The organism is Thermoactinomyces vulgaris (genome assembly GCF_005886755.1).
GTDB lineage: Bacteria > Bacillota > Bacilli > Thermoactinomycetales > Thermoactinomycetaceae > Thermoactinomyces > Thermoactinomyces vulgaris.
Window position 1 is genome coordinate 1,601,917 of the sequence record NZ_CP039710.1, and the last position, 57,671, is coordinate 1,659,587.

At 47.7% G+C, this 57,671-nt stretch carries 62 protein-coding genes and 1 tRNA gene (2 of these 63 only partly in view); 6 read left to right on the forward strand and 57 right to left on the reverse strand.

All coding sequences use genetic code 11. The features are described 5' to 3' along the window. On the reverse strand, positions 1 to 628 hold the 5' portion of the coding sequence (locus FA954_RS08160; RefSeq protein ID WP_037995429.1) for a DsbA family oxidoreductase. The gene continues 5 nt to the left of window position 1, outside the view; only the first 628 of its 633 coding nucleotides appear in the window; the start codon lies at positions 626 to 628; the stop codon falls past the left edge of the window. 155 nt (positions 629 to 783) lie between these two features. On the opposite strand from FA954_RS08160, the gene FA954_RS08165 reads away from it, so the two are divergent. Then, complete coding sequence (locus FA954_RS08165) at positions 784 to 1,506, forward strand: pseudouridine synthase (RefSeq protein WP_037995498.1); 723 nt, start codon at positions 784 to 786, stop codon at positions 1,504 to 1,506. Between the two features lie 167 nt (positions 1,507 to 1,673). Continuing rightward, entirely contained in the window at positions 1,674 to 3,038 is a 1,365-nt protein-coding gene (locus FA954_RS08170) for an amino acid permease (RefSeq protein WP_037995431.1), read from the forward strand. Between the two features lie 451 nt (positions 3,039 to 3,489). On the opposite strand, the gene FA954_RS08175 is transcribed toward FA954_RS08170, so the two are convergent. After that, a complete protein-coding gene (locus FA954_RS08175) occupies positions 3,490 to 3,912 on the reverse strand; it encodes a helix-turn-helix transcriptional regulator (protein WP_037995434.1) in 423 nt (140 codons plus the stop codon). A 274-nt stretch (positions 3,913 to 4,186) separates the two neighbouring features. Here FA954_RS08175 and FA954_RS08180 point away from each other — a divergent pair, with 274 nt between their 5' ends. Both FA954_RS08180 and FA954_RS08185 read left to right on the forward strand, forming a co-directional pair. Next, entirely contained in the window at positions 4,187 to 5,197 is a 1,011-nt protein-coding gene (locus FA954_RS08180; protein WP_138615003.1) for a gluzincin family metallopeptidase, read from the forward strand. A 170-nt stretch (positions 5,198 to 5,367) separates the two neighbouring features. After that, positions 5,368 to 6,612 carry a YeeE/YedE family protein gene (locus FA954_RS08185; protein WP_037995436.1) on the forward strand — a complete coding sequence of 415 codons (1,245 nt, stop codon included), beginning with the start codon at positions 5,368 to 5,370 and terminating at the stop codon, positions 6,610 to 6,612. Between the two features lie 71 nt (positions 6,613 to 6,683). Here FA954_RS08185 and FA954_RS08190 read toward each other — a convergent pair whose 3' ends face one another. Further along, on the reverse strand, positions 6,684 to 6,959 hold the full coding sequence (locus FA954_RS08190) for an Mpo1-like protein (RefSeq protein ID WP_037995438.1): 276 nt from the start codon (positions 6,957 to 6,959) through the stop codon (positions 6,684 to 6,686). Between the two features lie 124 nt (positions 6,960 to 7,083). On the opposite strand from FA954_RS08190, the gene FA954_RS08195 reads away from it, so the two are divergent. Then, positions 7,084 to 7,437 carry a hypothetical protein gene (locus tag FA954_RS08195; RefSeq protein ID WP_037995440.1) on the forward strand — a complete coding sequence of 118 codons (354 nt, stop codon included), beginning with the start codon at positions 7,084 to 7,086 and terminating at the stop codon, positions 7,435 to 7,437. Here the strand turns inward: FA954_RS08195 and ku are convergent. The 20 genes from ku to FA954_RS08290 form a co-directional block, all read right to left on the reverse strand. Continuing rightward, positions 7,434 to 8,237, reverse strand: coding sequence for a non-homologous end joining protein Ku (ku, locus tag FA954_RS08200; RefSeq protein WP_037995442.1), 804 nt, complete (start codon positions 8,235 to 8,237; stop codon positions 7,434 to 7,436). The genes FA954_RS08195 and ku overlap by 4 nt on opposite strands. A 3-nt stretch (positions 8,238 to 8,240) precedes the next feature. After that, positions 8,241 to 9,623 (reverse strand): tetratricopeptide repeat protein, encoded by a 1,383-nt coding sequence (locus FA954_RS08205; RefSeq protein WP_037995443.1) that lies wholly within the window; start codon positions 9,621 to 9,623, stop codon positions 8,241 to 8,243. 143 nt (positions 9,624 to 9,766) lie between these two features. Continuing rightward, complete coding sequence (gene panD, locus FA954_RS08210; protein WP_037995445.1) at positions 9,767 to 10,150, reverse strand: aspartate 1-decarboxylase; 384 nt, start codon at positions 10,148 to 10,150, stop codon at positions 9,767 to 9,769. A 3-nt stretch (positions 10,151 to 10,153) separates the two neighbouring features. Continuing rightward, entirely contained in the window at positions 10,154 to 11,005 is an 852-nt protein-coding gene (gene panC, locus FA954_RS08215) for a pantoate--beta-alanine ligase (RefSeq protein WP_062842982.1), read from the reverse strand. Next, positions 11,002 to 11,865 (reverse strand): 3-methyl-2-oxobutanoate hydroxymethyltransferase, encoded by an 864-nt coding sequence (gene panB / locus FA954_RS08220; protein ID WP_037995446.1) that lies wholly within the window; start codon positions 11,863 to 11,865, stop codon positions 11,002 to 11,004. The genes panC and panB overlap by 4 nt, the downstream gene beginning before the upstream one ends. Before the next feature lie 292 nt (positions 11,866 to 12,157). After that, positions 12,158 to 13,342 carry a NupC/NupG family nucleoside CNT transporter gene (locus tag FA954_RS08225; protein WP_037995447.1) on the reverse strand — a complete coding sequence of 395 codons (1,185 nt, stop codon included), beginning with the start codon at positions 13,340 to 13,342 and terminating at the stop codon, positions 12,158 to 12,160. A 161-nt stretch (positions 13,343 to 13,503) separates the two neighbouring features. Continuing rightward, positions 13,504 to 13,671, reverse strand: coding sequence for a hypothetical protein (locus FA954_RS13680; RefSeq protein ID WP_156097734.1), 168 nt, complete (start codon positions 13,669 to 13,671; stop codon positions 13,504 to 13,506). Positions 13,672 to 13,690: 19 nt separating this feature from the next. Beyond that, positions 13,691 to 14,203 carry a hypothetical protein gene (locus FA954_RS08230; RefSeq protein ID WP_121874052.1) on the reverse strand — a complete coding sequence of 171 codons (513 nt, stop codon included), beginning with the start codon at positions 14,201 to 14,203 and terminating at the stop codon, positions 13,691 to 13,693. Further along, positions 14,178 to 14,852, reverse strand: a complete 675-nt coding sequence (locus FA954_RS08235) for a hypothetical protein (RefSeq protein ID WP_037995450.1) — start codon at positions 14,850 to 14,852, stop codon at positions 14,178 to 14,180. Before FA954_RS08235 ends, FA954_RS08230 begins: the two co-directional genes overlap by 26 nt. Further along, positions 14,849 to 15,382 carry a hypothetical protein gene (locus FA954_RS08240; protein WP_037995452.1) on the reverse strand — a complete coding sequence of 178 codons (534 nt, stop codon included), beginning with the start codon at positions 15,380 to 15,382 and terminating at the stop codon, positions 14,849 to 14,851. Before FA954_RS08240 ends, FA954_RS08235 begins: the two co-directional genes overlap by 4 nt. Before the next feature lie 2 nt (positions 15,383 to 15,384). Next, on the reverse strand, positions 15,385 to 15,888 hold the full coding sequence (locus FA954_RS08245; protein WP_037995453.1) for a coiled-coil domain-containing protein: 504 nt from the start codon (positions 15,886 to 15,888) through the stop codon (positions 15,385 to 15,387). A gap of 12 nt (positions 15,889 to 15,900) precedes the next feature. Next, positions 15,901 to 16,443 carry a hypothetical protein gene (locus tag FA954_RS08250; protein WP_037995455.1) on the reverse strand — a complete coding sequence of 181 codons (543 nt, stop codon included), beginning with the start codon at positions 16,441 to 16,443 and terminating at the stop codon, positions 15,901 to 15,903. Positions 16,444 to 16,448: 5 nt separating this feature from the next. Beyond that, on the reverse strand, positions 16,449 to 17,087 hold the full coding sequence (locus FA954_RS08255; protein ID WP_037995457.1) for a TetR/AcrR family transcriptional regulator: 639 nt from the start codon (positions 17,085 to 17,087) through the stop codon (positions 16,449 to 16,451). Between the two features lie 154 nt (positions 17,088 to 17,241). Continuing rightward, positions 17,242 to 18,219 carry a biotin--[acetyl-CoA-carboxylase] ligase gene (locus tag FA954_RS08260; RefSeq protein WP_037995459.1) on the reverse strand — a complete coding sequence of 326 codons (978 nt, stop codon included), beginning with the start codon at positions 18,217 to 18,219 and terminating at the stop codon, positions 17,242 to 17,244. Further along, positions 18,197 to 19,432 (reverse strand): CCA tRNA nucleotidyltransferase, encoded by a 1,236-nt coding sequence (locus FA954_RS08265; RefSeq protein WP_037995462.1) that lies wholly within the window; start codon positions 19,430 to 19,432, stop codon positions 18,197 to 18,199. The genes FA954_RS08260 and FA954_RS08265 overlap by 23 nt, the downstream gene beginning before the upstream one ends. Positions 19,433 to 19,446: 14 nt before the next feature. After that, positions 19,447 to 20,571, reverse strand: a complete 1,125-nt coding sequence (gene bshA, locus FA954_RS08270; RefSeq protein ID WP_049720012.1) for an N-acetyl-alpha-D-glucosaminyl L-malate synthase BshA — start codon at positions 20,569 to 20,571, stop codon at positions 19,447 to 19,449. Between the two features lie 18 nt (positions 20,572 to 20,589). Continuing rightward, positions 20,590 to 21,291, reverse strand: coding sequence for a bacillithiol biosynthesis deacetylase BshB1 (gene bshB1 / locus FA954_RS08275; RefSeq protein ID WP_037995464.1), 702 nt, complete (start codon positions 21,289 to 21,291; stop codon positions 20,590 to 20,592). Positions 21,292 to 21,352: 61 nt separating this feature from the next. Then, the gene (locus tag FA954_RS08280) at positions 21,353 to 22,348 is read right to left on the reverse strand and encodes a 1-aminocyclopropane-1-carboxylate deaminase/D-cysteine desulfhydrase (RefSeq protein ID WP_049720011.1); all 996 of its coding nucleotides are present in this window, start codon (positions 22,346 to 22,348) and stop codon (positions 21,353 to 21,355) included. Positions 22,349 to 22,366: 18 nt separating this feature from the next. Next, positions 22,367 to 23,167, reverse strand: a complete 801-nt coding sequence (gene dapB / locus FA954_RS08285; protein ID WP_049720010.1) for a 4-hydroxy-tetrahydrodipicolinate reductase — start codon at positions 23,165 to 23,167, stop codon at positions 22,367 to 22,369. Positions 23,168 to 23,199: 32 nt separating this feature from the next. Further along, positions 23,200 to 23,532 (reverse strand): nucleotide pyrophosphohydrolase, encoded by a 333-nt coding sequence (locus tag FA954_RS08290; protein WP_037995465.1) that lies wholly within the window; start codon positions 23,530 to 23,532, stop codon positions 23,200 to 23,202. Positions 23,533 to 23,682: 150 nt separating this feature from the next. Between FA954_RS08290 and FA954_RS08295 the strand changes: the two genes are divergently transcribed. Further along, positions 23,683 to 24,573: a YitT family protein gene (locus FA954_RS08295; RefSeq protein ID WP_037995467.1), complete on the forward strand. Its 891-nt coding sequence runs from the start codon at positions 23,683 to 23,685 to the stop codon at positions 24,571 to 24,573. Between the two features lie 576 nt (positions 24,574 to 25,149). Here FA954_RS08295 and FA954_RS08300 read toward each other — a convergent pair. The 34 genes from FA954_RS08300 to spoIVA form a co-directional block, all read right to left on the reverse strand. Beyond that, positions 25,150 to 25,641: a restriction endonuclease subunit S gene (locus FA954_RS08300; protein WP_244932702.1), complete on the reverse strand. Its 492-nt coding sequence runs from the start codon at positions 25,639 to 25,641 to the stop codon at positions 25,150 to 25,152. Further along, positions 25,638 to 27,056: a class I SAM-dependent DNA methyltransferase gene (locus FA954_RS08305; RefSeq protein WP_037995470.1), complete on the reverse strand. Its 1,419-nt coding sequence runs from the start codon at positions 27,054 to 27,056 to the stop codon at positions 25,638 to 25,640. The genes FA954_RS08300 and FA954_RS08305 overlap by 4 nt, the downstream gene beginning before the upstream one ends. A 3-nt stretch (positions 27,057 to 27,059) precedes the next feature. Beyond that, the gene (gene hsdR / locus FA954_RS08310; protein ID WP_138615208.1) at positions 27,060 to 30,308 is read right to left on the reverse strand and encodes a type I restriction-modification system endonuclease; all 3,249 of its coding nucleotides are present in this window, start codon (positions 30,306 to 30,308) and stop codon (positions 27,060 to 27,062) included. A 976-nt stretch (positions 30,309 to 31,284) separates the two neighbouring features. Beyond that, entirely contained in the window at positions 31,285 to 32,073 is a 789-nt protein-coding gene (locus FA954_RS08315; protein WP_138615005.1) for a sporulation protein YpjB, read from the reverse strand. A gap of 85 nt (positions 32,074 to 32,158) precedes the next feature. Continuing rightward, positions 32,159 to 32,815, reverse strand: a complete 657-nt coding sequence (locus FA954_RS08320; protein WP_175413183.1) for a DUF1405 domain-containing protein — start codon at positions 32,813 to 32,815, stop codon at positions 32,159 to 32,161. Between the two features lie 57 nt (positions 32,816 to 32,872). Beyond that, positions 32,873 to 33,661 (reverse strand): menaquinol-cytochrome c reductase cytochrome b/c subunit, encoded by a 789-nt coding sequence (locus FA954_RS08325; RefSeq protein WP_037995228.1) that lies wholly within the window; start codon positions 33,659 to 33,661, stop codon positions 32,873 to 32,875. Between the two features lie 26 nt (positions 33,662 to 33,687). Further along, entirely contained in the window at positions 33,688 to 34,359 is a 672-nt protein-coding gene (qcrB, locus tag FA954_RS08330; RefSeq protein WP_037995230.1) for a menaquinol-cytochrome c reductase cytochrome b subunit, read from the reverse strand. Positions 34,360 to 34,386: 27 nt separating this feature from the next. Continuing rightward, positions 34,387 to 34,884 (reverse strand): Rieske (2Fe-2S) protein, encoded by a 498-nt coding sequence (locus tag FA954_RS08335; RefSeq protein WP_037995233.1) that lies wholly within the window; start codon positions 34,882 to 34,884, stop codon positions 34,387 to 34,389. A 166-nt stretch (positions 34,885 to 35,050) separates the two neighbouring features. After that, entirely contained in the window at positions 35,051 to 35,506 is a 456-nt protein-coding gene (locus tag FA954_RS08340; protein WP_138615006.1) for a DUF2487 family protein, read from the reverse strand. 59 nt (positions 35,507 to 35,565) lie between these two features. Continuing rightward, a complete protein-coding gene (locus FA954_RS08345) occupies positions 35,566 to 36,114 on the reverse strand; it encodes a YpiB family protein (protein ID WP_037995237.1) in 549 nt (182 codons plus the stop codon). Positions 36,115 to 36,229: 115 nt separating this feature from the next. After that, positions 36,230 to 37,360: a hypothetical protein gene (locus FA954_RS08350; RefSeq protein ID WP_138615007.1), complete on the reverse strand. Its 1,131-nt coding sequence runs from the start codon at positions 37,358 to 37,360 to the stop codon at positions 36,230 to 36,232. An 81-nt stretch (positions 37,361 to 37,441) separates the two neighbouring features. Then, positions 37,442 to 37,939: a hypothetical protein gene (locus FA954_RS08355; RefSeq protein WP_037995239.1), complete on the reverse strand. Its 498-nt coding sequence runs from the start codon at positions 37,937 to 37,939 to the stop codon at positions 37,442 to 37,444. Between the two features lie 168 nt (positions 37,940 to 38,107). Continuing rightward, positions 38,108 to 39,400: a 3-phosphoshikimate 1-carboxyvinyltransferase gene (gene aroA, locus FA954_RS08360; RefSeq protein WP_049720002.1), complete on the reverse strand. Its 1,293-nt coding sequence runs from the start codon at positions 39,398 to 39,400 to the stop codon at positions 38,108 to 38,110. Then, the gene (locus FA954_RS08365) at positions 39,397 to 40,527 is read right to left on the reverse strand and encodes a prephenate dehydrogenase (RefSeq protein WP_069201541.1); all 1,131 of its coding nucleotides are present in this window, start codon (positions 40,525 to 40,527) and stop codon (positions 39,397 to 39,399) included. Before FA954_RS08365 ends, aroA begins: the two co-directional genes overlap by 4 nt. 9 nt (positions 40,528 to 40,536) lie before the next feature. After that, entirely contained in the window at positions 40,537 to 41,628 is a 1,092-nt protein-coding gene (hisC, locus tag FA954_RS08370) for a histidinol-phosphate transaminase (RefSeq protein WP_037995245.1), read from the reverse strand. Between the two features lie 31 nt (positions 41,629 to 41,659). Then, entirely contained in the window at positions 41,660 to 42,457 is a 798-nt protein-coding gene (gene trpA / locus FA954_RS08375; protein ID WP_037995248.1) for a tryptophan synthase subunit alpha, read from the reverse strand. After that, entirely contained in the window at positions 42,457 to 43,656 is a 1,200-nt protein-coding gene (gene trpB, locus FA954_RS08380) for a tryptophan synthase subunit beta (RefSeq protein ID WP_037995250.1), read from the reverse strand. Before trpB ends, trpA begins: the two co-directional genes overlap by 1 nt. Next, positions 43,640 to 44,308, reverse strand: a complete 669-nt coding sequence (locus FA954_RS08385) for a phosphoribosylanthranilate isomerase (protein ID WP_037995253.1) — start codon at positions 44,306 to 44,308, stop codon at positions 43,640 to 43,642. The genes trpB and FA954_RS08385 overlap by 17 nt, the downstream gene beginning before the upstream one ends. Beyond that, positions 44,305 to 45,084 (reverse strand): indole-3-glycerol phosphate synthase TrpC, encoded by a 780-nt coding sequence (gene trpC / locus FA954_RS08390; protein WP_037995254.1) that lies wholly within the window; start codon positions 45,082 to 45,084, stop codon positions 44,305 to 44,307. The genes FA954_RS08385 and trpC overlap by 4 nt, the downstream gene beginning before the upstream one ends. Continuing rightward, positions 45,074 to 46,096: an anthranilate phosphoribosyltransferase gene (gene trpD, locus FA954_RS08395; RefSeq protein ID WP_037995256.1), complete on the reverse strand. Its 1,023-nt coding sequence runs from the start codon at positions 46,094 to 46,096 to the stop codon at positions 45,074 to 45,076. Before trpD ends, trpC begins: the two co-directional genes overlap by 11 nt. Further along, on the reverse strand, positions 46,093 to 47,607 hold the full coding sequence (trpE, locus tag FA954_RS08400; RefSeq protein ID WP_037995259.1) for an anthranilate synthase component I: 1,515 nt from the start codon (positions 47,605 to 47,607) through the stop codon (positions 46,093 to 46,095). Before trpE ends, trpD begins: the two co-directional genes overlap by 4 nt. A 230-nt stretch (positions 47,608 to 47,837) precedes the next feature. After that, positions 47,838 to 48,947 carry a 3-dehydroquinate synthase gene (gene aroB / locus FA954_RS08405; protein ID WP_175413184.1) on the reverse strand — a complete coding sequence of 370 codons (1,110 nt, stop codon included), beginning with the start codon at positions 48,945 to 48,947 and terminating at the stop codon, positions 47,838 to 47,840. After that, positions 48,947 to 50,107 (reverse strand): chorismate synthase, encoded by a 1,161-nt coding sequence (gene aroC / locus FA954_RS08410; RefSeq protein ID WP_037995263.1) that lies wholly within the window; start codon positions 50,105 to 50,107, stop codon positions 48,947 to 48,949. The genes aroB and aroC overlap by 1 nt, the downstream gene beginning before the upstream one ends. Before the next feature lie 197 nt (positions 50,108 to 50,304). Next, the gene (gene ndk, locus FA954_RS08415; RefSeq protein WP_138615008.1) at positions 50,305 to 50,748 is read right to left on the reverse strand and encodes a nucleoside-diphosphate kinase; all 444 of its coding nucleotides are present in this window, start codon (positions 50,746 to 50,748) and stop codon (positions 50,305 to 50,307) included. Positions 50,749 to 50,839: 91 nt separating this feature from the next. Next, on the reverse strand, positions 50,840 to 51,811 hold the full coding sequence (locus tag FA954_RS08420) for a polyprenyl synthetase family protein (RefSeq protein WP_037995321.1): 972 nt from the start codon (positions 51,809 to 51,811) through the stop codon (positions 50,840 to 50,842). A gap of 96 nt (positions 51,812 to 51,907) precedes the next feature. Next, a complete protein-coding gene (locus tag FA954_RS08425) occupies positions 51,908 to 52,777 on the reverse strand; it encodes a UbiA-like polyprenyltransferase (RefSeq protein WP_037995267.1) in 870 nt (289 codons plus the stop codon). A gap of 22 nt (positions 52,778 to 52,799) precedes the next feature. Continuing rightward, entirely contained in the window at positions 52,800 to 53,525 is a 726-nt protein-coding gene (locus FA954_RS08430) for a demethylmenaquinone methyltransferase (protein ID WP_037995270.1), read from the reverse strand. After that, positions 53,522 to 54,259 carry a heptaprenyl diphosphate synthase component 1 gene (locus FA954_RS08435; RefSeq protein ID WP_049719994.1) on the reverse strand — a complete coding sequence of 246 codons (738 nt, stop codon included), beginning with the start codon at positions 54,257 to 54,259 and terminating at the stop codon, positions 53,522 to 53,524. Before FA954_RS08435 ends, FA954_RS08430 begins: the two co-directional genes overlap by 4 nt. Positions 54,260 to 54,285: 26 nt before the next feature. Continuing rightward, positions 54,286 to 54,846 (reverse strand): hypothetical protein, encoded by a 561-nt coding sequence (locus tag FA954_RS08440; protein WP_037995273.1) that lies wholly within the window; start codon positions 54,844 to 54,846, stop codon positions 54,286 to 54,288. A 77-nt stretch (positions 54,847 to 54,923) separates the two neighbouring features. Continuing rightward, entirely contained in the window at positions 54,924 to 55,145 is a 222-nt protein-coding gene (mtrB, locus tag FA954_RS08445) for a trp RNA-binding attenuation protein MtrB (RefSeq protein WP_037995275.1), read from the reverse strand. A 98-nt stretch (positions 55,146 to 55,243) separates the two neighbouring features. Beyond that, a tRNA-Pro gene (locus tag FA954_RS08450) sits at positions 55,244 to 55,320 on the reverse strand. Between the two features lie 78 nt (positions 55,321 to 55,398). Further along, a complete protein-coding gene (gene folE, locus FA954_RS08455; protein ID WP_037995277.1) occupies positions 55,399 to 55,962 on the reverse strand; it encodes a GTP cyclohydrolase I FolE in 564 nt (187 codons plus the stop codon). Between the two features lie 144 nt (positions 55,963 to 56,106). Continuing rightward, the gene (locus tag FA954_RS08460) at positions 56,107 to 56,382 is read right to left on the reverse strand and encodes an HU family DNA-binding protein (RefSeq protein ID WP_037995279.1); all 276 of its coding nucleotides are present in this window, start codon (positions 56,380 to 56,382) and stop codon (positions 56,107 to 56,109) included. Between the two features lie 170 nt (positions 56,383 to 56,552). Then, positions 56,553 to 57,671: the 3' portion of a stage IV sporulation protein A gene (spoIVA, locus tag FA954_RS08465; protein ID WP_037995281.1), read on the reverse strand. The gene runs 360 nt beyond the window's last position; 1,119 of the gene's 1,479 nt are visible here — the last part of the coding sequence; its start codon lies off the right edge, out of view; the stop codon is at positions 56,553 to 56,555.

Here is a 57,671-nt window from a genome sequence, read left to right on the forward strand (position 1 = left end):
ATGCTTTCACTTCCTGGAATGCCCGCAAAAAATTATCTTTGGGATGCGCCCCGGCCATGGCCAACCGGCCCTGGATAATAAAAAAAGGAATGCTTTGAATCCCTGAATTCCCGGCCTGTTCCAAATCTTTTTCGACTTCGTGCCGGATGTTCTCGTCCAGAAGCGCCTTCCTCGCCTCATTCGGATCATATCCCACGGATTCAGCGATCCCGGTCAACACATCCATATCACCAATATTATGCCCTTCTTCAAAAAAAGCCTGATACAATTTTTCAGCCATCTGCGTTTTCTTACCGGGATCGGTCCACTTCAGGAGCATATGAGGCGCCATGGTGTTGGGAAGCCACTCAATCCGGTCAAATTTGAATTTCAAACCGACGGGGGCCCCGGCTCTTGAAATCTGTTCCAATGCCTGATAAGCCCTCGACATGTTTCCCATTTTGCGCACCATCATATCCATAAACAAAACGCCACGGGGCGGGATCTCCGGATATAACATATACGAACGGTATTTAATTTCAAACGGTTCGCCGGATTGTTCCGTCCATTCCTGTATGGCATCTTTGAGATTTTTATGGCCGATCCGGCACCAAGGACAGGTCAAATCATGATAAACCTCAATATCCATTTTGTCTCTCCTTTGAAATCACACAACTGCAAACTCCAGTATATCACAAGAAAAAAATATTAGATACGATACCAAAGTAAGCATCAGACTGCATGGAAGCCCGCCCTTGTGCTATTATGTTTTTTGTGAATCAAGAGAAAGAGAGCGTGAATCAGATGAAAAAGAAAAGCCAACGCTTGGATAAAGTCCTGTCCCATGTGGGGATCGGAACCCGCAAAGAAATCAAAAAACTGGTAAAAGCCGGCCGGGTCAGAGTCAATGATGAACCCGCAACCAACCCAGGCATGCATGTGTTCCCCTTTGAAGATCAAATTGAAGTCGATCACCAACCGATTTTGTACCGGGAACATATCTATTTAATGATGAATAAACCGCAAGGAGTCCTGTCTGCAACCGAAGATGCCTTTCAGGAAGTGGTGACGGATCTGTTGGAACCGGAACACCGCGTTTTCTCGCCGTTTCCGGTCGGACGGTTGGATAAAGACACCGAAGGTTTACTGTTGATGACAAGCGACGGAAAACTGGCACACCAGCTTTTGTCTCCCAAAAAACACATTCCGAAAGTGTACGTTGCTGACATCGAAGGAGAAGTGACAGAAAACGATATCCACGCATTTCAAACGGGAATTACATTGGAAGACGGTTACACAACCATGCCGGGGGATCTTCACATCCTGCATGCCGGCCCCCAATCCACCGTCGAAATCACCATCTATGAAGGAAAATTTCACCAGATCAAAAGAATGTTCCGGGCCCTTGGGAAAAAGGTGCTGAATTTGAAACGAATCCGCATGGGTTCATTGGAACTGGATCCGGACTTGGCTCCCGGAGAATACCGTGAATTAACAACGGGAGAATTGAACAAATTAATCAAATAATAATTGGTCAAAAACAACTTAAGCTTGGTGATCCAATGGATCACCCACCCCTCGTCAGAAACCCGAGGTCATCGATTCAGTTGAAAACGCTAACAAATTCATTTACAATGTTCTATATCAAACATTCATTATACTAATACAATCATTTATTTCAAGGAGGCAACTTAATGGATAGCAAAAAAAACAATTCAGTCAATGAATTAGAAAGGGGGCTTGGTGACCGGCATATTCAATTGATCGCGATCGGCGGGGCCATCGGTGTCGGGCTTTTCCTTGGTTCAGCCCAGGCGATTCAAACAGCCGGACCTGCAATCATCCTCTCTTATGCACTTGGCGGGCTCATGATCTTTTTGGTAATGAGAGCTTTGGGGGAATTGGCCCTTTTTAAACCTGTTGCCGGATCCTTCAGCACCTACGCGACGGAATTTGTGGGACCCTGGGCCGGATTTGTCACCGGTTGGAATTACTGGTTTATGTGGGTGGTAACAGGAATGGCCGAAATTACCGCGGTGGGTGTTTATTTCCGTTACTGGTTTCCGGAAGTGCCGCAATGGATTCCTGCACTCGGGGCTCTTTTGGCTGTTTATATTGTCAACTTGATTACGGTGAAACTGTTTGGGGAAATCGAATTTTGGTTTGCTTTGATCAAGGTGGCCACCATTGTTGCCCTGATCATCATCGGTTTCATTATGATCACGACCGGTTGGGGCAATGGAGGGGAAGCCGTCGGCTTTTCAAACCTGTGGGCCAATGACGGGTTTATGCCCTTTGGCATCGCAGGTGTCCTGTTGGCCCTGCAAATGGTGATGTTCTCTTTCTTGGGAGTGGAACTGGTCGGAGTGACCGCCGGGGAAGCAAAAAATCCGGAGAAAACCCTTCCAAAAGCCATCAACAGTGTGATCTGGCGGATTTTGATATTCTATATCGGAGCCTTGGCCATCATCTTATCCCTGTATCCTTGGAACCAAATGAGTGGTGAAAACAGTCCTTTTGTGCTGATTTTCACAAAAGTCGGGATTCCCGCTGCCGCCGGCATCATTAACTTTGTTGTCCTCACGGCCGCTCTGTCTTCTTGTAACAGCGGAATCTTCAGCACCGGACGCATGCTTTACACACTGGCAAAAGACAGACATGCCCCACGCGCCTTGGGACAATTGAATTCAAGAAAGGTTCCGGCACGTGGTATCACGTTGTCTGCAGCGATCCTGCTGATTGGGGTACTGTTAAACTATGTCATTCCGGAGAAAGCCTTTTTATATATCACCAGCGTGGCCACTTTCGGTGCGCTTTGGACCTGGGGTATGATTCTTTATGCTCACTTAAAATTCCGTAAAAAAGCAGACCATGCAAAAGTCCATTTCAAAATGCCGGGTTATCCCGTCACCAACTGGATCGCCATTCTCTTCCTGGTCCTTGTGGCTTTCTTACTGTCCTTAAACCCTGAAACCCGGATTGCTTTGATTGTGGGGCCTGTTTGGCTCTTGATCTTGCTCATCAGCTATCAATTTGTGAAAAAAAGTACAGAAAAATAATTATGAATGAGGCTGCCTGTTCAGGCAGTTTTTTTGTCCCTAATTAACAGATTTTTCTAAATTATACATCTATTTTTGGTATAATAATAAAGAACAAACGATAAAGGAGTCCCTTTTATGTTGATCGCCTCCCTCCTTTACACCCTTCTTTTTTTGTCTGCAATGTTTTTTTCCCTCATGTCCATTCGGGCAGTGCTTGTAAACCTTCCGGTGATCCCCTGGATTTTGGGCCTTCTGGCGACAGGCAGTCTTTACATGTTCTTGGAATCCATCGAGGAGCTTTTTTTTTCGTTTTGACAGGACTGCGACGATCGGGAATCCTTTCTCCGTGCTTTCCATCAAAACGCCGGTGGATTCCCGATTATTCTGTAAATTTTGTTATTCGCCCGCAAACAGAATCCATCGTTCCCCGCTTTCCGGCACACGTTTTATCCTTCAGGCGGATCACAATTCACTGGCTGACTCTTTTTTCCGGAAGGGAGTCATATTTCCCCAGACCCAACATCCGGATATGCTCTTGAATCATTTCATCGTTGTAACCTTTGGCGCGCAATTCCTTGATTTTATTTTCCCGGCGCCGCAAAATATCTCTCATTTCTTTTTTGTCATATTCCCGGACGAGCTGTAATTGCTCCTCCTCCGTCGGCGGGATAAATTCATATAATTCATCCGGACGAACCCCGAGCAACCGGGCCATATGAAAAATCGTTTCCGGCCTAGGCATCGCCCCGCCCCGGGCCCACAAAGAAACCTGTTGCTTGCGAACCCCCAACGCCCGGGCCAAAGCGGTCTGACTCGGTTTTTTTCCGCAGATCTTCCAACCTTCTTCCCTTCTTCTCATCAACACACTGTCAATGCGGGGAATCAGTTTCATTCATCATCCTCCTCTTCTTGTCAAATCCACTCTTTCCGATCCTTCAACCTTTGAATTTGACCAATATATTCATATTTTTAAGTTTAATATTTCTTGAGAAAATAATCAAAAAACAAACCGTGATTCTCTTGGGAAAATCCTGCACCAAACAGCCCACCAATACAGAAGACGACTGTTTCATTTAAGATTTCGACAAATTGCTGTAAAAAAGGGATATATCATTTTAATATAGAATATATTTCTTTGTATTGTTTTATGAAGGAGGACGCTTTCCATGAACCGGAGATCGATGAATGCCTTGGCACTGACCATCAGCATGGCTTTTTCACCTGCCTGGGCTTATGCCTATCCACAAGTTGCAAAGGCCAGCCAACCGGCCGGCACCTCGGTCCAACAGCTCCAACATTTCAATGAAAAAACGGAGACCGCACAAGTTCTGGGACCTTCATCCCCCCATTACCGGGCCAACCTTTTCTATGACAGCCAAAATCACCGCATTCAAGGCAAGCTGTCCGTCACTTTTACCAACCATCTGCAGCAGGAAATGCAAGAGGTGTACTTTCATCTCCGGGGAAATGCCAAAACTTATCAGCAAAAAGGCGGAAAAACAACCATCAACCAAGTCCAAGTCAATGGAAGAAAAGCCGGATTTCAAGTCAAAAACCACACCGCCCTCCATCTCACTGGTTTTCAACTTCCATCCAAACAAAGCGCAACGGTTTCCATGGACTTTGAGGTCAACATTCCTCATGACCAAGGCCGTTTTGGGTGGCATCACACCACAACTTCACTGGAAAATTGGTTGCCGGTGCTGGCTGTTTACGATCATGAGAAATGGAATGTGGACCCGTATTCTTCATATGGAGAAAGTTTTTATAATCTTCCCGGAAACTATGATATTACTCTGACGACCGACAAACATCAAGTGATTGCCGCCACCGGGATCGAAATTGGATCGGCAAAGGTGCAAGGGAACTTGGCGACACACCGTTATCAAGCCAAACATGTCCGTGATTTTTCCATCCATATGGATCCCGGCTTTCAAGTGATTTCGGATCAAGTCCGGCACGTCAGGGTCACTGTATACTATACCAAAAAGCATGAAAAATACGCGGAAACCATGTTAGAAACCGCTGTGAACAATGTGGAATCATACATCAAAAAGCATGGAAACTATCCATGGCCGGAGTTAGATGTTGTCTGTACCGATGGCAGATTTGGAGAATGGGATTCCCCGCAACTGTTGATGGTTTCACAGGTTCACAATAATTCCCGCAAAATATAATCCGTGATCGCCCGTTGAAACGGGCATTCTTGCCCCGTAAAAATTTGGGGCCTTTAAACCGATTATTCCGGTTTCCAATTATGATTTTTCATGGTAATATATTGTACTCATAGGAATGATTTTTTTATCCCAAAAACCAACTATATTAATCGGAAAGGAAGTGATTGGGGATGGCCATGATCTCGACTTCATTGAAATCAACAACCCGTCCGGTCAATCCCTCTCCCTTGCCTTCGGTCCAAACCGGACTGGCATGGGCATCCGGATTGTTGTTTCTTCTTTTGGGATCGGTCATTTTATGGCAACAAGGCTCCCACCAAAGCCTTTTCTATGGAATCGGCTTTTTGTTGGGAATGACCTTGTATCATGCACGATTTGGATTTACTTCGGCATTCCGGCAACTCCTCACCGTCGGGCAAGGGCAAGGAATCCAGGCCCATATGGTGATGCTGTCGGTTGCCAGCATCCTTTTTGCCATCATCTTTGCAACAGGAGTCACTTGGACCGGTGCCGCTCCGCAACCCAACTTGTCTCCCGTCGGCACAGCCATGATTGTCGGCGCCTTTTTGTTCGGAATCGGGATGCAGTTGGGAGGGGCTTGCGCGTCCGGAACCTTATTCCATGTTGCCGGAGGACGATCCTCCTTGTTGCTGACCCTGACCGGATTTATCATCGGATCGGTTTTGGCCGCATGGAATTGGGATTTCTGGCAAGGGCTTCCCAGCTTCGGGGCGTTTTCTTTAGCCACCTCCACCGGTTGGGGATACGGACCGGCGTTGGTGGTCCAGCTGGCGGTTTGTGCGCTGATCTATCTTGCGGTCTCCTGGATTTCGAAAAAGAGAAACGCTCCCTTTCGGAAACCGGTTCCCACCACCCGGGGATGGAAACGGATCATCCGGGGTTCCTGGCCGCTATGGACGGCGGCGGTTCTGTTGGCTGTCTTAAACAGCCTGACTCTTTTCTTCAGCGGAAAACCATGGGGAATCACTTCCGCCTTTGTGCTCTGGGGATCGAAAATTTTGCAAGCAACCGGAATCGATGTGGCTTCATGGAGTTATTGGTCCGGGGCAAACGAACAAGCTTTGAAAGAATCCGTCCTGGCGCACACCACCTCCATCATGGATTTTGGCATCATCTTCGGCGCTTTGTTTTCAGCCGCCATCAGCGGAACCTTTAAACTGCAAAAAATCACCCCCAAAGTGGCGGCCGCTTCTCTGATCGGCGGAATCATCATGGGATATGGCGCCCGTCTGGCATTTGGTTGCAACATTGGCGCTTATTTCAGCGGGATTGCCTCCTTCAGCCTGCACGGCTGGGTTTGGGCTGTCTTTGCATTATTGGGAAGTTATGTCGGCGTCAAATTGCGCCCGCTTTTTACATTAAAAAACCCGAAACCCACCGATCAATTTTGTTGATAAAAAAACGGCTCCCGCAAAAAGTGGGGAGCCGTTTTTTCTTCCGGCCGCCCGTTTTTCCGGCGCGGCGATTATTTGGTTTTGCGCAACAGCTTGCGCAAAAAATAATACGGACCGATGATTAAATAAAGCGGATTGGAGAAAAAAGTCGGTTTTTTTCCCTCAAACGCATGACCAATGAACTGAAACATCCATCCCGCCACAAACAACCCCAGTGCCCATTTCCAATGAAAGAAAAACAGGGGCAGCGAAATAATGATCATTGGAATGCCGATCATATGGGTTCCCCGATTGACCGGATGTTGATGATCTCGGCGGTATTTTTCCAACATTTCAGAAACTTTCATCAGTACCTGCCTTCCTTTTTTTCCTGATTACTCTTATTATAACAAAACATCCTGCAATCAATCAGTGATTCTATCGTTTGAGAAAAAGTCATATACATCTTAAAAACAAGAAAGAGGGATTTATATGAAGTGGATCCGTTCCTCACTTTTTCAACCCCTTCTTGCCATGATCGGCATCGCCGCCATGATGACCGGCGGTTTGTGGCTGGGAAAAACTCTCGTCCCGATTGATAAAGCCGTCTCTTCCTCTGCCGAACCCGAAACCGGAAACTTGACCCGGGTTGAATATGTGATGGAAAAAGTGGGATCCAAAAAGGTTGAGGCCGAGCCTGCCCTTTCGGCTCCCACCGGTGCAAACGGTTACTGGATTGTGGAACATTACCGCCAATATGAGTATCATTATGATGCCAACCATCGTTTTCTCTACAAAAACCCCACACAACATGAAACTTATCTGCGCTATTGGCATGCCCGTTAGGAAGAAGCTTTCTTCTTGCGGCCCTTTTTTTTTCCTTTCGTGGCATCGATACTGGCTTGCAGCGCTTCCATCAAATCAACCACTTTTTCCGGCCGGCGATGCGGGGATTCGACGATTTCTTCATCGTTTATTTTCTTGTCGATGGCGGATTGGACAGCTGCCCGGAATTCGTCTTTGTATTTTTCGGGATCAAACTTGGTGGTCAATTGTTCAATCAATTGGGTCGCCATTTTTAATTCTTTTTCCGTCACTTTCGCATTGTCGGGCACATACGGGACTTCCTCGATGTTCCGGACTTCATCCGGATAGAAAATGGTCTCCATCACGAGGCAGGACCGGTAAATCCGAATTACGGCCAAGGATTGTTTGGAACGGATCGTCACCTTGGCCACCCCGATTTTCCCGGTTTCTTCCAAGGCTTGCCGAAGCAAGGCATAAGCCTTGTTGTTTTCATCCTGTGCCCCCAAGTAATAGGTTTTGTTAAAATAAATTGGATCAATTTCTTTTAACTCGACAAAATCCAAAATCTCAATGGCCTTGTCCGGATCCGGCGCAATGGCATCCAACTCCTCTTTTTCGAGCACCACAAACTTTCCATCGGCATATTCATAGCCTTTCACCACTTCATCCCAAGGAACCTCCCGCTGGCAATGCGGACAAGTCCGTACGGTTTTGATCGGTGTCCGGCATTCTTTGTGAAGGTAACGGAAACGAATGTCTTTGCTCTCGGTGGCTGCATACATTTTCACCGGAATATTGACAAGACCGAAACTGATCGATCCTTTCCACATGGTATGCATGATTCACACCTCATTTTTTAAGGATAATTGACTCCAGCAATCACGGGTGGCATCCGGATGACCTTCAATCAAATGGCAAATCCCTTCAAAAAACAACGGATCCTTCCAAGATGAAACCAACTTTTGAGCCTGGCGGAAATGTTGAATCGCTTCCTGGAGATCTCTTTTTTCCATCAAAGCCCGTCCTTTGTGATAATGCCCCATCGCCCGAATCGATGAATTCTCTTGTTTTAACAACTTCTCGGCTAAATCGGCGGCCTCATTCACATTTCCGGTATGAATGGAAAGCCTGGAACGCACCGCCGTCCACACGGGTTCTTCCGCCACCTCATCCGGCAAGGCATTCAACGCTTTTTCCGCCCGGTGATGATCATGGACATCCATACACATCCAAACATAAGCCAACAACAATCCCGAGTGTTTCGGAAACAAGGTCAACCCTTTTTTGATCCAACTGAAAGCCTCATCTGATTTTCCGGTTAAAAAAAGATTCCATGCCATTCCATGATAGGCTCCCGGATGCTTCGGATGTTTCGCGGCCAAACGCCGATACCATTCCAAAGCTTTGTGCGGCAACCCCATTTCTTCATAATCATGAGCAATCGATTCCAACACATGCGGATGTTTGGTTTTTTCATAAGTTGCCAACCGCCAGAAAGAAACACTTCCCCATTCCTTGATCTCACGGTAGCAATGCGAAAGATAATACATGGACTCCCAATCATCCGGATTGGTCGACAAAGCCTGATAAAAACAAGGAATGGCCTCATGGTATTCCTTCAAACGATAGTGGCAAACCCCCATGTTGAACCAAGCGTCGCTGTGGTCCGACATGAGCTCCACCGCTTTTTTAAACTGACGGATTGCCGCGCGGTCATCCCCTTCCTTCACCGCAATACACCCCAGCATGTGGCGGGCAAAACCGGCAAACGCCTCATGCCTTGCCGTGTTGGATACCAATTGGAATTGACGGCTCGCTTCGGTAAACTTTCCTTCATGGAAAAGCGTCAGCCCGTAATAAATCCGGCCCAATAAAAAATCCGGTTCATCATCGATGACCTTTTTAAAAATATTTCCCGCCTCTTGAAACATCGTGAGTCCGTAATATCCCTGTCCCTGGCGAAACTGCCGCACTGCTGATTCGTTTAACCAAAACTCTTCTTCAAACTCCTCGACTGATGACGATAAACCGGGATATTTCTTCGTCAGTTCCGCCAATTGCTCTTCCACTTTTGCCCAAGCTTCCAACATTTCATCGCAAGACCGCTTGATTTCCATGAAACGCCGGCGCCATACCGGCCGCTTGGATGCCGGGCTTTGGGAATAATTTTTTTCAATCTCTTTGATCGCGGACTCCGCCCATTTCAGCCATTGTTGATGAACCATTTTTTCTCCTCCATCCACAACATCGTTTATGTTGTTAGCCTAACTCCGTGCTTCCTTTTCCATACCTTTTTTCACAAAAAAACTCCCGCCTCTTGGGTGCGGGAGTTTCAATTGAAGTTTTTAAAAACGGGATACGGCCCGGTTTACAAAATGACACCGTGAACCTCTTCCCCGATCAATTCCACAATCCGGTTGTTTTCATCCATGATGGCGATTTTCGGCTGATGTTTCCGTGCCTCTTCTTCTTTCAACATCACATAAGACATGATGATCACTTGATCTCCGGGTTGCACTTTGCGGGCAGCCGCTCCGTTTAAACAAATCACTCCGCTGCCTCTTTCTCCAGGAATCACATACGTCTCCAAACGGGCTCCGTTATTGTTGTTGACTACTTGGACTCTTTCATTGGGCAAAATGTCCACTTTCTCCAAAATTTCTTCATCAATCGTGATGCTGCCCACATAATTCAAATTGGCTTCCGTCACCGTGGCGCGGTGAATTTTCCCTTTCATCATGAACCGGAACATGTTTCACTCCCCCTTTCCTTCATACAAAAAGTTATCGATCAAACGCGTTTTTCCAAAGTGAACAGCCACCGCCACCAAGACCGTCGTGCGGTCCAACCGTTCCACCGGTTCCAATTTCGGATAACTCACCGCTTCCACATATTCGATGCGTGCCAGCGGCCGGGTTTCAATTTGTTCCGTAATAAACCGGATGGCATCGCGGGCTTCCACCAGTTTGCCTTTTTCTATCCGCTCTTTGGCTTGCTGTAAGGATTGGGAAATCACCAGCGCTTGTTCTCTTTCCTCCGGAGACAGATAAACGTTTCGCGAACTCATGGCCAGGCCGTCTTCTTCACGGACGATCGGACAAGGGACAATCGTAACCGGAAAATGGAGATCCCGGACCATTTGTTCGATCACGGCCACTTGCTGGGCATCTTTTAAACCGAAATAAGCACGGTCCGGCTGAATGATATGAAACAGCTTGCTGACCACTGTGGCCACGCCTGCAAAATGACCGGGCCGGCTCTTTCCGCATAACCGTTCCGTAATTTGTTTCACATCCACTTGTGTCAGCGGAGCCTCCGGGTACATTTCCTTGACATCCGGATGAAAGATGAAGTCCACTCCGGCTTTTTCAGCCAGTCCGGCATCCCGGTCAAGATCCCGCGGATACCGGTCATAGTCTTCATTGGGGCCAAACTGCAAAGGGTTGACAAAAATGGACAGGACCACCACATCGTTTTCCTTCCTTGCCCGTTCCACCAGACTGAGATGGCCTTGATGCAAAAAGCCCATGGTCGGCACAAAGCCGATCGTTCCGGTTTGCTTTTTTAATTCCTTTCGCATTTCAGCGACCGTTTGGATGATTTTCATTGGTCTGTTTCTCCTTCACTGGATCCGTATAATTCATGAATCAGTTCATCTTTTAAGTGAGTGACATGGTTCTCCGCCGGGAAGCTTCTCTCTTTCACCTCTTGCACATAGTCTGCAATCCCTTTGCGGATGACTTTCCCGGCATCTTGATAAACCTTGACAAAGGATGGCCGGAAGTCGCCGGCCATGGCCAACAAATCATGATACACCAAAACCTGGCCGTCGCAATGGCGTCCTGCACCGATCCCGATCACGGGAATCCCCACCTTTTTGGTCACCAGTTCCGCCAATTCTTCCGGAACACATTCCAACACGATTGCAAATGCTCCGGCTTCTTCCAACCGTTGCGCCGCATCAAGCAAACGTCTCGCCGCAGGCAAATCTTTTCCCTGGATCAAATACCCGCCCAATTGATTCACGGATTGGGGAGTCAAACCGAGATGCCCCATCACGGGAATCCCTGCCATGGTTAAATTATTGACCTTGTCAACAATTTCGATGCCGCCTTCCATTTTCACCCCGTAAGCCAGTCCTTCCTGCATCAGGCGGGCTGCGCTTTTCAACACTTCCCCTTCCGGCAAATGGGCGGTTGCAAACGGCAAATCAGCAATGACCATTGCTTTTTTGGCTCCCCGGGTCACCGCTTTGGTATGATGCAACATATCATCCAGCGTCACGGGGATGGTCGAATCATAGCCCAAAACGACCATTCCCAAGGAATCGCCCACCAGCAAAATATCGGCTCCCGCTTCCTCCGCCAGACGCGCAGAAGGATAATCATAGGCTGTAATCATGGCAATCGGCTCTTGCTTTTGCTTCATGCCGAGCAACGTTCGTTTGGTCACTTTTTTTCCCGTCATCAAAACTCCCTCCCAAATTTGGGCCCTTGGGCGAGAGAAAAAACGCCTTTTATTCGTCATCCACCCGAGACGAAAAAAGGCGCAGGTATCCGTTACCTTTCTGTCCCCGTCCCAATGGCTCGAAGCAGATTCATAAACTCAAATATTGACCTTTTGAAAAAAACAGGAAAACGATAGTGCAACTCTTCCACAGATGTTGCCTATCTCTTTTAACGTATCGGATCTTCCTCCTGAATGCAATATTTTCATGAAAAAACCCAGCGAAAAAATCCGCTGGGCAAGGTTTTTCGTTTTAAATAAACAATCCGGTCATTGCCGCCGTCAGGAAGCTGGCCAGGGAGGCGCCGAATAATAATTTCAATCCGAAACCGGCCACCACCGGCATTTGTTTTTCAGAGATCGCTTTAAAGGTTCCGGCAATGATGCCAATGGAACTGAAGTTGGCAAAACTCACCAAATAAGTGGACACCACGGCAACCGTCTTTTCGCTTAATTTGGGAGTCAATTCTTGGAATTGCAACATGGCAACGAATTCGTTCAAAATGATTTTGGTTCCCATCACACCGCCGGCCGTCACCGCTTCAGACACCGGAACACCGGAAATCACGGCAAACGGCATCAGGATATACCCCAAAATGTTTGGCAAGGTCAATCCGGTCAAGTTGGTGGTTACAAAGTTGATTCCTTCCATCAGTGCGATAAATGCGATCAACATCCCGGAGATGATGGCCACCAGCTTTATGCCGTCGGATGCCCCTTCCCCGATCACTTCAAACAACCCGCGGCGCCGGTCGTTGGAAATTTGGATCACATCTTTTTCACTGTCCACCTGCACCGGCATCAATATGCAGGCAATAATCAGCGCACTGAACATATTGAGCGGCAATGCCACCAGTACATAGGTCGGAGGCAAAATGGTCATATACGCTCCGATAATCGTCGAACTGACCGATCCCATCGCAGAGGCACAAAGCATATACAGCCGCTCGCGTTTCAATCCGTCCAGATGAGTGCGGATCGCCAGCAACGCTTCACTTTGTCCAAAAAAGATGGAGCTGACAGCATTAAAACTTTCCAATTTCGGAAGCCCGGTGATTTTGGAAACCACAGCCCCCACAACCCGGATCACCCAGGGCAAAATCCCGATCCAAGTCAGAACGGCCATAAATGCCGAGAAGAAAACAATGGGCAACAACACATCAATGACAAAGACTGTATCCACACCTTCCGGCTTTAATCCGCCCACCACAAAGTCGATCCCGGCATGGGCAAAATCGACCAGCTTTAAAATCCCGGCAGAAACGCCGTTAATGATGATGGCCCCGATCTGAGTGCTCAACATCCCCCAGGTCACAATCACCTGAAGAACCAACATAATACCGATGGCTTTGTAGTTGATTGCTTTTTTGTTTTCTGAAAACAACCATGCCACGCCCATCACGATAAAGATACCTATGATGCCTATATAGTCCATCATCGCGTTCTTCATTCCTTTCGGTTTTATGAAGCCAAAAATAACATTATCATTAAAGCAAATTTAACTAAACAAGTAAACCCTTTCAATAATATTTGAAATGAATGTTTCTTATATAACCATAAAAAAACCCGGATTTTAATAGGAATCCGGGTCCTTTGTGGTTAAAACAACAAACTGATTCCAGTTATTGCAAGATAAATCAGGTTGATGAAAATCAGCCTCCACAACCACTGAATCATCGGACGCTGCCGGATGACAGCATAGATTGCCATCGCTGCACAACCCACGGTTCCCAAAATATCCACCAAATATAGCATACTGAAAAACATGCCGGAAACTCCTTCGTGATCAAGGCAATAAACCAAGCCATGCCAGTTTTTTATTTAATTGATTTAATTCTTGAATCGATTGACGAGTAAGTTTGGATAAGTCCAATAAACTTCGATTCTCACGGTTTGACTGTTCGGAAATGGTTTGGCTCAACTGCTTGATTTCTTTGTTTTGAGAGGAAATTTCCCCTAATCCTTCATATACATTTTTGGTATATTCGTTCAATTCATCCAAGCCGGTGATAATCTTTTGTTCACTGGCATTCACCCGCCCGATTTTCTCATTCATATGATTCAGGCGCTTTTTCGTATCCGACAATTGTTGATTCATCTCTTGCATCACGGCGGCCGTTTGTGAAAGCGGGGCCAAATGCCGGTTTGTCTGTTCTGTCAACGCTCTGGAGCGGGAAATATTTTGGTAAACTTCTTCCATCACCAGGTTCGTATTTTTTTGGTTTACAATTTGTTGATAGGTACCGGCTCCAAATAAGATCAACAATACCACATTAGCGATCAGCCATGGTATCCTCATGTGACTCCCCCCCTGTCGTCTGACCGGATCCGGAACCACTCAGGCCGATCTTTCTTTTGAGATCATCCAGCCATTCAACAATCCGCCGGATGAAACGCAAATTGTCATACGATTTGTTTAATTCCACCATCAAATCATCCATCAGCGGGTGAAGTTGCTGACTGTTTTTCCCGATGTCTCCGGTGACGGCTGCAACATTGCCCAAATCCCCGATCACTCGCTCCATCTGTCCGGATATTTCGTTTGTTCTTGCGGAAACTTGCCCCGTCAAGGCGGAGGTTTCCTTTTGCCGGATCAAGATTTCCTCCATCTTGTCGCGGGCGGATATATTTCCCTGCAATTGCGATTCAAGCTCCGAACGGATGCCTTGGTTGATCCGGATTTGTTGATCCGCCAATGTCAATTGCCGATCCAACACCCCCAAAGACTGCCCCGCTTGTTTGACCTGATCCTCCAAAGCTTCGGTCTCATCAATCATGCGGTCTGTCAATCCCACCAGATCTTTGGTGATTTGAAAAATGTTATACTTGGATAACGAAGTAAGCAATACATGGTCGCTGAACCCGCTTAAAAACGGCATGCTCAAAAGAACCAACAAAAGTCCGATCAATCCTGTCTTCACATGGTGCCGGTTCCATGATTTTTTCATTGTTCTTTCCCCCTGAGCGGAGGGATGAAATCCGTCTTGTCATTCATTTCTTCCAAATTTTTGTTGATTTCTTTTTGTGTCGATACCATATTGGCAAGTGACTGGCGGATTTTCTGATTGCTTTCTGCCATGGACTGCAAATACCCGGCACTGTTGGCAAGAGATGTCTTGATCCCGTTTAAGCCGGCCGTGGTGGCATTGGTCTCTTTTCCGATCCATTCAACATGATCCGCAATCGACGCCACCACTTGATCTAATTGGATCAACTCCCCCTCCAATTCCCCTGTGTTGTTTTGAATTTTCGTGATTTTATGTTGCAACTGATTTGTTTTTTGCTTGATGACAGCAATCGTTTCCAATTGTTTATTCATTTGCTCAGACTTTGCCGCCGATTGATCCAGCGTTTCTTTCAGTTTTTTGGAATCGCTGGCAATGCGGTCCTGAAGCCCCAATTGCAGCCAAGTGTTTCCGGCAAGCACAATCAGCAAAACACAAGTTAATGCGGATAAACCCAATGATGATTTACTCATGCTCATTTCACTCCCGGAATTTTCCCGTTTAAGGATTCCGTCGACTCATTCAACCGCTTCATATGCTCCTGATCTTTTTGCGTCGTTTTGGATAATTGGCCCAATAATTGATCCAACTTTTTCAAATGCGGTTCCATCTCTGCCAGCGTTTGATTCACTTTTTCGATCTCTTTGCCGGTGTTGATGGAAGATTGGTAAGTTTGGCGGTTCAAATCCAAACTTCCACTGATGTAATGGACCACTTCAGACAAAGAATCTAACGTTTTTCCCGTTTGTTGGATGGTTCCGTTCAAATCACCGTCCAATTGATCCAGCGTTTGAGTCATCCGGGTTAATTCCTCATTCTTTTGAATGATGTTTCCCTGCACCTGATTCAATTGTTGAACCGCTTTCAAATTTTTGTCCAAGCTGCTCTGGATCTTTTTCATCTGTTGGGTCATGGTGACACCGTTGATCAACAAAGCCGTCAGGCACAAGATCCCGAGCACTTGAATAATCCTCAGCATTTTCTCCCTCCTTTAAGGCAGAGAGTTTTTCACTTGTTCGGCCATCTCGGCAGCTTGTCCCAACTTTTTCTCCAATAACTCATTTTGCTGCAAGACTTCATTCAGATTGGCCTCGGTTTGTTCCGTGATTTTCTTCAATTGGCCCGCTTGCGTTGCCTGTTTTCCCCCGCTTTTGGAAATGGTGTCCATCTGCTTGGCCAACCGCTGGCTGAGACTGTGCAAGTTTTGGCTCAACGGGACTTGCTGGCCGGTAACCACCCGGATTTGATTCAGCTGTTCCACCTGGGCGCCGGCCAACTCTCCCACCCGGGCCAACTTTTGATTCACTTCTTTTGTTTTTCCCGATTGCTCTTCCAGCTTTCGGATCCCCTGAATGATCCCTTGATTTACATTGCCGAGTTGCTCTGTTCTTTCATGGATTTTGGCAAGGGTTCCACTTAAATCAAAGTCTTCAAACGATATCTCGGACCACGGGACTTTGATGGCGGCGGCCCAACCTCCCCCGGCAAGGATCACAGCTGCAATCAAGCCGGAAACCACCCGCTTTTTCTGCAACCCTTTTACACCCCCTTTCCCGATTCTTCCCGCAAAATCTTGCTCAGCATTTTTTCCAAAATGGTTGCGATGTGATCCACGTCCGGCTGTTTATCTGACAACAGAGATTGGATCACCACTTGATGAATCGCCCCCACCATGGCATTGGAGATAATCCATTTCTCATTTTCTGTTTTAAGCATCATTAATTCCCTTTGGAAAATACCAGCAAAAAATCGCATCATCTCTTCACGTTTTTCCTGCAACTCCGGGACAAATCCGATGGTATCGATCAAAAGCAGCTTGGCCAGCTCCTGATATGTCAGACACATCCCGATATATTCCCTGATCGCCTGATAAGTCCGTTTTGCCGTTGTCGGGGGATAATCACGCAATTTCTTTTCCACGCGCCGGACCACTGCGCCTGAAACCAGATCGAAAAGATGGCTCAACACCGCTTTTTTATTGGGATAATGCTTGTAAAAGGTGGATTTGGATGCATGAGCCAATGCGACAATGTCACTCACCGTCGTGGCAACATAACCCCGTTTCGAAAGCGCTTTCGCAGCTGCCGACAAAATCCGCGCCTGCTGCTCTTTGAGACACACTTCCGTTTGAAAAAAACGGTCAATCGGCGATAATTCCTGCCCTTTGATTTCCGCCAAACGCTCCCCCCTCCAAACAGTACGTTGTCGTACTATTTAGATATATTATAATATAAAGTATATTATTAATAAATATAATAGGCAAACATTATAAAGATTTTATGCCAAAAAATAAAAAACGGACAGACGAGTTTTTTCTCGTCTTGTCCGTTTTTTATTGCCATTCGATCTCCGCGGAATAAACCGGAACAACACCGGAAGAAGTCCGGATCAGCAATGCCCCTTGTTCATTCAAGTGTTCTGCCAAACCGGTGATGGTGCTTTGCGTGGAACGGGCCGTGATCACTTGCCCCAGCATCCCCGCTTTTTCTTCCCATTTTTTTCGAATGGGGGAAAAACCTTGTTGCAAATAAAGGAAATACGTTTGTTCCAGTTCTTTTAACAATGCCGCCACCAAAGAAGCGCGGTGGATTTTGCGACCCGTCTCCATGGCTAGCGACGTTCCGACATTCGCCAGTTCTTCCGGAAAATCTTTGGCTTCTGTGTTGACATTCATTCCAATCCCCATAATGACATAGTGGATCCGGTCGTGTTCCCCCCGGATTTCTGTCAAAATCCCGCACACTTTTTTTCCTTGCACCAAAATATCATTGGGCCATTTTATTTTTGTCGGCAAATTCGTTTCTTTCGAAATGGCCTCCTGAACCCCCACCGACGCCAGCAGGGTTAATTGGGACGCCTCCGCCAACGAAATGGGAGGGCGCAAAATCAGGCTCATCCAGATCCCCGACCTTGGTGGAGAATGCCAGGCTTTTCCCATCCTTCCACGCCCGTTCACCTGTTCCTCCGCGATTACGACGGCCCCTTCGGGAGCCCCGTCTTTTGCCCATTGATGAGCAATGTTTTGCGTGGAAGGCGTGGATTCGACATATCGGATTTCACACCCCAACCGCTCCGTCTGCAAATGGGGATAAATCTCTTCGGGAGCAACCCGGTCGGGGCGGTACCTTAACCGGTAGCCTTGTCGGGGTTTGGCCTCAATTTCATAGCCTTGTTTCCTCAGCTCTTCAATCTGTTTCCAAACGGCTGCGCGACTGCATCCGATCCGGCGGCTCAGTTCTTCACCTGACAAGGATTCGTCCGGATTCTCGACGAATAAGCGAACAATTTCATTTCTGATGGAGCGCTCCAATTTTACACCCTTCCTTCAGCAAAATTTCTTTCTCATTGGGAAGTTTTCCAAGTGCCACTTGTTCCAAAAGAACCTGCAGGACTTTACCAATCCACGGGCCTTTTTCCCATCCGCAGTGCCGGACGAAATCCCGGCCGCTTACCTTCAACTCCCGGGCTTGATGAATCTTCAGGCCGTTCCACCACTGTACAAGCTGTGAATCAGAAGGAATCCGCCGTGTGTCGGGGCCGGTCAGTTTGGCCAGATTTGCCGCGTTGGCCACAATCTCCGGCCCTTCTGCCAGCAAGAGACGGCACCAGTCTTCCCGGCTCATGGAATCAACCGGATCTTTCCACTGGGAAGCCAGCGAAAAACAAGCCGATATTTCTTTATTCTCCTTTTTGGAAAGCTTTAACTGGCGGAGCCGTTCCGCCAACTGATCCCGGCGGGTGCCGCATAAATGGAGCAGATACGCCCATCTCACCGTCCGGCTTTTCATCTGATCAATCCGTGGCGTTGCCTTCACCGCCTCATCCGGGAGATCCCACCGGCGAAAAGGAGGGAGGAAATGGATCAGGCGTGTTAGAAACAGAAGACGGAATCCTTGAGACACGGTATCGGCATCAAACATTTTGTTGAGTTCCGAAGTCACCCTTTCGACCGACAAATAGCTTCCCTTGTCCCGGTGCCGGCAGATGCCTTCTTCTGTCGCCGGATCCAAAACAAACCGGAATTGGTTGGCAAAGCGAATCGCCCTCAGCATCCGGAGTGCATCTTCCTGAAAACGTTCCGACGGATCGCCCACCGTGCGTATGATTCCTTCATCCAGATCTTTCCGCCCGCCAAAGTAGTCGATGATGCGGCCGTTTCGGTCCTTGGCCATGGCATTCATCGTAAAGTCCCGGCGTTTCAAATCCTCCTTCAACGATTGCACAAACTCCACTTTTTCCGGTTGCCGGTGATTAGAATATTTTCCATCGGTTCGGAACGTTGTCACCTCAACCGGGACTTTCTGTTCCACCACCATCACCGTTCCATGCCGGATTCCGGTCGGGATCACTTTTTCAAAGATCTCCATCACTTGTTCAGGCCGGGCATCAGTCGTTACATCATAATCTTGGGGAATCTTTCCCAAGCATTCGTCCCTGACGCATCCGCCAACCAAATAAGCTTGATAACCCGCTTGTTCCAGTTTCTCCATCACATGAAGCGCCGCCATTTTTCGATGGTCCATGGAAGATCACCAACTCACCCGTTAATCACCCGACGATAAATTTCTTCATATTGTTCAACGATCTTCATCCCGCTGAACACCGTTCTTGCTCTTTGCAGGCCCGCTTTTGCAAACGAATCATGCATCTCGGGATCCTGCAACAATTGAACGGCATAACCAGCCATTTCATCCACCGCGCCTACCGGGGACAAAAAACCGGTTTTCCCGTGTTCAACAACCTCCGGGATTCCTCCCGCATCAGATGCAACGGCCGGAACCCCGCAAGCCATGGCCTCCAGAATCACCAGACCAAAACTTTCCTTGGCAGAGGGAAGAAGCACCAAATCGGCCAGGGATATCAGCCGGGACACTTCATCCTGTTTTCCCAAAAAGATGACCCTGTCTTCCATCCCCCATTGTTTCACCTGATCAATCACCCGTGGAAGTTCGGGTCCTTCGCCCACCATCAACAACCGGGCCGGCACGGATTCACTCACCTTGCGGAAGATCTCAATCACATCCATCGGCCTTTTGACGGGACGAAAATTGGAGATGTGAAGCAACAGCTTTTCATCCGGATCCACATACTTTTTCCGAAGGTCGGAAACATCCCGCGGATAATACACCCTTGTATCAACAAAGTTGTAAATGCAGTCAATCCTCTTTTCGTAATCCTGACAAAAAAGGGATTTCGTTTGTTTGGCAAGATCCTCCGATACCGCCGTCACCGCATCACTCTGCCGGATTCCGAAACAAATAATGTCCCTCAGCGATGGATCTTCCCCCAACACGGTGATGTCGGTTCCGTGCAGGGTGGTGACGACCTTCAAATTTTCCCCCACCATTTGTTTGGCCAACACGGCGGCTATGGCATGCGGGACGGCATAATGAACATGGAGCAAGTCCAAATCATATGTTTTCGCCACTTGTGCCATCCGGCTGGCGAGCGACAAATCATAGGGCGGATACTTAAAAACCGCATACCGGTTGGCCTCAACCCCGTGATACCGGATATTTTGGTGAAAGTTTCCCAACCGGAAAGGCATGTCATATGTAATAAAGTGAATATCATGCCCTTTTTCGGCCAATAGTTTGCCCAGTTCGGTGGCTACCACGCCAGATCCCCCGTGTGACGGATAACAAGTAATCCCGATTCGCATCCAAATCCTCCTTCATCTTTAAAGAAAATCTTTTTTTACCGGATGAGGACTCACCAATCCTTCCCCATAGCGTGCACCGATTTGTTGCCCCCATAACTGATCCCGGCCTTGAATCATAGCCAAATATGCGGGCTGGTTCAGCGGGGTTTGAACCTGTCCTTCCCCGGGGGAAAACTGGCTGCGGTAGGCAAGCAAGGCTTGCTTTTTTAACTCGTAAACATCCGAAACGTCCACAACCACATCCGCTTCACCCATGTGATTAATAAAATAATAATAAACTTGCTCCACACGATGGGCTCCCTCGCCGCCAGGCGTTTCTTTCTTCCGGATGGCTGCGTCAAACACCGCTTCTGTGACCATTTTGCTGCACTGAACGTGATCCGGATGCCGGTCTTTCCAATAGGGGGCGAGCACCACACGGGGACGGAGCTTGCGGATCACCTGCGTCATTTTTGACAATTGTTCCTTGCTGCCGGTCAGCCCCCGGTCCGGGAAGCCCAGATAAATGCTTTTTTCCACTCCCAGGATCGCCTCGGCTTTCTTCGCTTCTTGTTTGCGAAGCTCCACCGTCCCGTTGGAAGAAAGCTCGGCATCCGTCAAATGACAAAAAGCAACAGAATAGCCGTTTTTTGTATGTTTTGCCACCAAGGCGCCCGCCCCGATTTCAATATCATCAGGATGAGCGCCAAATGCTAAAATATCAACGGTTGTAGTATTCACTTCACACCCTCTTTTCCTGTCTCATTTTTTATAAGTTCCCTGCTTGGTTTGGTGCTTGAAATCACGCTTCATCCTGTGAAAGGGAAGAAGCGTGGGTAAAGACAGCCGGAGTTCCGCCGGTGTGCCAAAATAACACGTGTTTATCCTTTAACAGCCCCTTCCGGGACCGGTCAATCAATCCCGACAGGGCTTTTCCCGTATAAACCGGATCGGCCATGATGCCTTCCAAACGCGCAAGCAGACGAATGGCTTCATTGCCATCTTTGGACGGGACCCCGTATTTTTTCCCGATGTATTGATCAAACAATTTCAAAGCATCCATGGAAACCGACTGGTCATGACCCACCCATGACAACAATTGGGAAGTGAAATTCCGAATCTCTTGATATAAAGTCTCTTTCGATTCCCAAACGCTGATTCCCATCAATTTCGTTTTTTGCGGATATAAATGAATCCCGGCCAGCAATCCGGCAATCGTCCCGCCGGAACCGGCTGCCACATAAATTTCATCAAAAGGAGGAAGCTGTTTCTTTTCCCGCTGTTCCTCCAGCTCTCTCCAAGCGCGAAGGTAGCCGTAATCTCCGACCGGAGTTGATCCGCCGACCGGAATGGTGTAAGGTTTTTTCCCTTCTTTTTCGGCTTCGGCCGCTTTCTCTTTCATCGCCTGATACAAATTTTTTGATCCATAAACCCCTGTTGTGAACATGGTCGCTCCCATAATATGATTCAGCAGCAAGTTTCCTTGCCGCATCCCCATATGGCGACCGGCAAAACATAACCAGGTCTCCATGCCGGCCTTATTGGCAACCGCAGCCGTCAGCCGGGCATGATTGGATTGGGGGCTGCCTCCGGTGATCACCAGATCACACCCCTTGGCCAAAGCATCCCCGATCAAATATTCCAATTTCCTGAGTTTATTTCCCCCAAACATCAGTCCCGTCAAATCATCCCGTTTGATCCATAAACTTTTCAACCCCAAGTGCTCTGCGAGACGAGGCAACGGTTCAAGCGGAGTAAAACCATCCAGGATTACAAAATGATTCATCGGATGAGGCACGGTTCCATTCTCCTTTGATCACAACTCCAAGATATTTTCCAAACCGTAGACCAGCTTGTCCAACGTCATCACTTTTTCAATCGCCAATTTCACGCCCGGCATGAACGATTCCCGGTCGAAAGAGTCATGCCTTACCGTCAGCAATTGCCCATCGCCGCCAAACATCACTTCCTGGTGAGCGACCAATCCGGGCAACCGGACACTGTGAATCCGGAAACCGCCGACATAAGCGCCCCGGGCCCCTTCGAGCAACTCTTTTTCTTCCGGATGTCCTTGTTTTAATTCAACCCGGCTTCTCTGAATCATCTCGGCTGTTTTGACCGCCGTTCCCGAGGGGGCGTCCAGTTTCCGGTCATGATGGGATTCCACAATTTCCACATGGGGTAAATATTTCGCCGCTTTTTGCGCAAAAACCATCATCAATACAGCACCAATGGCAAAATTGGGAGCAATGATCGCACCCACCCCGGTTTGTTCACTCATTTCCCGGAGGGATTTTATATCCGATTCAGACAACCCGCTGGTTCCCACCACCGGACGAACGCCCGCCTCCATGGCGAGTTCCATATTTTCTTTCACCACTTCCGGTGTCGTAAAGTCCACCAATACATCCGCCCGGGTTTTACTGATGGCTTCGAGTGTGGAGGAAACAAAGGAGACCCCCAACGGCCCGATTCCAATCACTTCTCCGACATCCTTTCCCGCGTGGGTTCGGGATGTGGCTCCGACCAGTTCCAAGTCTTCGGTTTTTGTTAACATCTTCACAACTTCCCGTCCCATTCTTCCGCTTGCTCCGGCTACGATGACTCGAATCTTCATGGTGTTTCGTCTCCTCTTCTCCCTTGATGTTTTTATTTGTCTTCAATCCGCGTCCAACGGTCGGCATCCCGCGTTTGGTATTTGTCCATCACTTTTTGGTAAGCCTCTTCCAAATCGATGTCCAACGAGTTGGCAAAACAAGTAATGATAAACAAAAGATCCCCCAACTCATTTTCAATCGAATTTTCTTCCTCCTCCGGCTTTTTGGGTTTTTCGCCGTAGCGGTGATTCACTTCCCGCGCCAGCTCCCCCACTTCTTCCGTGAGGCGGGCCAGCATGGATAACGGATGAAAATATCCTTCCTTAAACTGACCGATATATTGATCAACCTCTTTTTGGAGGTCATTGATCGTTTTGCCTGCCATTGCTTCACCCTCCTGCTCCATACTCATGTTAACGTAAAATACTGTACAAACTCAATCTCCTTCATTATACCGATCTTTTTCAAGCATTGAACCTGGAAATCAGGGCATGTATAATATATCGGAAATGATCCTTTGACAAGGAGAATCCAAATGAAAAAAAACAAAATTCTTTTACATATTTCCAAGATCGTGATCCTTTTGACCGGTTCACTGATTTTTGCCATGGGGATCAACTATTTTGCCATCCCCAGCAATTTGGCTGAAGGAGGATTTACCGGGATCAGCCTGCTTCTGTTTTATTTGTTCGGCTTTTCGCCCGGTCTGGTGATCCTGCTTTTAAATATACCTCTTCTCTTTGTCGGATACAAAGTATTTGGAAAACAATCCTTTATTTATACGATCCTTGGGATCGCCTCTTCCTCCTTTTTCTTGGAAATCACCAAAAACATTGTCACATGGTTCGGTCCCCCGCCGGAAGACACCTTATTGTGCACTTTGTATACCGGAGTGTTGGTGGGAATCGGCCTGGGGCTCATTTTCCGGACCGGCGGCACGACCGGCGGCGTGGATATTATCGCCCGGCTTGTAAACAAATTTTACGGCTGGAGCATCGGCCGCACCATGTTGATGTTTGATTTCGGCGTCATTCTCTCATCTGTCTTTATTATCGGGCTGGACATGGCCATGTACACGTTGGTTTCCGTTTTTATCAGCGCACGGGTCATCGACTTTGTCATTGAAGGTTTAAACGCATCCAAAGCCGTCACCATCGTGTCCAACCGCCCTCAGGAATTGGCCGGCACCATTGTCAAAAAGATGGATCGCGGCGTCACCATTTTGACCGGACGCGGCGGATACACCGGGAAAACGCGCGAGGTTTTGTATGTGGTGGTTGGCCGCAACGAACTGCCCAAACTGAAACAAATCGTCCATCAAATCGATCCGCAAGCTTTTGTCGTTGTCGGCGATGCCAGAGATGTCCTGGGCGAAGGATTCAGTTATGAAAAAACCATCGCTTACAGCAATCACCATCGGCCCTGAACCGGAAAGCCCTTGAAACAGGGGTTTTCCGGTTCTTTTTTGTTTTTCCTTTCCCATGCACTCCTGTTTGTCGGTGTTTGGAAGGGTTTGTTTGTGTTGCAAACTTGTTTACATTATGATTAACGGGTTTGATCGTTTTCTTTGCCCGCGTCACTAAATCCCATGATCTTGACATTTGTTTTTGACAAAAACTGATTGCTTTCTACGAATAAAAATAAGAAGCGCCCAAAACCATGATTCCATTCCCTAAATCAAAAGAGCTGCCCGGTTGGAAGGCAGCTCTTTGATTTACTCAATCGATTTCGATTACCTTTGAAATTTCTAAAATTATTAATAATTTAATTCTCTTACAACCCCAGTAGTCCAAAATAACTCTTTGGAAACTGGATTTTATTTTATTATTGTTAATCTTTTAATTGACCTTGAATATTAATAATACCCCATCTTTCCTTTTCCAATCCATACCCCTCTCGAGGTTAGCAGGTGGGAGCAATCCGCTTCTACCTCTACTTCGTCACTTGCCTTTATTGATAAAAAAGCTGGGAAGTTCCCAGCTTTACGGAAAGAATTATATGATCAGTTAAATTCAAGTTCTTGTTGGACATTTTTTTCTTGATTTTTGGTAGTTGGTTTAATTTGTTTCAGCAGCGTTTCTTTCAGGAGCTCAATAGCACTTTCCTCTCCAGGGTTATTTGTGCCAAGTTCACCACGAAAGGCTTTAAGAAGAATTGATTGTTTTAACTGATTTAATTTCTCTTCTAAACCAATCAACTGCTTGGCTTCATTGATTTTGTCCAACAGGGATTCAACACGTTGGACAATTCTTTTTTGTTCCGGAAGGGGTGGGAGGGGAATAGGATATTCGATAACATCCTTTGATTTAAAAATCTCATCAGCGTATTTACTTGGTTCAATACTTTTTTGACTTAGTTTATTGTCGTTTAAGGATTTCAATCTCACCCACACCCAATTCTCCGGCACAGGGTAAGGCTGCTCCTCCTCTGGCACCAACGCTTCCTCCAGCAACTCCTCTAACGTCTTTCCCTTTTTCCCCTGCTTCTTACTCACTTGCATCCCCCCTCGGTCACTTTCAATTCGTGAACGACTTCATTTAAAAGCGCGATGGCCTGTTCCAGCTTGGCGATGGCTTCTTCGGCAGATTCAATGGGATCGGGCAGATTCTCATAGTCGGAAAGAGATTTGTCTGCGATTAAGCCTAAGTCCAGCGTATCTCCTTTGGCGGCGATTTCTTCACGGGTATAGCAGGACCAGCGTGGGTCGTCCACTTGATGGCGGTCTTCGGCGGTGTATGCTTCAATAAAATCTGCAAAATGCTCTTCGGTGAGCGGGTTGCGTTTGCCGAAGCTGGGCATGTTGGTGCGCAAGTCGTAGAACCAGACTTCTTTCGTGTTCCCGTGATCAGTCACACCCCGGGTAAAAAAGAGAACGTTGGTTTTAACACCCTGAGCATAGAAAATCCCCGTAGGCAGACGCAAAATGGTGTGCAGGTTGCATTTGTCCATCAAATCGGCCCGCACTTTGCGGCCATCACCGTCCTGGAAGAGAACATTATCGGGTAAGACGACAGCTGCACGGGCTTTGCCATTGGGTTTTAAGGCTCGGTAAATATGTTGCAAAAAGTTGAGCTGTTTGTTTTTCGTAGGGTAGGTCAGGTCATCCCGGGTGGGGCGCTCCCCCCCTTTTTTGGTTCCGAACGGCGGATTGGACAGGATCACATCCATGTTCATCATTTCTTTTCCCAAGTTGGAAAGGGAGTCCCCCAGTAAAATATTGCTTTTCAGGCCGTGCAACATGGCGTTCATCAAAGCCAGCCGGTGGGTATCCAACACCAGTTCACAACCGCTGAACTGCTCGTTGATGAAAAATTCCGCTTCCTGCTGAGTCATTTCAAACGTGTCTTTAATTTTCTCCACATGTTGGGCAGCAGCGATCATAAAGCCAAAAGTTCCTGCTGCAGGGTCATTGCAACGCTCCATCGGCTGGGGATCGATCAGTTTGACCATTACATTGACCAGCGGGCGAGGGGTAAAGTACTGACCTGCTCCCGATTTTTTCTCGCTGGCGTTTTTCTCCAGTAATCCTTCATAAAGGTTGCCCAGTCCTTCTTCCTTGGCGCTGTACCAATCCAACTGGTCAATTGAACGGATAATTTTTTCCAAATTGCGGGGTTCTTCAATATTGGTAGAGGCGTTGGTGTATATCTTTTTCACCAATCCTTCTCCTTCTTCGCCGAGGTGGATCAGCAGTTTCCGGTAAAAGGTGTGCATTTCTAAACCTTGTTTGGACGAAAGATCATCCCAACGATATCCTTCCGGGAGAAGGTATTCTTCTCCCGTTTCTTTCAACATTTTGAGAAATAAAAGATAAGTGAGCTCCGTTACATACTGATGGTATGTAATTCCGTCGTCGCGCAAGACATTACACAGGTTCCAAAGTTTTTGTACAATCTCTTGGTTGGTCATCTTCTATGCCTTCTTTCTAGTCTGGAATAATGCGTGGTTAATTTTTGTCAAAACTTCTTGAAGCTGTCCTTTGAAGATGGCATCCAATTTTTTGTAACCGCCATGCCGTTTAAAAGGCTCCACTTCAAAGGCGGTTTTGGCATCAGGTCCCAGCACCGTCTCTGCGAGAAGTTGTTTTTCAATGCGTTTCAGCCACTTTTTCTGCATGGGGTTCCATCTCTGCATCCGGTAAATTCCTTCCATCGCACGTTTCACCCGTTCTTCGTGGCTGATCAGCGGCTCACCGAGGATGCGTTGGCGAATAAAGCTGATGATATCCGCCAAAATTTCCTGATTAGTCATATCCCTCCAGGCAGTGCGCAGGTTAGCTTCACTGTAGCCATGGCGATCCAGCTCCCGTTTCAGTTTGCGAAGATCCTCCCGTGTCAAATCACTGGGGCGGGTGCAAATGATCTCGAGTGCAGGGATCAAATTCATGTTCCTCTCGATAAACGCTTCAAATTCATTAAGAAAATCCTCGGGCTTTTCTGCATTTCCATATCCCTGCGTGTGAGAAACCATTTCATCCTCATGCTCGGAAATCCATTTCTTTTTCGGCGAGGGTCTGGCCTGATCCAACTGTTCAAAGAGATCTGTCTGCTTTTTCAGCGCCTCACTCACTTCTTCCAATGGAGCATTTTTTAACCAATGTACATACTCATTGATGTTTTTTCCTCCCGACAAATGCTCAAAAAGTTTCATATCTTCTTCTGTCATATTTCGTTTCTTACGCTGAATCTTGGCAATGATCTGCTCCACATGGTTCCTTCGGGCTGACGGTTCATCCAAACTTAAACACTCATCCACCAATTGTATAAAAGAAACCTTGGGATTGACAGCCACCGGTTTCATATTGCTCACTTTTTCCAATGCTTCGTAAAGACCGACGGCATCAAAAATTTTGAAATGAGTTTTGTTGATTTCCGGACATGTACGGGTGGCCCGTCCCAACATTTGTTCATATAAAATACGGGAACGAACACGGCGCAAAAAAACCAGATTACAAATCTTAGGCACATCAACACCTGTCGTCAAGAGGTCCACCGTAACTGCAATATTCGGGTAAAACTCGTTTTTATAGCGGCGAATGGCTTCTGACGGATCATGGATGGAAGCGGTGATCTTCATAATCGCATTGTCATCCAAATTTTCATAGAAGAGTTGCATCTCCTCTTTTAAAATGCGGACTACCATATCGGCATGATTATCGTTCACCGCAAAGATGAGCGTTTTTTCATCGCTGGTTGGATCTAAGTAGCCATTTTCCACCAAATATTTGAGAATGGTACGGTTAAAGTTTTCAGTGATGACCATCTTGTTAAACTGATCCACCTCGACAGCTACCTCATCAGGCAGTTCAATGGTATCCACTTCACCGGTTCCTGTATTGTATACAGCAACCTTCTCCCCAACTTTCCAGGTAATCCCGTATTTTTTCAGCTTGGTATCAAGCTGGTTCGGGGGTTCATGGTCAACCAGATAGCCGTCAATCACGGCATCCCGATAGGAATAGGTAAAAACAGGCCTTCCGAAGATTTGAATCGTATGCAGAGCCGGGGTAGCGGTCAGCCCGATTTTTACCGCATCGAAATAATTCAAGACTTTTGTATATTTGCTGACATAGTCGCCATGATCACGAAACTGGTATTCCAGCTCTGTCATTTCTTTATCCAGGGTATATCCCCGGTGCGCTTCATCGACGAGAATACAGTCAAATTGATCAATAGACGGCTTGGAAAGGTGTTTGGACCCCCCCATAATGCGTCGGACCATGGCCTGAACCGTGGAAATGACCACTTTTGTTTCCGGATTGGGCTCTTTTTCCTTTAATCCCTGCAGTTCATAGAGTTCGGTAAAGGTTTGTAAGTTTTCCAGTTTCGATTCCTTAAATGCAATTTCCGCTTGCTCACCTAAAGCATTCCGGTCTACCAAGAACAAAATCCGTTTAAACCGTCTAGTTTTAATCAAACGATAGATGAGCCCAATCGCCATTCGTGTTTTACCTGTACCCGTCGCCATCGCAACCAAAATTCGCTGTTGTCCTTCCGCTATGGCTTTTTCCACAGCACGGATGGCGTCATTCTGGTATTGACGCAATTCCAGATATGTCAACGGTTCATCTTGAAGGCTCTGGTTGGTTGACTCGACATCTTGTTTCAGAAGATCGATCAGCCCTTGAGGAGTATACCATCCCATCAAAGGTTTAGCCAAGTTAGACGACCGGCGCAGATCTTGAAACCAAATTCCGGATTTTTCCTTATATTGTGGGAGATAAGGACGTCCATTGGCTGCAAATACAAAGGGAACCCTGTAATCTCTCCAGCGTCCCACGAGCTCTTCTTCTCCGTGTACTTTGACATGTTTGGCATATTTTTTAGCTTGTTCCAGATCAGAAAGAACATCTTTGCCCTTTCTTTTGGCTTCTACAATGGCTACCAATTGAAGACCAACAAAAAGAGCATAGTCGGCAGTTCCATATTCGAGCGGCCACTCGGCAATTGCTCTGTTTTTTCCTTTTTGTGGCCGTGTTCCTTTAGAATAACGAAGTAGCCGGGAGTCCACTTCCCATCCCGCTTCTTCTAACTGTTGATCAATAAGTTTTCTCGTTTCTTCTTCAGTGAGATAAAGTTTAGTCGCTTTTTGACGGGCCCGTCGCCGCCTTTCAAGGATTTTTTCACGACTTGAATTTTCCCTCCTCAGTTGATCCAATTCCTCCTGTAAATACTTAACCTTTTCATCATAAATCTGTGTAAGTTCCTCCAACTGCTGTTTCAGAGCTTCCAAAGGTTCCGAAGGATCAGGCGGAGAAGGGAGAACAAATGGTTTGGCCTCAAAATTCCATTCTCCATAGCTCTGCATAAACCAAACAGCTAAGTTATACGCCAAAGAAAGTTGAGTTTTGGCTTCCTCGAAAGAATCATAGCCTTCGTGAGCTGCTTTATTCCCCGCTTTACGAAGTGAATGAAATACAGAGGCAAGCTGTCGGTCGATAATGTCTTCCCCTTCCAGAAGGTGGATCAAACTGACCAATCGGGAATCTTCGGGTTCAGACATGTTTTCCAAAGCCAGCAGATATTTTACCATTTTTTCTCCGAAAAGCCGGAGTTTAAGTAAAGTAGTATTCGGGTCATGATATAAATTTCGTTCTGCCAGTTCCCCTAAGCTCGCTAACAACGGCCAACGATCAGTAAGAAAAACGAAGTTGCTTTTCATACCCACCGGAACACACTCCTCATGATGCAAGAAAATATAAACACTTTTGGTTATTGGAGGAAAATGAAATTTCATAAAAAATATATGTAATTCTATTCTACTATCTTTTTAATTAAAAAAGTATGCCTTTTTAGATCTTGTTGCACAACTAAAATAAAACCCATTGAAATTTAGCGTTTCCAAGACGCTTTTAAAGTGTTAAAACCGAATCAAAAAAACTTTCTATTATTACTTGTGTGACTGGATAAATTTCAGATTGCTGAATACAGACTGAAAAAAACTTGTGATCATTTTAAGCAACACTTGGCAGCAGCATTAAAATAGGATACTCAGCTGCGTGAGGGATCAAATGAGTGCACTGAGTATCATATACTTTGAACGGCTCCTGAATAAACAAAAAATTTCTTATTTTAAATAAATTAAGTGTATAATCAAAGAAACAAAAAAGGGAACAAGAGATAGGCAGGCTTGCGAGTAGGAAAAAACTCCCCCGCCTGACGCTCTCTCATCCCCACAGCTGAAGACAGGAATTTTCCTCGCTTGCGAAGATATAAACATTTCCCATAATAAAATGTCTTTATTTTAAGATCCTTTACCCGGCTTCAAACGAACTTTTCGCCTGTTCATCATGTGAAAACAAATCCAAACCAACAATTAAAGATTTTGATTGGCTGCCTATCAATTCTCTCCTTACCTACTTGACGATCACTTTCGCTAACTCTATTCTCTCCTCGGTATCATAACTTTTTGCCATCTCCTAAAAAAACACTTTTCCATACCCTGTTTTCCCATCAAATCGAAAGTCATAACTGTCAGTATGGCAATCCAAGACAGAAATATCGACCGGAAACTTTTTATGTATCAAAAAGCCAAGAAGCTTAAGACAATCTTAAGCTTCTTCTTTGATCTCATTGATAAAATCAATCCATGAAAAGAAAATATCTGTAATTGAAAGCACATTGATTTTAAACACGTTTTAGTCCGTCACCTTTTGAGTGCGCGGATATCTCCGCCAACTGACATAAGCCAGGACACCGGCAATCAACCCGGAGATCCATCCTCCGATTTTTAATAACACTTCTTTTTCATCCCAAGGGGACACCATGGACAAGACATCTTTTTCGGAACCGAAAAATAACGGGTCCAAAAGCCTTTCCCATTGCCGGATTCCCCGCTCGCGTTCGGCCCAATCATTGGTCTTCCGGATCCATGTCATCAATGAGTCCAGTTTTTGTACTGTTGTTTCGCTTTTACTGATCATGACCGCCGGACGGATCAATTGGTAATGCTCATAAAACTGATCAATTTGTTGCTTGTAACCTTTTTCATTTTTCGCTTTGATTTCATTCTTGATCTGCCCGATATCCCGCTTGAACTCGCCGTAATACTGATGCCACATCGGCTGATGGGGATGAGACACAGCATCAAAAGCCATTTGCATGCGAAGCGCGGAACGGTGAATTTCGGCATGATTGGGCCGGATTTGGTTCAGATTCCGCTCCACATCCATGATCACCCCCGATAACATATGAATCGCGGGCACCGTTAATTGTTTGTCCACCCAATTGGATTTGGAGAACTTTTGAGACAAGGCGGTTAGTTTTTCCCTTGCCGATAAATAATCTTTCTCCTCAATGCTTTTCATCACTTCATTGGCCAACCCGGACCAGGATTGGCTTTCATCAAAAAAGCCTTCATTGGCTTGTACTCTTTCAATCGGGACGATCCATAACACCATCAACAAAGTCCAGATGATCCATCTCAAAACCACTCCCTCCCGTTCACCACCGATAGTACAAGTTTATTTGCCCTCTCATCCGGTTATGTCCACCAAACAAAAAAAGCCGGTATCATTTCCCGGCTGAAAACCAAAGATCATAATTCCATTTTCGGTGAGAACTGTTCAACATGGACAAGGTTGCAAAGAAAAGCAATGTCGTCAAGCTTAACAGCAACGTAAAATAACCGACCAAATGGTCATAAGGCTCCAACGGGGGCGCCAGCCACGGATGGATATCGAGTCCGTAGTCCAGAGCATCATTGAACAAAGTCCACCCACCGACAATCAAAATTTCCCGGACCCCATATGTATAAAAAGGAGCATACAAAACAGCCTGCAAAGCCATTCCCAGATGAGAGCCGATCAACATCCAATGTTGCCAGGTCAACGCCTCCATAAAAGGACGCGAATCCAACATTCCTCCCAAAATGATCATCACCACGGCCCATATGCCGTATTTCACCAAAGTGATGGAAGCGAATGCCTCCAAAAGCGGGCTTCTGCGATGGCAAAGATAAGAGAGCAGGACCAGGCAGAAAAAAGTACTGGCGGTGGGACTGTCGGGAACAAAAATATTCAGGTATTTCGGCTCTGTCCAAAGGAGTTGATTTTTGTACCAATAAAATCCGTAAATGGATCCCAGCAAATTGATCACAAACAAAACCTGCAAAAAAAACCGTTGTTCCATGATCCACAACCACTTCTGTTTGAGGACAGCAATGCTCATTGATATTCCTCCTTTGAAACAAAAACCTGGTTGCCAAAGCAACCAGGTTTTTTCATCTTATTTTTGCGTCTGTTTTGTCAACCATTCAACCAGTACTTTTTCCTCTGCAGGGCTTCCTTGGAACATTCCGGCAGGCATTGCCCCCCGGCCTTCTTCAACAATTTTGGTGATTTGATCAGCTGATAATTTGTTTCCAACGCCCAGCAAGCTCGGTCCGTTTTTCCCTTCCAGGTTCTCGCCATGGCATTTGATACAAGCATTTTCAGAATAAATTTGATACCCTTGAGAGTCTTTTGCCACGACTTCCGTATTTTCCGGTGCTTCGCCGGGTGCAGACTCCAATTGCTGTTCATGCTCGTATTCCGCTGCCCATGTTAATGCCGAAATCGCAATCAAGGTCGTCACCATAATCCCTGTGGCCACCGGACGTTTCAAAGGGCGGCGATCCTTGCTGCGATCCAGCCACGGGGCAAGCATCAATGCCGTAAAAGCGATCCCCGGCAAGATCACGGTACCCACAACCACAAATTTCCCAGCTGCCCATTTGTACTTCAGCAATTGGTACAAAAACAAGAAGTACCAGTCAGGAACAGGCAAAAAGCTGGTGTTGGTCGGGTCGGCAAGCTCACCGAGCGGGGGTTCTTCCGACATGACCAAGGTCATGAAACCCACCAAAAAGACAACTGCAACCATCCACTCTTTTAAAAGGAAGTCCGGAAAAAAAGCTTCCGTTTTTCCTGGAAACTCAGCGTAGTCCTTCGGATATAACTTCGGACGGTCAGCACGAACGCGTGAGTCTCCCACATAGTGGACTTGTTTGTCGTTTCCTTCTTGATTATGTGCCAAAGTGGATCCCTCCTCACGCGCAGACCTTATAGAGGTCCGGATATGCCCTGACGACGAATCAGGATAAAGTGTGCACCCAACAGCGCAAGCAATGCAGCCGGGAGGAAGAACACATGCAGAGCATAAAAACGTGCAAGAGTCTGAGCACCTACGATGTCTCCCCCTTGCAGGAATGTTGCGATGTAAGGCCCGATCACCGGCACAGAAGCCGCGATTTCAACCCCTACTTTGGTGGCAAAATACGCTTTGTTGTCCCACGGCAACAAATAACCTGTAAATCCAAGGCCCAACATGACAAAAAAGATCAACATTCCGATAATCCAGTTAAATTCACGCGGATGTTTGTAAGATCCTGTGAAAAACACGCGCAGGGTATGTAAAAAAAGCATGACGATCGCCACACTTGCACCCCAGTGATGCATGCCCCGCACAATGACACCCATTGCAACCTCATTTTGCAGATAATCCACGCTCCGGTGAGCGTTTTCAATATCCGGAACATAACTCATTGCCAAAAACATGCCGGATAGGATTTGAATAACGACGACAAAAAAAGTCAATCCACCAAAGCAATAAATAAAAGCAGAAAAGTGGTGAGCCGGGTTCACGTGTTCCGGCACCTCATGGTCCGCAACATCGCGCCACAACGGCGTAATATCCAACCGCTCATCCACCCAATCATAAATGGCGCGCAGCACTTGCTACACCTCCGTTTCAGCAACCATTTACTTCTTGATTAGCGGTCCAATCAATAACTTTCCATCTTGCACTTTCGTTTCATAGCGATCAAGAGGTGCTGATGGGGGGGTACCCGGGACGTTGGTCCCATCCTTCGTGTACCGGCCAAAGTGGCAGGGACAGAAGAACTGGTTTTTAAACTGCGGGTTGCTGTTCCAGTTTACGGTACATCCCAAATGCTTGCAAACAGGGGACAAAGCCACAAATTCACCGTTTAACTTCAGCACCCAAGCAGTCATCTGTTCCCCTTTAGGCGGGTTGTACCAGCCGTCTTTACGGTGAACCGTAAAACGTACTTCCTTTGGTGTATCGGTAATTTCATCCACGCTCAAACCAACGTCGTGGAATTCGCCGCCTTCTCCTTTTCTGAGTAACGGATCAGCAACAAACCGAACCATCGGGAAAAGGACTCCCGAAGCAAGGAAAGCACCGGTCCCACCTAATGTGTACGTTAAAAATTGCCGGCGGGAAACTTTCTTACTCACGTTTTGTCCGACCTCCTTCTATCCGGCTTACCGTCCACTCGGACCGGAATCTATGCTAGGACACTTTCATCTTTTACTAGGACATATACATGATAGCGAAAGCTTTCCATAAAAGTCAAGGAAGGGTTCAGACTTTCAAGGACAATGTTCCCAAAAATCTTGAACATTAAGATTGATGTTGCCAGAGTTCCAACACTTTTTCATAAAGTTTCCGGGTTTCTTCCTCCATTTCTGATTGGGTGGCCTCCGGTGAAAGTTCCATGGCATGGAACAACAAGTTTTGCTCATTTTCCCCGTAACTCTTTTCCACCAACGCTTTCAATCTCCCGTCGTAAACGATGACAAAATAGTTAAAACCAGATTGCCTGATATCTTTTATTATTTCATGAAAATACGATTTAAAAACCTCCGGGTTTTGTCCCGTATATGAAATGGACGGCAAGAGCAACAACCGCCCTGTTAAAGTTTTTTCCAGTTCTTCAGCAAAATATCGAACCATTTTCCCGTTTTTAATATCCAAATCTTTTTCCTTGATCCGGACGGAGGCAACAGGCAGGCACAATGTATCCACAAATGCCGCCACTTCCTTCCAACCGTCCTGATTGATTTGATCCAGTCGCATCTTGTAACCTTCTTTCCAAAAAAAATGCCCAGCTTCTGCTGAGCATTATAACGAATATATCATGTGGACTCCAGTATTTCCTTCCATTGTTTGCTAAGTTGTAAAAATGTTTCAACATCTCGCTTGGCCAAAGCATCATCAATTTGTTCGTACAAACGTTTTTTTTCAAAATCCTTTACCGCCTGATCCAGAAGCATCTCCGCAAACAGACTCAGCAAATGGTCTTGCACCAAGTCATGTTTCTCCATGGAATAAACCTCCAATACCGCGGTAAATTTGGAACACGAGAAACGTTTTTTAAAATACAAACCGATATATAGCTCTTCATGGGGATACGCCCGGATATCGTCTAAAGCCGTCTCCACATTCGTATACACCCGTCTGTTTTTCGTAAAACGAAATGGGACCATTTTACTGCAACGGGTTGATATAATCATGGATTTGGGCAGGTTGCGGACATGATCCACAAAACGGACTTTTTGGAGCAACCGGTCATCGGAAAGCAAATAACCGAGTAACCATGCCGCTTCTTTTTTCTGCAAATCGTAATTTTCCAGGAACCAATGAATGAATGATTTTTTCTTTGCCACAGACACGTTGCTTTTCATATTCCCCCCCACCCCTTGTGCCGTTTGGAAAATTCATTTTATTCCGGCTGCAATCCGGAAACAAGCCGTTTCCGGGTACAACATGTTTTCGGCGCCAAGGACATTGATTCCTGCCTCAGGTCCTTTGGAGGAACCCTTCCTCGATCGCACGCTCCCTGAAGGCCGAAATCCCGTATAACCATTTGACTCCGGATGGTGTAAGGGAAATATATTGTTCCTCTTCTTCCCGGCCGATCTTCAGCACTCCGAGATGCACCATCATTTTCAGCACTTTATGGAAAACGCTTTCTTTTGTTTCGTAATAAAAAGGGTTGAGCCAGGATTCCGTTGCCTGATAAACCGTAACCGTCCGGATCCATCCCGGATAAGCCAACAACGCGATCAAACGAATGACCATCGGCAACTGTGGAACCGCCCGCCGGTAAAGACGTATCCAAAACCGGACCATTTCTTTTCCGTGGTCAATCTGTTGCTTCTCTTGATTATTTAATTTCCCCGAACCTTTCTCCGTTAAACACAAATATCCATCTTTATCCTCTATAAAATATCCTTTGTAATAGGCATAATCATACAATAGTGAAAAACGGTCCGGATACAGATGATAACAACGGCCGAATCCAAACCGGGGGCCTTTTTTGGAAATCGGCTCTTCCGGGACATAAAACGTTTGAAACATTTGCTTTTGTTGATTTTTATAGATCGCCCCGTCCAAGGTCAACCGGACAATTTCCTTTTTTAAGAACAGGAGGAAATGATCCAAGTCGTGAAGCAATTGGTTTTGTTCATCACGATAAACCGCCGGTGGATCCTCCCGGTAACTTCCTTTCAACCGGAAAGGCTTGAGCAAAATCTCACTCACTTTTTTCCGCAAATCGGAAGGAACATGATACAGCGATTGCGTACGATGGGAATAGCCGGGAAAAATCCACCCTCTTTTCAACGACTCCACAATGAACCGGCGCGGCTCGCCTTTCTCTCCGTCCAAGGCTGCCCTCCCTTTGGCCAGAAGTTCTTCCATGGAGTATTGAAGGCTCGGATCCAACATGATCAATTGCAGAAAACGGAATTCATATTTGTCGAGGGAAGCAATTTGCTCCTCCAGCTGGTTTTTTTTGTTCATGCGCTGCAACAACGACCGGATCAGGTCATATTTGGAACTGGAATTTTGATTTTCACACCCGTAGTACCGGTTCATTCGTTTCAGCTGTTCAATGTCCGCATAGGTTAACCATTCTGCCATGTTCACCGTCCATCTTCCTCCTCGAAGACTCGTTATTTTTATTTTGGACGAATCGGGAGAAAGATAGACTCTTTGCCGTCATGGTTTTCAGAGATTCTTCTCATTTAACGGGATGGATGATTTCCGGTTGTCGCGGTGTTCTTCCGTTTTTTCCTCTTTCACCTGAATCCCTCGGCCTGCCAGAAAAAGAATAAAATAGATGATGACCAAATGCCAATCATGAATGGTTTGTTTTGGAAAAAACAAGGCCAATAAATCCCCGATCAAATCTTTCCAATATAAATAAAATTGATCAATCACGGACACCGTTTGAATAAAAAACAAAAGATGAAGCCCCGAAAACACCGCCGTTGCCTGCCACAGCGACAACCCATGGGTTTGCTTTCCGGAAGAGCCCAACCCCAAATAAATAAACATCATCATGACACCAATAATCAGCACGGTCCACTCCATCAAATGATCCGCCACCAACCGGGCTGGAAACCAAAATGAAATCAACAAAGGAAAAAACCAGATTTTCAATGCCATGACCAGTCCGATCACGATTAAAAATTCAAGGCTAAAACGACCGACTCTTGTCCGCATGAAACCACCTCATCCCACTTTTATGTTTACAAGAAAAAAAAAAGAACCGCCCGATCTGATCGGGCGGGTTGCACAGGACGTACATATTGGATAGGAGTGGAGAGAAACCATACTGTAGTTCCCATTATAAGGTCAGAAGTGGACAAGGTCAACAACATTTTTTAATTTTCAGATTTGACTCACTTGCATTTTTTGGATGTAACGGAAAAATCCGGGGAAAGATACATCGATGGATTCCACATCCAATACCTTGACGGTTTCTTTTGAACCCAATCCGGCAACCGCCATCGACATGCCGATTCGATGATCCCCGTGGCTGGTGGTGATGCCGCCGCGCAGGGTCACGGGTCCTTCGATCACCATGCCGTCTTCGGTTTCTTCGATGTTTGCCCCCAACTTCTTCAGTTCGTTGACTGTAGTGGCAATCCGGTTTGATTCCTTCACTTTTAATTCTTTGGCATCTTTGATGACCGTGGTTCCTTTGGCTTGAGTGGCAACAACGGCCAAAACCGGAATTTCATCAATGAGGCGCGGAATCATCTCTCCGCCAATGGTCACTCCATGAAGCTCTCCCGTGCGAACTGTCACTCTGCCGACGGGTTCATTACACCAGCTTCCGGTTTCTTCCACTTCCACTCCGGCTCCCATTTGTTTAAAAGCATCCAGGATTCCGGTCCTTGTCGGGTTTAACCCGACGTCTTCCACCGTCACCTGACTGCCCGGCACCATCAGGGCAGCGGCCAGCAGGAACGCAGCAGAGGAAATATCCCCCGGCACCCGGACTTTGGTTCCTTGCAACGATTGTCCACCTTCTATGGAAACCACATGATCTTTCGCCGTCAATGCGGCTCCAAACGCCGGCAGCATGCGTTCGGTATGGTCACGGGATAGAGAGGGCTCCGCCACCGTGGTGACCCCTTCTGCGCTTAAACCGGCCAGCAAGAGACAAGACTTCACTTGGGCGCTGGCCACCGGGCTGTGATAGGTGATCCCCTGCAAACGGCCTCCTTTTATGGCAAGAGGGGTGTAACGCCCGTTTTCCCGCCCTTCAATGCGTGCTCCCATTTTTCGTAACGGTTGAACCACCCTGTCCATGGGACGGCGGCCGATGGATTCATCACCGATCACCGTTGAAAAAAACGGCGCTCCGGCCAATATTCCCAGCATCAACCGGATGGTCGTGCCGGAGTTTCCCACATCCAGCGGGGCCACCGGCTCTTTTAATCCGTGAATCCCCCGTCCGTGAATCCGCACGGATGTGGGGGACAATCGTTCAATTTCCACTCCCATCTGCTCAAAGCATTGCATGGTCCCCAAACAATCCTTTCCGGGCAGAAAGCCCTCGACTTCGGTCACCCCTTCAGCCAATGCCCCCAGCATGATGGAGCGGTGGGAAATCGATTTGTCACCGGGTACTTTGCAAGTCAATTGAAACGGTTTCGACTGCGATATTTCCATCATCCTTTGCTTTCCTCCCAGCTTTCGTCCTCACTGAATACTTCCAAGCCTTCCCTGCGCAAGACAGAGATGGCGGCCAGATAATCTTTTTCTTTTTTAAAGGCAATTTTTAAGACGCCGGGAATCTCTTCCCGGTTTTCCATCACTTCCAAATTGCTGATATTGATGTTTTCGTCTCCCAACAGGGTGGCAATCTTTCCGATCACCCCCGGCTGGTCCGGCACATCCACATGCAATTCATACCGCGGTTCCAGAATCCCCCGGCGCTTTTTATCCGGCAATTGTTGCCTTAACCGGCGGGAACGGCTGAAAAACACTTCAATTTGCTCTTGTTCCCCGTCAGAAATGGCGGAGCGGACTTCTTCCATTTTTTCAATCCAATCATCCATCAACTTTAACAGCGCGTTCCTGTTGGAAAGCAAAATATCCCGCCACATGACCGGGTGACTGGCACCAATGCGGGTCAAATCCCGAAACCCGCCTGCCGCCAAGCGATGAAACCATTCATTTTCTTCATTATAATTGCCGACCACATTCACCAATCCGGCCGCGATGATATGGGGCAAATGGCTGATCGCCCCCACAATCCGGTCATGATGCGCTGCATTCATGATCACCAGCTCGGCCCGGGTCGCCTTGTGCAACAACTGGCTGATCTTTTGCACCTCCCAAAGGGAGGCCTCCGGATCCGGTGTCAAAACATAGTAAGCATTCTCAAACAACAAAGACCGGGCCGCCTGAATGCCTGACTGATGCGATCCGGCCATGGGGTGTCCGCCAATAAACACGATTCCTTTTTCTTTTAATTTGCGGCTTGCTTCCATGATCTCCGATTTGGTGCTCCCCACATCCGTCACAATGCATGACGGCTTCAGGGGAAGTTCGGCCAATGTCTCAATCATTTGCTTGATTTGGCCCACAGGCAAGGCGATGACAACCATGTCGGCATTGCTGACCGCCTGCGGGAGGGAAGTGGTCCAATCATCCACGGCGCCAATCGCCATTGCATACCGCAAGTCTTTTTCCGAACGGTCATATCCGACCACCACGGCATCGGTCCGTTCTTTCAATCCCAGTGCCAATGATCCGCCGATTAATCCAATTCCCAGAATCGCAATTTTTTCAGGCATCGGGAGATTCTATCCTTTCATTTCCAAAAGTTGCTCCAACGCTTTTAAAAACCGGTCATTTTGTTCTTTGTTTCCAACCGTGACACGGATGTAAGTCGGGAAGCCCAGCGCCTCTCCGGACCGGACAATCACCCCTTGACGAAGCAATCCCTGAAACACCTCACCGGCCGGCATGGTGGTATCCATCAAGATAAAGTTTCCATGCGCCGGATAATAATGAAGGTTCCATTCATCCAATTTTTCCGTAATCTGTTTGATTCCCAACCGATTTTGGTTCCGGCAATAAAAAATAAATGTTTCATCCTCCAACGCCGCCAGTGCCGCAGTTTGCGCAAGCCGGTTCAGGTTGAAAGGTTCACGGACCCGGTTTAACTCGCGAACCACATCCGGATGGGCAATCCCGTATCCGGCACGGAAAGCGGCCAAACCAAAGATTTTGGAGAAAGTGCGCAAAACAATGAGTTGCGGATTATAATCCAGCAAAGACAAGGAATCGGGGTAATCCGGATCCGTGACATATTCATAATACGCTTCGTCCAACACCACCAAGACGTGTTCCGGCAGCCGGTCCAAAAACCATGTCAGCTCTTGCCGGGTCACAATCGTTCCGGTCGGATTGTTCGGATTGCAGATCCAGATCACCCTGGTCCGGTCCGTCACCGCCTCCAACATGGCTTCCAAGTCATGCACGCCGTCTTTTAAAGGCACCTTCACCGGCCGGGCTCCTTCAATCCGCACCGCGGTTTCATATCGCGGGAAAGTGAGATCAGCCATCACCGATTCCGTCCCCGGCTCCAGATAAGTGCGGCCGATCATCTGAATCAATTCATCCGATCCGTTTCCGAAGATGATACGCAGCGGGTCGGTTTCCAAGTACTCCGCCAATTTTTCACGCAGTTTCGGAGCATTCCCTTCCGGATAGAGATGGAACTCCCCTTTCATCTCTCCCAAAGCTTCCCAAACCTTCGGGGAACAGCCGAAAGGATTTTCATTCGAAGCCAACTTGACCACATCGTGGATCCCGTACTCCTCTTTTACCTCTGCAAGTGTTTTGCCAGGTTGATAGACTGGTAGTCCTTGAACGGTTGCTTTTGGTTTCATGCCCATTCCCTTTCAATTTTTTATTTCTATCTTACTCCGATTTTAACTGTCTGACAAACACCCTGATGTTCTTCAACCCGTCTTCCCTTTTCCCCGGATCCTTCAACAAGTCCGATTGTTCCTCGATTTTCTTGACCAACGCACTGCCGACCACAACAGCATCGGCATGGTTTAAAAAGTGCCGGACGTGTTCCCGGTTGGAAATGCCAAAACCCACTGCCGTGGGAACCGGGCTGAACTTCCGGACCGTATCCAGAAACTGACTGGTGTGTCCGGCGAATTGATCCCGCATCCCGGTCGTTCCCAGTGAAGAGACGCAGTAAACAAACCCTTGGGCTTCTGAAACGATTTCTTTCACCCGGTCTTGGGATGTCGGCGCCACCAGGGGAATCACGCACAAACCGCGTTTTTTCCCCAAATGGCGTAATTCTTCGCTTTCTTCAAAAGGCAAATCCGGGACGATCAACCCGTCAAATCCGTGAGCGGCTGCTTCATCCACCAGTTTTTCCATGCCAAACCGGTACACGGGATTGGCATACGTAAACAAAATCAGAGGCACTTCACTGCCGTTTTTTCGCATCTTTTTTCCCAATTGAAGCACTTTGGCCAAAGTCACTTGGTTTTTCAAAGCACGCTCCCCCGCGGCCTGAATGACCGGACCGTCGGCCATCGGATCCGAAAAAGGAACCCCCAACTCAATGGCCGATGCCCCTTCCTCTTCCAGCAACCGGATGAGGCTTTCCGACACTTCCATATCCGGATCGCCGCACATGATGAAAGGAATGAAATGGTTCTCTTTTTGAACAAAGGTTTGTTGCAAACGGTTCATCACGATTCACCTCTTAACGCCCGGCGGATCGTTTCCACATCCTTATCCCCGCGGCCTGATAAACAAATCACAATCAAATCCCGAAAATCCCGTTGTTTGGCCAACCGGATCCCTTCCCAAACGGCATGCGCCGACTCCAACGCAGGCAAAATCCCCTCCGTCCGGCAAAGGATTTTCACCGCTTCCAATGCTTCTTGGTCGGTCACCGACGTATAGCGCACCCGGCCGGTCTTGTGCAGGTACGCATGCTCGGGCCCGACCCCGGGGTAATCCAGTCCGGCTGAAATGGAATGGGCCGGCAACACCTGGCCGTTTTCATCCTGCAGGAAATAACTGTACATGCCGTGCAAAACGCCGGTTTCCCCTTTGTTGAGCGAAGCGGCATGCAATCCGGTGGACAATCCTTTTCCCGCGGCTTCCACCCCGTGAAGACGCACCTCTTCCTCATCCAGAAACCCGGAAAACATGCCGATCGCATTGCTTCCTCCCCCGACACAAGCCACGACATCCGTCGGAAGTCGTCCTTCCCGGTTTAATATTTGGATCCGGGTCTCATCGCCGATCACCCGTTGGAACGTTTTGACAATCAGCGGATAAGGATGGGGACCCACGGCCGAACCGATCAGATAGAAGGCATGGTCCACCTCCGCCACCCAACGCCGGAGCGCTTCATTGGTGGCATCCTTTAATGTGCGGGTACCGGAACAAACCGGTTGCACTTTCGCCCCCAAAAGTTCCATCCGAAAAACATTCAACTGTTGCCGCTGGATATCTTCTTCTCCCATAAACACTTCGCATTCCAAGCCCAAAAGTGCGGCAACCGTTGCCGTGGCCACTCCGTGCTGACCGGCTCCGGTTTCGGCAATCAATTTGGTTTTTCCCATCCGCTTGGCCAAAAGCGCCTGCCCCAAGGCGTTGTTGATCTTGTGGGCACCGGTATGGTTCAAATCCTCCCTTTTTAAATAAATTTTGGCCCCACCGGCATATTCGGTGAGTCTTTTTGCATAAGTCAATGCGGTCGGGCGTCCTGAATAATGTTCCAACCAATGGTTTAACTCTTCTTTAAAGGAAGGATCCTTCATTGCCTCTTCAAATCCGGCTTCCAGTTCAATCAGGGCATTCATGGTGGTTTCGGGAACGTAACGTCCCCCGAATTCCCCGAATCTCCAAGACGCGGCTTTTTTATGAAGTAGCGGCATAAGCTCTTTTCACCCTTTCCAAAAAAAGACGCATTTTTACGCCGTCTTTGCGTTGATTGATTTCTATTCCGCCGGACACGTCAATTCCGTCGGGACGATAGCGGGTGATCAACTCCACCACATTGTTTTCGTCCAATCCACCGGCAACCCAACAGGGCAGATTCAACTTGTTGCACGCCTCTTTCCAGGCCGGGATCAAACGCCAATCAAACGGTTTTCCGGTTCCGCCTTTGATGTTTCCGGCGGCGGTGTCGAGCAAAATTGCATCGGCCCACGGCTGATACGCTTTTAGCCTCGCCGGTTCCGGCCAAGCATCTTGCATATGAATCACTTTGGTAAGATGAAGGCCGGGCCGGGCCGATTTGATTTTCCGGAGCAACCCTGCAGGTTCTTCTCCATGCAATTGAATGCCGGACAGGGACGCGGTTTCCAACCAACTTTTCACTTCATCCCAAGAAGGATTTTGTAAAACCCCGATGGCCGCCTGCCCTGCAGACAGATGCCGGATCAATTCCGGCAATCGGCTGCGGGTCACGGACCTTCTCCGACCGGGAACCAAAATAAATCCCACGGCATCCACCGGCAACCGGCTGACCTTTTGCACATCCCGAACGCTTTGAAAACCGCAAAACTTAATAAACGGCTTTTTCATCGGCTTAAACCCTCTCGCAAATCACGAACGGCCCATTCCGGATTTTCCTGGCGCATCAGGTATTCCCCGACCAGCAATCCTTGCACTCCGGCTTTGTGAATCCGCTTTGCATCTTCCAAAGAGAGAACGCCGCTCTCACCGATCACAGGGCGTCCCGGGGGAATGAGCGGTCTCAGCTTCTCAGTATGGGAGATATCGGTTTGAAAAGTATGCAAATTCCGGTTATTGATTCCGATCACATCCGGATCGCACGAAAGCGCCAGAGGAATTTCGTCTTCTTCATGGATTTCAACCAAAACTTCCATCCCCAGCTCATGGGCCGTCCGGGTGAACCGTTTTAAGCGCTTTTCATCCAATAAAGCGGCAATGAGTAAAATGATGTCGGCTCCCAACAGTTTGCTTTCATACACTTGCAATTCATCGATGATGAAATCTTTGCGAAGCACGGGCAAGCCGACATTTTGTTTCACTTGTGTCAAATATTCCGGTTTACCGTGAAAATAAACGGTATCCGTCAACACCGACACGGCCGCCGCTCCGCCAAGCTCATATCCCTTGGCCACCTTCACCGGATCCACCTTTTCCGAGATCACCCCTTTGGACGGAGAGGCGGATTTCACTTCGGCAATAACGGCGGCCTCCGTCCCCGCAAGCTTCTCTTTTAAAGACAACCCGTTCGGAAGGCGTTTGGCACGCTTGCAGTCATGCGGGGAAATTTGATCGTGAAGGGCTCTGATTTCTTTTGCTTTGGTGTTTGCGATTTTTTCAAGAAACATAGGTTACCTCCTTCGAAGCATGAACCACTTTGTTCAGCTGCTCCCGGGCACGTCCCGATTGAATGATCCGTTTCGCCTGCTCCGTCCCTTCTTTCAATGATCCGGCTTTCCCCGCAAGATAGAGGACCGCCCCGGCATTGATGCTGACGATATCGGCAGGAGCCCCCTCCTTGCCCGCAAAAACTTCTTTCATGATCCGGGCATTTTCTTCTGCGGTTCCGCCCCGAAGACTGGCTGCATGCCAACGGTTCACTCCGAGGGACTCCGGAGTGACCTCGTAAGTTTTCATCTCTCCGTTCTCCAATTCACTGATGCGGGTCGCATCCGTCACCGTCATCTCATCCAAGCCGTCCAGCCCCGACACCACCAGCGCTCTTTTGACGCCCAAGTGATTCAATACATGCGCCACCTTCCCGGTTAAGCCGGCATCATAAACGCCCAACAATTGCACTTTCACCCGCGCCGGATTCAACAGGGGCCCCATCAAATTGAAACAGGTGCGAAACCCAAGCTCTTTCCGGATGGACATCACCTTTTTGACCGCCGGATGGAACAAAGGGGCGAATAAAAAGCAAAGTCCTGTCTTTTCAAGCATTTTTACTGCTTCTTCGGCATTCAAACGGATATTCATCTTTAAGGCCTCCAAGGCATCGGCACTCCCGCTTTTGCCGGATACCGCGCGGTTTCCGTGTTTGATGACGGGCACCCCCGCCGCAGATGCAACGATGGATGCCGCTGTTGAAATGTTAAATGTATTTTGTCCGTCCCCGCCGGTTCCGCAAGTATCCACCGCTTCTTCAAACGGGTTCCGGACGGGAATGGCTTGCGAATGGATGCCTTCGACAAAACCGATCAGTTCTTCCACCGTTTCCCCTTTCATCCGCATCGCTGTCAAAAAACTTGCGATTTGTGTCTGTGGCACGTTTCCGTTGATCATCTCTTCCATCGCTTGTTTTGCTTCACTGCGGCTGAGAGGTTCTCCTTCCACCACTTTTTTCAGAAACGGCTTCATCCTACCGAACTCCCTGCCTTTTCCGGCCGAACCATCGCCAATGCTTTGAGCATTCCCTTTGCTTTATGCCAGGTCTCGAAATATTCCCTTTCCGGATCCGAACCGGCGACAATGCCCGCACCGGATTGAACCTGTGCTTTTCCGTCACGGAACACAATGGTCCGGATGGTAATGCATTTGTCCATATCCCCACTGAAACTGAAATAACCGAGCGCTCCCCCGTAAATGCCCCGGGGAGACGCCTCCAGGTCGGCGATGATTTCCATTGCCCGCACCCTGGGCGCTCCGGACAAGGTTCCCGCCGGGAAACAAGCGAGCAAAGCATCCATGGGTTTCTTTCCTTCTTTCAGTTCCCCTTGGATCCGGGAAACCAGATGCATGACGTGGGAATACTTTTCGATCTTCATATAATCCGGCACTTTCACCGTCCCCACTTTGGCAACGCGCCCGATGTCTTCCCGTCCCAGATCCACCAGCATCACATGTTCGTCGCGTTCTTTTTGGTCTTGCAACAAATCCTCCATCAATGCCTGGTCTTCCAGTTCGTCTTTTCCGCGCGGTCTGGTTCCGGCAATGGGACAAGTTTCAGCGGTGGAACCGGTGACACGCACCAACAATTCCGGCGAAGTCCCGACAACCTTTTCGTCACCAAAGTTCAAATAATACATGTAAGGGGAAGGATTCAAAACCCTTAACGCCCGGTAAACTTCGAAAGACGGAGGTGCCGGATCAACCGTCAGCGAACGGGCAAGAACCACTTGCAAAACTTCGCCGTTTTGAATGTATTCCTTGGTTTGCTTCACCATTTGCATAAATTCGTCTTTGCTGACGTCCGCTTTGACATCCTGTTCGGAAACTTCCCTCTCTTCAAAAGATAATGAAGGAACGGGGCCCGGTTTCTTCAAAAACTCCGATGACCATTTCTCCAGCCGGTCCGCCTCCTGATCATAGGCCTCTTTTATTTCCTGATTGGACATCCCGGGGGAAACCTTCAGGTGGGAAACAAAAATGACTTCTTCTTTCAGATGGTCAAAAACCAGCAATCGGTCCACAAACATGTAATGAAGGTCGTTTTGGTCAGAAGTCCCTTTGGTCACCTTCCGGTCCGGCTCCTTAAACCGGATGGCATCGTAACCGGTATAGCCGACCACCCCTCCCAGAAATGAGGGAAAATCTTTATAAACCGGGGTTTGATACTGTTCAAGCATGGATTGTAAAAAAGCAAACGGGGAAGGAGTCACTGTTTTTTGGCTTTCGCCATTCCGCTTTGTCGTCGTGATTTCGGTCCCTTTTCCTTTTACCGTCAAAAACGGGTCATATCCGATAAAGGAATACCGGGATCGGTGCTCACTCTCTTCGACACTTTCCAACAAAAAGGAATAAGGTTGATCCTTCACCCGCGCATACAAACGGATGGGGGTTTCGGTATCAGCCAGCACTCTTTTGCAAAGCGGAATCAATTGATATTTTTTGCTCAGTGACAACGCAGTTTCTCTTGTGGGGTAAATCAAAAAAATCCCTCCTCAAAAATGGGTTTTGAGAGAAGGGAACAGCGGGGAATGCAGAGGAAAATATAAAAAACCAAAGCAAGCGTTGCTTTGGCTGCTTTTTCATGTATCATTCAGCCTCCACTCTGCTCCGCTATCTCCATTCTCTGCTCAACTCAGCTCATCTGAATAACTATGCTACTCATTCTATGATTATTACTTTATCGAAGAGGCAAAAAATTGTCAACCCGAAATCAGGATTTCATTTCCCGGTCCGGCAACAATTGATGCAAGACCCGTTTGATCTCTTCCTCCGGCACATCCCGTACAATCTCCACTTTGCCGATATCCCGGGCCAGTACAAACACATATTGTCCTTGTTGAGCTTTTTTGTCCCGCTTCATGATCCCGATCAGGGACTCAACCGGCCATGAGTCGGTACAAACAACGGGCAGTCCGAATGATTTCAGAATCCGTCCGGTTTCCCGGACCACCTCCCGGCCCGTCCCCAACAACCGTTCACTTAACTGTGCGGCACCGTTCATTCCAATGGAAATCGCCTCTCCATGGGTGTAAACCTGATATTCGGACACCGCCTCCAAGGCATGGCCAATGGTGTGGCCATAATTCAAAATGGCGCGAAGTCCGGTTTCCCTCTCATCTTGTGACACCACATCCACCTTGACCTGACAACCCCGGTAAACGGATTCCATCATGGCATCATGGTCCCGTGCATCAAGCGACTTGCGATGTTCATCCAACCATTCGACGAAGGAAGCATCCCGGATCAGCCCGTGTTTGATCACTTCTGCCATCCCGGAGCGCCATTCTCTCACCGGCAGTGTCTTTAAACAGGCCACATCAAAGACAACCATCAACGGCTGATGAAAGGCGCCGATATAATTTTTTCCCATGGGATGGTTCACGGCCACTTTGCCGCCGACACTGCTGTCATGGGCCAATAAAGTGGTGGGAATTTGAATGAACGGAATCCCCCGCATGTAACTGGCCGCCAAAAAACCGGCCAGATCGCCTACCACACCTCCTCCCAAGGCCAGAATCACACTGCGGCGATTTAGACCAAACTTCAAACATTCCCCCGTCAAATGTTCCAGCATTTGCAAGCTCTTGCTTTTCTCCCCTGCTTCGACGACAGATATCCCCGCCTGAAATCCGGCTTGCTCCAACGCTTCGCGCAATTTGCCGGCATAAAGCGGAGCCACATGGGTGTCCGTGACAATCATCAGCTTGCAATCTGTTTCAATGTGATGTTGCTTTAAGAACGAAGGCACTTTTTCCAACAAACCGTTTCCGATATAAATCGGGTAAGACCGTTCCTTCCCATGTACCGTTAATGTTTTCATCAGAAACTCAACACTCTTTCCCGATACTGCTTCAGTTGCTGTTTCACCTCATCCATGGTGTCTCCTGAAAATTTGTCCATGAGTGCTTGCGCCACTTCCCATGCCACCACATTTTCCATCACCACGCTGGCCGCCGGAACCGCACAGCTGTCAGAACGTTCGATACTTGCCTGAAATGGTTCTTTTGTCTCAATATCGACACTTTGAAGCGGTTTATACAAGGTGGGAATGGGCTTCATGACGCCTCTTACAATGATGGGCTCGCCAGTGGTCATTCCACCTTCCAATCCTCCCAGCCGGTTGGTCCGGCGGTAAAAGCCGCGTTCCTTTGACCACAAGATTTCGTCATGAACTTCGGATCCCTTCCGCTTGGCGGCCTCAAAACCGATTCCAAACTCGACTCCTTTAAAGGCATTGATGCTGACCACAGCACGCGCAATCTTGGCATCCAGTTTGCGGTCCCAATGAACATGGCTTCCCAGTCCGACCGGAACCCCCTGCACAATGGTCTCCACGACGCCTCCCAGGGAATCTCCCTCTTTTTTCGCTTGATCGATAAGGGCCATCATTTTTTCTTCAGCGTTTTGATCCAGACAACGCACCGGCGACAATTCGGCACGCTCCACCATCTCCTCAAAGGACAAATCCACCGGTTCCGCAACGACATCGCCAATGCGAATCACATGACCGGCAATGCGGATTCCGCATTCTTCGAGAATCAAACGGGCCACCGCTCCTGCAGCGACACGGGCTGCGGTTTCCCTGGCGCTGGAACGTTCCAGAACATCACGCATATCCCGGTGTTGATACTTGATGGCTCCATTTAAATCGGCATGACCCGGTCGCGGTCGGGAAATTTTCCGTTTCTCCGCTTCTTCCGGAATCGGATCCACACTCATCACTTTTTTCCAATGGGTAAAATCCCGGTTTTCAATCACAAGGGTGACAGGAGCTCCCGTTGTCTTCCCGAACCGGACACCGGACAAAATTTTCACCTGATCCTTTTCAATCTGCATGCGACGACCGCGACCATATCCCTTTTGACGACGGGCCAATTCGCGGTCGATTTTCTCTTTATCCAAGGAAAGTTGGCTGGGCAATCCTTCAATGATCACTGTTAATTGTGGACCGTGTGACTCTCCTGCTGTCAGATACCTCATGCTCATCTCCCTCTCATCTCAATGAAAAAATTTGATAGTAATCATAACACAGATCGACCGAACTGGGGAGAGCCAATTCCAAATGAAACCCTTTTTCAAACCCGGTTTGAAATATGGTCCCGGCATTTTCCAATCCACCGGCTCCAGTAAAAAAAATCAAGGCATAGCTTTTTCGCTATGCCTTTTCAAACCGGCTTTCAGATCCAACGATTGATGGTTTTCTCATAATGATTGAAATCTTCCACATCAAACCACAATGCAATTTCACGCTCGGCGCTTTCCGGCGAATCGGAACCGTGAACGATATTCATCGCCACATTGACGCCGTAATCGCCCCGGATCGTTCCCGGCAACGCTTCGGAAGGATTGGTTTTCCCCATCATTTGGCGGGCTGCCGCAATAATGCCGTTTCCTTGCCAAACCATCGCAAAGACCGGTCCGGAAGTAATGAAGTCCACCAACTCGCCAAAGAAGGGCTTCTCTTTATGCTCGATGTAATGTTGCTCCGCAAGCTCGCGGGATACGGTCATCAACTTGGCACCCACCAGTTGGTAACCTTTCCTCTCAAAACGGGATACGATTTCTCCGATCAATCCGCGTTGCACACCATCCGGCTTTACCATGATAAATGTTTTTTCCATTTGGTTCATCCTCCACCTTTATGTATGAACAAAAAGAAAAAAGCGTCATGAAAAATTTTAACAAGTTTAAATTGTAAACGCAACCATCCCGTCAATAAGAACGTTCAACAATGAATTCTGCAATCAGCCGGAGGGATTCCCGTTCCGTGGAGGCCGGTAATTGCTTTAAACAGTGCATCGCTTTATTCATATAGCGCTTGGACAAATCCAAGGTATATTCGATTCCCCCGCTTTCTCTGACCTGATCCAACACCTGTGAGAGGGCGACCGTTTCCCCTTGCGTGCGCAAATAAGAACGAATAGAGTTGCGCGCATCTTCATCGCCTTGGCATAACGCATAAATCACCGGCAAGGTCACGTTCCCCTGCCGCAAATCATTACCCGCCGGTTTGCCCAATGTCTTTTCATCCCCGATGAAATCCAATACATCATCCTTCAGCTGAAAAGCCATTCCCACGTAATACCCGTATGCTTTCAACCACTGAACATAGCGGGGGGAAGCCTGGCTCACGAGTGCCCCCAATTGACAACTGACCGACATGAGCAAAGCAGTTTTCCGTTTAATCCGGCGTAAATAACGGCGCAACGACAATCTTTCCGAATACAGATCCTCGATCTGGTCCATTTCCCCCAAGCAAACCAAGGTCATCGCTTTGGCCAGAATGGGATGAACCGTCTTGTCCTTCAAACCGGACAACTCCATCAAGGCCCGGGCCAAAATAAAGTCCCCGGTATACATGGCCACTTTATTGTCCCATTCCTTTTTGATGGTCGCTTGCCCCCGTCGTGTATCCGCATCGTCAATCACATCATCATGAACCAGGGTAGCCATGTGTATCAACTCCAGCGCCACGGCTACCCTTTTTAATTCTTCACGCTCATAATGACCAAACCGACCGGACAACAGCACAAACACAGGGCGCATCCGCTTGCCGCCGGCTTTGAGCAAATGTGCGGATGATTCATTGAGCACCGGCTGTCCGGTCTTGATAGCGTTTTGTAATTCTTCTTCAATCCAATCCAGATCCTTTTTGATCACATGGTAAATTTCTTGCAAATTCATCATCTTCACCCTAACACATGCCACCCCGGCAACCGGTTGGCATGCCAATTTCAAAATCCTCAATCCGGCTTTCCTTAACGAACCGGCCATTCGCCTTTACAGCCATACATCCAGAAGCATAAAGGCGAACACAACCACACTCAGAACCCCGTTCATGGTAAAAAACGCAGTGTTTAAACGGGATAAATCGTCTGCAGAAACAATGGCGTGTTCGTAAATCAGAACCCCCAATGCAATGGCTGTTCCGATCCCGAACCAGATGCCCAGGTTGGTCAGCAGCAACAGCGCAATCAATCCGACTGCCGTCCCAACGTGCATCAGTGAAGAGATCACCAATGCTTTTCTGACTCCAAAGCGCGCCGGGATGGAGTGAATTTTTTCTTTCCGGTCAAACTCAACATCCTGGCAGGCGTAAATCACATCAAATCCGCCAATCCACAGCGCCACTGTCGCAAACAAAATCAGGGAGACCCAATCGATTTGAGCGGTGGTGGCCACCCATCCCCCCAACGGGCCCAAGGCGGTGGCGATTCCCAAAAAGAAATGGCATGTCCATGTGAAACGTTTGGTATACGAATAAAACCACAGAAAAAACACGGCCACCGGCAATAAATACACGGCCAGCATATTCAACTGATAAGCCGAGAGAAAGAGCAGCGCAAACGAAACAATGACAAATCCCCATACAAAGGTGGTTGAAACCAAACCGGCCGGAATTGCCCGGTTTTTCGTGCGGGGATTTTTGGCATCGATATGCCGGTCGATCAATCGGTTCAGGGACATCGCCGCACTCCGCGCACCGACCATCGCCAACGTCACCCATCCCATTTCGGCCCAAGAAGGAAACTCCCCTCTTACTTCCAAACTTCCCAAGATTGCCCCGAGATAGGCAAAAGGCAACGCAAATATGCTGTGTTCAAACTTGATCATTTCCAACACGATTTTTAATTTGTTCCATGCATTCATCCAACCATCTTCCTTCTGTTTCTTATCCATTGATTGGTTTTTTTCCGATATGAAGAGCGGTAATGCCGCCGGTCAGCGGGTAAACCCGGATCTCTTCAAGCCCCGCCTCTTCTTTCATCAACTTCGCCAACTCTTTGTAATCGGGAAAAGGAACGAGTGATTCCGGCAGCCAGCGGTATTGCTCATAACGGCCGGCAAACCATTTTCCCAACAGCGGCAAAATCCGTTGAAAATAAAAATAATAAACCGCCCGGAATGGAGGCCACGTCGGCTTGGACAGTTCCAGGGAAACAACTTGTCCTCCCGGCTTGACAACCCGTTTCATCTCTTTTAACACTTGGACAAGATCCGGAACATTCCTCAGTGCAAAACCGATGGTGGCATGATCAAACGTATTGTCCGGAAAAGGCAGATTCATCGCATCCCCGTGCACCAGCCGGATTTGGCCGGACAAAGCTTCCTTTTCCACTTTCTTTTTGCCGACATCCAACATTTTTTCACTGAAATCCAGTCCGACAATTTCCCCGGTCCCGGATGCGCGGGCCAGGGAAATTGTCCAGTCACATGTCCCGCAACAGACGTCAATGGCTGTTTCGCCCGGTTTCACTTTCATTTTTTTCATGGCAAACTTGCGCCAGACTTTATGCATGCGAAAACTCAGCAACGTATTCATCCGGTCATAATCTTTGGCGATATTTTCAAACACCTGATGGACAAACCGGGATTTCGCTTCGCCTTCCCGTGTCAAGATTCATCACTCGCTTTCGATACAGCCGTATCTGTCTCCGGCAGTTGATGGATTAAGAATGTCAAGAAAGGATCCCCGGCTTGGCGGCCTGCCTCCTGAAGAAACTCCACTCTTTGCCGCAGTTCATTCGTCCACACCTCATGTTGATGCAGCCGGGAATCAGCGGTTTGCGTCGTTTCATAAAGAACGACCAACGCTTTTGCAATCTGAACCTTCAAGTTTTCTTCAACATGAAAAAAGTCGGCGAGCGCCGTAACCCATGCTGTTGCAATTTTTTCAAAGTAAAACCAGACTTTTTCCACGTCCGGATCCTTTTTGTCATGAAGCAGAGAATGCAAAGACATTTTCCATTCATTCACCCGGCAAGTCACACCGGCCAGACAACGGATCCCTTCGGTTTCATGCCAGCCGGCCAGATGCCAATAAAACAAGCTGCTGTAATGATCCCCGGCTAAAACCGTCAGCTGCTGTTTTTGCTCGTTTTCGGAATCCGGGGAAGCGACCGCCACGCGTTCATGCATATCCGTTCCCATTTTCACCAATGTGGTTGCCAGAATGTACAAGTCCGCCCTTTTTTTGTCCACAGCCAGATCGCCGAGCAACCACTGTAAAACTTGGACAAAAAAAACTGGGACTTCCGCTTCCCCGATTATTTTGCGTACATATTTGTGATTTGCATCATTTTGAATTTGTGTAATCAACTGATTTAATGATTCATTATGTATGAATGCCATAAACAAAGTTCCCCCATTGAGGTAGTTCAAACACTGCGAATAGTATACCATACTTTTTTGGTGGATAGGCATTCTTCCAAGGTTTTCCCCTCATCACGGGAACGGGAAGAAAACCGGGTCATTTCAAACACACCCTCCAAAATCTCCTGATCCGACAACGCTTTCATCGGTGCTTTCTGCAACGCCGGCAAATCTTCTTTTCCGGCTTCCACAAAGTAACTTTCACCGGGTCTGAAATGCACAAGAACTTCCACCCGGTTGATATTTTCGACTTGCTCCAGCATCGGACAAATCAACCGCACCATCTCATGCTCCATTTCCGGTTTGGTCTGTCTGAAAGCAGTGAGCTCCAAATAAACGTTTTGCTGACGAAGGTCGGCCCGTTGAATCGTCAACTTGATCTGCCGGCTCACCAAATAGTCCACTAAATTTTCGTTGGTCAACCGATGAACTTTTTCCTCTTTAAAAACCGGTTTTGTCGGCGGGTTGTCGGGAAACAACGTCCGGCTGCACATCCAGGAAATCATCAGCGCTAAAACCGTGGACAACAAAACCGCAGCAAACCATCGGACCAGAAAACTTCTCACCCTTGTTTCCCCCTTTGATCTCCCTGATTTTATTTTATAAACAACAAGGGGGAAACATGCCTTGGGCAACAAGACCTCTACTCATCCGTCTCGATTGTTCCGAAACTGGTCATGACCGTTGCCTTTCCGCGAACTTTAATGGCGGAGGTGTTCTCCGTGAATTGTGCAATCATCACTTCGCCCCGGTCCAACTTTTCTGAATGATGAAAACGGGTGTCTCTTCCCCGGGTCAATCCGATTACATTCACCCCGTTCTCTTTGGCTTTGATAATCACATAATCACCTGAAGTTTCCTTCAATGCAAATCCCTCCTTGAGAAAATCAACTTTATTTTACCACGGTTTCATCCTTGCCATGACAATAAAAGAGACTCTCCCATGAGGAAGAGTCTCGTTGTTGGTCGGGCTAGCCAGATTTGAACTGACGACCTCTTGCGCCCCATGCAAGCGCGCTACCAAACTGCGCCATAGCCCGTCATATAATTCATATTGTCTCTCAGTGACAACTAAGATTATATAACGGGTTTTATACAGTGTCAAGAGGTTTTTTTCATTATTTTAAACCAATCAAACTCATGGCTTCGGCACGGGCAGCCGAATCTTCTGCAAACACTCCCCTGACGGCCGAGGTGACGGTTTTGGAACCCGGTTTTTTAACCCCCCGCATGGTCATGCACATATGTTCTGCTTCGATGACGACAATCACACCATACGGATCCAACGACTCCACAATGGAATCGGCCACCGTCGAAGTAATCCGTTCTTGCAATTGGGGTCTTCTGGCTACCGTTTCAACTGCGCGGGCCAACTTGCTGAGCCCGGTCACTCTTCCTCCGCGCGGGATATAACCAATATGGGCTTTCCCGAAAAACGGAACCAAATGATGCTCACAAGTGGAGAAAAAAGGAATGTCTTTCACCAAGACGAGTTCCTCGTGATCTTCACTAAAAACCACGGAAAATTGATCCTTCGGATCTTTGTTTAATCCCGAAAAAATCTCTTCATACATCCGTGCCACACGTTTTGGGGTATCTAATAAACCTTCACGGTTTGGATCTTCGCCGACAGCTTCTAAAATCATGCGTACCGCTTCTTCAATCTTGCGATGGTCTACCATTTATGTTCCTCCATCCAAAAACAAATTCCTGTACAATAAGTATTATACCAATAGAAACAAGGAACATTATATCATATTATAAAAAAACAAAAAGACCTCGAAGAAACGAGGTCTTTTTGGCAGGTTATGTAGTCCCAGCAATCATTACTTATTGACTTCTTCGCGCAATTGTTTACCTGCTTTGAAAGAAACACTTTTGCGAGCCGGAATGATCATTTCTTCACCGGTGCGCGGATTACGCCCTTTGCGCTCAGGCTTATCTTTCACTTCAAAGTTTCCGAATCCAATCAGTTGCACTTTTTCTCCTTCACGCAATGCTCCGGCAATGGCTTCCAATACAGCTTCAACCGATTTCGAAGCATCTTTTTTCGTCATTTCAGTAGCCTCTGCTACTTTATTGATCAGATCGGTTTTGTTCATATTCGCACCTCCGTTTACGAATCCAACACTCTTGCCATACAACCGGCAAATGAGTGGATTTGCGTGGGACAATCCTATACTAATATAGACAAATCGTAAGTTCAAGAGAATCTTTGCGATTTTCCCGGATAACAATAAAAAAAGCGCTGAAAACGCGCTTTTCATATGATTTATAATATAATGGCAATTAATCCCCCGGAACCCTCATTAATGATCCGCTCGAGTGTCTCCTGCAATTTATAGCGGGCATTTTCCGGCATCATGGACAGTTTGGCCTGAATGCCTTCCCGGACGATAGAATTCAGGGAACGGCCAAAGATGTCGGAATTCCAGATTTGCAACGGGTCTTTCTCAAAATCGCGCATCAGGTAATTGACCAGCTCTTCACTCTGTTTTTCCGAACCGATGATGGGCGCAAATTCGGAAGTCACGTTCACCCGGATCATATGGATCGAAGGTGCGGTTGCTTTCAAACGGACTCCAAAGCGGCTTCCCTGTTTGATCAATTCGGGTTCATCCAATGTCATTTCCTCGATTGCAGGGGCTGCCACGCCATAGCCGGTCGTACGCACCATTTTTAATGCATCTGCCACTTTGTCATATTCCCGCTTGGCAATGCTGAACTCCTGCATCAATTCCAACAGGTGATCCCGACCGCGAATTTCAACGCCGACCACTTCCTGCAACACCTGGTCATACAGATCATCCGGGGCATACAGATCAATTTCGGCAACGCCTTGCCCCATATCCATTCCGGACAGAGATGCTTTGTCAATGAAATCATATTGATAAAACTGTCCCACCACCCGGTCCACATCCCGGAGCCTTTTAATGTCTTTGACCGTTTCGCGCACGGACTCTTCAAAACTTTGCCGCAACCAATGATCTTCTTCAAGAACCATGACCCAGCTCGGGAGATTGACATTGACTTCATGCACCGGGAATTCATAAAGCACTTCCTTCATAATGCCCAAAATATCTTCTTCACTCATCGTGGCCACACTGACAGCCAGAACGGGGATGTCATATTTTTCTGCAAGTTCGCCCCTTAAAGCCTGGGTTTGTTCACTGTACGGCTGGGTTGAATTCAAGATCAGGATAAACGGTTTCCCCACTTCCTTCAGTTCTTCGATGACACGCTCTTCCACTTCTTCATAAGACTCCCGGGCCAAATCGGTGATACTGCCATCACTGGTGATTACAATGCCAACCGTTGAATGCTCCTGAATCACTTTCCGGGTGCCCACTTCCGCCGCTTCCTGAAACGGAATCGGCTCTTCAAACCACGG

Coding starts and splice junctions, on each gene's coding strand:
- FA954_RS08165 (WP_037995498.1), top strand. CDS start 784: ATGAAAAAGAAAAGCCAACGCTTGGATAAAGTCCTGTCCCATGTGGGG.
- FA954_RS08170 (WP_037995431.1), top strand. CDS start 1,674: ATGGATAGCAAAAAAAACAATTCAGTCAATGAATTAGAAAGGGGGCTT.
- FA954_RS08175 (WP_037995434.1), bottom strand. CDS start 3,912: ATGAAACTGATTCCCCGCATTGACAGTGTGTTGATGAGAAGAAGGGAA.
- FA954_RS08180 (WP_138615003.1), top strand. CDS start 4,187: ATGAACCGGAGATCGATGAATGCCTTGGCACTGACCATCAGCATGGCT.
- FA954_RS08185 (WP_037995436.1), top strand. CDS start 5,368: ATGGCCATGATCTCGACTTCATTGAAATCAACAACCCGTCCGGTCAAT.
- FA954_RS08190 (WP_037995438.1), bottom strand. CDS start 6,959: ATGAAAGTTTCTGAAATGTTGGAAAAATACCGCCGAGATCATCAACAT.
- FA954_RS08195 (WP_037995440.1), top strand. CDS start 7,084: ATGAAGTGGATCCGTTCCTCACTTTTTCAACCCCTTCTTGCCATGATC.
- ku (WP_037995442.1), bottom strand. CDS start 8,237: ATGCATACCATGTGGAAAGGATCGATCAGTTTCGGTCTTGTCAATATT.
- FA954_RS08205 (WP_037995443.1), bottom strand. CDS start 9,623: ATGGTTCATCAACAATGGCTGAAATGGGCGGAGTCCGCGATCAAAGAG.
- panD (WP_037995445.1), bottom strand. CDS start 10,150: ATGTTCCGGTTCATGATGAAAGGGAAAATTCACCGCGCCACGGTGACG.
- panC (WP_062842982.1), bottom strand. CDS start 11,005: ATGAAAATCATCCAAACGGTCGCTGAAATGCGAAAGGAATTAAAAAAG.
- panB (WP_037995446.1), bottom strand. CDS start 11,865: ATGACGGGAAAAAAAGTGACCAAACGAACGTTGCTCGGCATGAAGCAA.
- FA954_RS08225 (WP_037995447.1), bottom strand. CDS start 13,342: ATGATGGACTATATAGGCATCATAGGTATCTTTATCGTGATGGGCGTG.
- FA954_RS13680 (WP_156097734.1), bottom strand. CDS start 13,671: ATGTTTTTCAGTATGCTATATTTGGTGGATATTTTGGGAACCGTGGGT.
- FA954_RS08230 (WP_121874052.1), bottom strand. CDS start 14,203: ATGAGGATACCATGGCTGATCGCTAATGTGGTATTGTTGATCTTATTT.
- FA954_RS08235 (WP_037995450.1), bottom strand. CDS start 14,852: ATGAAAAAATCATGGAACCGGCACCATGTGAAGACAGGATTGATCGGA.
- FA954_RS08240 (WP_037995452.1), bottom strand. CDS start 15,382: ATGAGTAAATCATCATTGGGTTTATCCGCATTAACTTGTGTTTTGCTG.
- FA954_RS08245 (WP_037995453.1), bottom strand. CDS start 15,888: ATGCTGAGGATTATTCAAGTGCTCGGGATCTTGTGCCTGACGGCTTTG.
- FA954_RS08265 (WP_037995462.1), bottom strand. CDS start 19,432: ATGGACCATCGAAAAATGGCGGCGCTTCATGTGATGGAGAAACTGGAA.
- bshA (WP_049720012.1), bottom strand. CDS start 20,571: ATGCGAATCGGGATTACTTGTTATCCGTCACACGGGGGATCTGGCGTG.
- dapB (WP_049720010.1), bottom strand. CDS start 23,167: ATGAAGATTCGAGTCATCGTAGCCGGAGCAAGCGGAAGAATGGGACGG.
- FA954_RS08290 (WP_037995465.1), bottom strand. CDS start 23,532: ATGGCAGGCAAAACGATCAATGACCTCCAAAAAGAGGTTGATCAATAT.
- FA954_RS08295 (WP_037995467.1), top strand. CDS start 23,683: ATGAAAAAAAACAAAATTCTTTTACATATTTCCAAGATCGTGATCCTT.
- FA954_RS08305 (WP_037995470.1), bottom strand. CDS start 27,056: ATGACCAACCAAGAGATTGTACAAAAACTTTGGAACCTGTGTAATGTC.
- hsdR (WP_138615208.1), bottom strand. CDS start 30,308: ATGAAAAGCAACTTCGTTTTTCTTACTGATCGTTGGCCGTTGTTAGCG.
- FA954_RS08320 (WP_175413183.1), bottom strand. CDS start 32,815: ATGAGCATTGCTGTCCTCAAACAGAAGTGGTTGTGGATCATGGAACAA.
- FA954_RS08340 (WP_138615006.1), bottom strand. CDS start 35,506: ATGCGACTGGATCAAATCAATCAGGACGGTTGGAAGGAAGTGGCGGCA.
- FA954_RS08345 (WP_037995237.1), bottom strand. CDS start 36,114: ATGAAAAGCAACGTGTCTGTGGCAAAGAAAAAATCATTCATTCATTGG.
- FA954_RS08355 (WP_037995239.1), bottom strand. CDS start 37,939: ATGCGGACAAGAGTCGGTCGTTTTAGCCTTGAATTTTTAATCGTGATC.
- aroA (WP_049720002.1), bottom strand. CDS start 39,400: ATGATGGAAATATCGCAGTCGAAACCGTTTCAATTGACTTGCAAAGTA.
- FA954_RS08365 (WP_069201541.1), bottom strand. CDS start 40,527: ATGCCTGAAAAAATTGCGATTCTGGGAATTGGATTAATCGGCGGATCA.
- hisC (WP_037995245.1), bottom strand. CDS start 41,628: ATGAAACCAAAAGCAACCGTTCAAGGACTACCAGTCTATCAACCTGGC.
- trpA (WP_037995248.1), bottom strand. CDS start 42,457: ATGAACCGTTTGCAACAAACCTTTGTTCAAAAAGAGAACCATTTCATT.
- trpB (WP_037995250.1), bottom strand. CDS start 43,656: ATGCCGCTACTTCATAAAAAAGCCGCGTCTTGGAGATTCGGGGAATTC.
- FA954_RS08385 (WP_037995253.1), bottom strand. CDS start 44,308: ATGAAAAAGCCGTTTATTAAGTTTTGCGGTTTTCAAAGCGTTCGGGAT.
- trpC (WP_037995254.1), bottom strand. CDS start 45,084: ATGTTTCTTGAAAAAATCGCAAACACCAAAGCAAAAGAAATCAGAGCC.
- trpD (WP_037995256.1), bottom strand. CDS start 46,096: ATGAAGCCGTTTCTGAAAAAAGTGGTGGAAGGAGAACCTCTCAGCCGC.
- aroB (WP_175413184.1), bottom strand. CDS start 48,947: ATGAAAACATTAACGGTACATGGGAAGGAACGGTCTTACCCGATTTAT.
- aroC (WP_037995263.1), bottom strand. CDS start 50,107: ATGAGGTATCTGACAGCAGGAGAGTCACACGGTCCACAATTAACAGTG.
- ndk (WP_138615008.1), bottom strand. CDS start 50,748: ATGGAAAAAACATTTATCATGGTAAAGCCGGATGGTGTGCAACGCGGA.
- FA954_RS08420 (WP_037995321.1), bottom strand. CDS start 51,811: ATGAATTTGCAAGAAATTTACCATGTGATCAAAAAGGATCTGGATTGG.
- FA954_RS08425 (WP_037995267.1), bottom strand. CDS start 52,777: ATGAATGCATGGAACAAATTAAAAATCGTGTTGGAAATGATCAAGTTT.
- FA954_RS08435 (WP_049719994.1), bottom strand. CDS start 54,259: ATGGCATTCATACATAATGAATCATTAAATCAGTTGATTACACAAATT.
- folE (WP_037995277.1), bottom strand. CDS start 55,962: ATGGTAGACCATCGCAAGATTGAAGAAGCGGTACGCATGATTTTAGAA.
- FA954_RS08460 (WP_037995279.1), bottom strand. CDS start 56,382: ATGAACAAAACCGATCTGATCAATAAAGTAGCAGAGGCTACTGAAATG.